The organism is Streptomyces sp. NPDC037410, assembly GCF_055602235.1.
In genome coordinates, this window is sequence record NZ_JBVJWR010000013.1 from 1 (window position 1) to 42,202 (window position 42,202).

A 42,202-nucleotide genomic window follows, 5' to 3' on the forward strand; every position below is an offset into this window, starting at 1 on the left:
TTGGCTAGAAAAGAGAGGCGTCCACCCACCACCCCCCCAAAACCCCCCCCCCCCCCCCCCCCCCTCCCCCCCCCCCCCCCCACACGCGGCCCCCCCCCCCCCCCCCCCCCCCCCCCCGGTGCGTTGTCCGCACCGCGGCCCCGCGCCGGGCTATCGTCACCAGGGTGAACGAAGCCCGCGTCCCCAAGGAGCCCGTCTCCTGCGCCCGCTGCGGCAGGACCGCCGAGTCCGTCCCGGTGACCTGGACCTGCTCGGTCGAGAACGGCCGGCGGGAGTATTTCTGCGAGGAGTGCGCGCGCGAAAACATCCGCGCCATCGAAGGCCGCCTCGACTCATCCTGGTGGTAACCCCCACCCACCCCGTTGTGGGCGGGGGCGGGGGTTCTACGTGGGGTTCTCGGGGGCGAATCCCGGGAGCCAGTCGGTCAGCTCCGCTCGTAGGGCGACCGTCGCGTTCAGCTGGCAGAGCACCCCGATCGTGCTCAGCGTCACCCGGTGTATCAGCAGATACGACGGCGGCAGGTTCAGCTGCTTGCCCAACTGGTGCGCGGGCGAGCGGGGATCGGCGATCCGCGCCGCCTGCGCCCGCATCCAGCCACGGCTGAACGCGAAGGCCTCCACCTCGGCCGGCTCGATGATCGGCAGCAGGTAGGCGAGGACCGCGTCCGGGTCCAGGACGACGGACTCCTTGACGAAGCCCTCCGCGCACAGCAGTTCGTAGACCGTGTCGGCCTCGCCCGCGACCGCCCTCCGCAGACACGTGCCGATCGTCTCCGGCAGCCCGCCCGGCAGCCGGTCCACCGTGCCGAAGTCGAGGACGCCGAGCCGCCAGCCCTCCGGCCCCTCGTCCTCGTCCGCGCCGGGCAGCAGCCGGAAGTTCCCGGGGTGCGGATCGGCGTGCAGCAGACCCGTCCGCGCGGGGCCCGAGAAGAGGAAGCGGGCGAGCAGCTGGCCCGCCCGGTCGCGCTGCGCCTCCGTGCCGTCCGCGATCACCTCCGCGAGCGGCACCCCGTCCATCCACTCCGTCACGAGGATCTGCTCCGACTGGTGCACCACCGCCGGCACCACCACGTCGGGATCGTCCGCGAACTCCTCCGCGTGGATCCGCTGGGCCTCCGCCTCCAGGGCGTAGTCCAGCTCCTCCGACACCCGGTCCCGCATCTCCGCGATCAGCGGCTTGATGTCCATGCCCGGGATCAGCGGGCCGAGGAGTCGGGCGAAGCGGCTCAGCTGCGTCAGGTCCGAGAGCAGCGCCTCCCCGGCCCCCGGGTACTGCACCTTCACCGCGACCTCGCGCCCGTCGTGCCACACGGCCCGGTGCACCTGCCCGATCGAGGCCGCCGCCGCCGGCTTGTCCTCGAACTCCAGGAAAAGTTCCCGCCACGCGGCGCCGAGCCGCTCCTCCAGGACCGTGTGCACCGTGCGCGTCGGCATCGGCGGGGCCGCGTCCTGAAGCTTCGTCAGCGCAGCCCGGTAGGGCCCGGCGACCTCCTCCGGAAGGGCCGACTCGAACACGGACAGGGCCTGTCCGAACTTCATGGCCCCGCCTTTCAGCTCGCCCAGCACCTTGAACAGCTGTTCCGCCGTGCGCTGCTGGAGCTCGCGGGCGACGAGCTCCGCCGATCTGCCGCCGATCCGCTTGCCCAGGCCCCAGGTGGCCCGGCCCGCGAAGCCCAGTGGCAACGCGGCCAACTTGGCGGTCCGGGTGACCGCCTTCCGGGGAAGATCAGACATACGCCCCTCCAAAACCCAGACTGCCGTGCCGCGCAGTGCCGTTACCCCGCCATTGTGTCCTGCGCGTCCCCGACCGCCGAGGCGCGCTCCCCTTCTTCTCGGCGCGCCGCCCCGCAGGGGCACGCCGGGTGCGGTCTCAGCCGCTCCATCCGCCACTCCAGGAGCGGCGGCGAGGCCTGCCACCGGGTGCCGGTGCTCGCCGGGAGGTCCCCGTCCAGGAAGGCCAGCGCATGCGCGGCGGCCAGCCCGGCGACCGCCGTCGCGAGGCCCACGTCGCAGGCGGGCAGCGGATGCGGGGCGCCGGAGCGCCACTGGGCGAGGAGTCGGGGCGTCACCGGGGCCCGGTCCGTCCGCTCCTCCTGGAGGCACCGCGCACAGGCCGTGCCGCCGGGGAGGACGAGCGGCCCGACGACTCCCGTCGCCTCCAGGACGCCCGCGTAGAGGTGAGGGGTGCCCGTGGAGATCCAAGGCTCGGCGGCGACCGGATCGGGGATGTACGCCCCGAGGCCGTCCCGTGGTGTCACCACGATGAGTGACAACCCGGGCTCGCCCCGGCCTTCACCCGATCCGCTCCGGGCGCCGCCCGTGCGTGCCCCGCCGGGTCGCCCGGGTCGTCCCGCCTCCCGGGTCCAGCGCCCCACCAGGCGCCGGGCCGCCATCGCCCTGCGCTCGCCGACGGACTCGGCCGGCAGCCCGCCCGGGGACGTCTCCCAGGGTTCGACCCGGCCCGAGTCCAGGACCTCGACCGAGCCGACGCCCGCCGCCGCGAGCAGCGCCGCCACCGTCGTCCCCACCCGGCCCGCGCCCCGGACCTGGACGCGCAGGGCCCGCCGGGCCGCCAGGGCCCGTGCCGCCCGGTCCGGCTCGGGGTGGACCACGGAGAGGGAGGCCAGGTCGGCGCGGAGCGGATCGAGCGCCACGTCCACCGCGCCGGCGGCCGGACCGGCCTTCCCGGGCCGCCCGGTCGCGGCGTCCGTGAGCAGCCCGGCCGACTCCAGGCGGCCCAGGAGCGCCTCCAGGCGTCCGTCCGGGAGGCCGAGCGCCCGGGCCTCGGCCCGCAGCAGCGCGGTCCCGCGGGTGCCGTCGAGCAGACCGAGCACCGACCCGGTCGCCGGGTCGACCGGGTCGAGCACCACCGCGTGCGCCGGGGCGACGCCGAACTGCACGCACCGCAGACTCCGCCACGCCCGGCGCAGCGCCGGTTTCACCATCGGATGCATTTCCCCGCCCCCTCCGAGAGGTCATTCATGATCGACAACGCATTCCGTCGCCCCGAGGTGAGAATGCCCCGCCGCCGCGACGGCCGCCGAAAGTTGTCCACAGGCCAGGGGATTAGTCGTTCAATATGGTGGGCGGAGGGGTCCGATCGTTTCCGAAACCACTCCCGGGGCGGGACTTCCCCCTCGGACAGCGGGTAACGTCGGGGCCGTGCCCGCCGACCCACAGCGCAGCGTGACCAGCGAACCGCCCCGCGGGGCGGGGACGAGTGCGGTCGAGGTCCGCAGAAGCCCACGGCGGAGCAGAACCGTCTCGGCCTACCGCGAGGGCGACCGGACCATCGTGCTCATCCCGGCCCGCATGTCGGAGGCGGAGGAGCGCCGCTGGGTGGGCGTCATGTTGGACAAGCTCGCCGCCCAGGAGAGCCGTGGCGTCCTCGGTGACCGCGAGCTCACCGAGCGCGCGCTGCACCTCTCGGAGCAGTACTTCGAGGGCCGGGCGCGCCCCCGTTCCGTCCGCTGGGTGACCAACCAGAACACCCGCTGGGGCTCCTGCACCCCCTCCGAGGGCAGCATCCGCCTCTCGCACCGGCTCCAGGGCATGCCCGAGTACGTCGTCGACTACGTCCTCCTGCACGAGCTCGCCCACCTCCTCGTCCCCGGGCACGGCCCCCGGTTCTGGCGGCTCCTGGAGGCGTACCCCCGCACCGAGCGGGCGCGCGGCTACCTGGAGGGCGTGGCCGCCGCCGCGCGTCTGCCGCACCTTCCGGCCGCCGGCGAGGCCGCTCGCGAGGAGTGACGGGACCGCCACGCGCGCGTGCGCGAGTTTTTCCCGATTCCGTACCGAAGAGGACGGGAAGAGGACCTGGCCTGTCTCAATGTCGTGCCCAGCGGTTAGCCTGGCGCGAGCATTCGCCATTCGGGATGGGGGACGGTCGTTACGCATGGCCAGGGAATTCCAACGCGGCCACAAGGCCAAGATCAGTGATCTGACCGCGGGTACCGATCTGTACGTCGGTGTGCAGATCGCGGCGCCCGGACTCACCTTCGACATCAGCTGCTTCGGGCTCGACGCGGACGAGCGGCTCTCCGACGACCGCTACTTCGTCTTCTTCAACCAGCCGAAGTCGCCCGAGGAGTCCATCCAGCTGCTCGGCGCGCAGTCCGGTGACACCGAGTCCTTCCGCGTCACGCTCGACCGCATCCCCGCGAACATCCACAAGCTGTCGTTCACCGCGACGATCGACGGCGCCGGTCAGATGTCCCAGGTCGGCCCCGGTCACCTGCGGATCGTGGCGGGCGGCGAGGAGGTCGCGCGCTACGCGTTCACGGGCGCGGAGTTCTCCACCGAACGCGCGGTGATGCTCGGCGACTTCTACCTCAAGGACGTGTGGCGGTTCGCCGCGGTCGGCCAGGGCTTCGACGGAGGCCTGGAGGCGCTCCTGCGGAACTTCGGCGGCGAGGTCGCCGAGGAGGAGCCCGCCGCCCCGCAGCAGCAGGCCGCGGCCCCCGGCTTCGCCCCGCCGCAGCAGGCGGCGGCGCCCCCGGCCTTCGGCGCGCCCGCCGCGCCCGCGCCGGCTCCCGCGCCCGCGTTCGGCGCTCCGCCGGCCCCGCCCGCGCCCGTCCCGCCCGCGCAGCCGGTCCACTCGCAGCCGACGATGGTCGCGCCCCTGGCCCCGGCTCCCGTGCCGCCGCCCGCGCCGGCCCCCGCCCCCTACGGGCAGCCGCCGCAGCCGCAGTACGGCCAGGTGCCGGGCCAGCCTCCCGGCCAGTACCCCGGACAGATCCCGGGCCAGACCCCCGCCCCGTACCCCGGTCAGGGCCAGCCGTCGCAGGCCCCGTACGGCCAGCCGCAGCAGACGCCCCCGTACGGGCAGCCCGCCCCCGGCCCGTACGGGCAGCAGCCCCCGGCGTACGGGCAGCAGCCCGGCGTCCCGCAGGGCGTGCCCGCGGCCGGAGCGGGGCTCGCCGCCGCGCTCGCGCCGTACAAGGAGACCGCCACCGGCGCCCGCTGGACCCCGCAGAACCAGCAGCTCATGCGGGTCGACCTCAGCATGGGCGGCGTCCCCGTCCTGGCCCGCCAGGGCTCCATGGTCATGTACCAGGGCAAGGTCGACTTCGGTTACAAGGGCGCGGGCTTCGCCGGCCGGATCGTCGGCAACGCCACCGGCCAGGAGATGCAGCTCATGCGCTGCACCGGCCGCGGCCAGGTCTTCCTCGCCGAGAACGGTGCCCACCTGCACCCGATCGAGCTCCAGGGCGACGGCATCTGCGTCTCCGCCGAGAACGTCCTCGCGTTCGACGAGTCCCTGCAGTACGAGGTCCGCCGCATCGAGGGCCACGGCATCCCCGGCGGCGCCCTGTTCACCATGCAGTTCCAGGGCACCGGCACCGTCGTCGTGAAGACCCACGGCGTCCCCGTCGTCCTGCCCGTCACGCCGACGACCTTCGCCGACTGCAACGCCGTCGTCGCCTGGTCCGCCGCGTCCCAGGTCGTCCTCTCCAGCCAGGTGCGGCTCCGCCGCAACGCCTACCCGGGCCACAGCGGGGAGACCGTGAACCTCCAGTTCCGGGGAGCCCCCGGCAACTTCATCGTCGTCCAGCCCTACGAGGTCTGAGGGAGCCCGTCATGAACCAGCAACTCGCGGGCTACGCCCCGACCCCCGTCGCGGCCCGGATGGAGAACCACGGCCGCACCATGCTCAAGGTCGCCATGGCCTCCGGCCAGGACCTGTACGCCCGGACCGGCTCGATGGTCGCCTACGAGGGCTTCATCACCTACGAGCCCAACCCGCCCGCCGTCCGCCAGGTCGCCCAGCAGTGGGCCACCGGCGAGGGCGCGCCCATCATGAAGTGCTCCGGCGACGGACTGCTCTACCTCGCCGACTACGGCGCCGACGTCGTCGTGATCAACCTGCAGAACGACTCGATCTCGGTCAACGGCACCAACGTGCTCGCCTTCGACGCCCACCTCCAGTGGGGCGTCGAGCGGGTCAAGGGCCTCGCCAAGTTCGCGGGCCAGGGCCTGTTCAACGTGGAGATCGCCGGCACCGGCTGGGTCGCGCTCACCTCGCGCGGCACGCCGATCGTCGTCGACTGCGGCCGCGGCGAGGACGAGACCTACGTCGACCCCGACGCGCTCGTCGCCTGGTCGCCCGCGCTCAAGGTCAAGGGCAAGCGCAGCTTCAAGGCGTCCTCCCTCATCGGGCGGGGCAGCGGCGAGGCATACCAGATGGCCTTCTCGGGCCAGGGCATCGTCGTCGTACAGCCGAGCGAGGACAGCACCGACCGCCTGCGGGCCCGGGGCTGAGGGGGAGCGAGAACACACCATGCAGAGCCCGCTTTTCAACCACGCCGAACAGCAGAGCCAGGAGCGGTACGTCATCCAGAACCCGCAGCTCCTGCGGGTCAGCCTCACCGGGCAGGACGACGTCCTCGCCCGCAAGGGCGCCATGGTCGCGTACCAGGGCCTCGTCGACTTCGACGGCGAGTACAAGACCCCGAACCAGCGCCGGGCCCAGGCCCGCACCGGTGAGGGCCTCGACCTCATGCGCTGCTCAGGACAGGGCACGGTCTACTTCGCCAACCTCGCCCAGCACGTCCACATCGTGGACGTCGAGCAGGACGGCCTGACCGTCGACAGCGCCTACGTCCTGGCGCTCGACTCGACCCTCCACACCGAGGTCATCGCCGTCGACAGCCAGTACGGCATCTCCGGCTCCGGCAAGTACCAGCTCAACATCTCCGGCCGCGGCAAGGTCGCCCTGATGACCTCGGGGCAGCCGCTGATGATGCAGGTCACGCCCGAGAAGTACGTCAGCGTCGACGCCGACGCGATCGTCGCCTGGTCCACCGGGCTGCGCGTCCAGATGCAGGCGCAGACGACCAACTCCAGCGTGATGCGCCGCCGCGGGAACACGGGCGAGGGCTGGGAGCTCAGCTTCCTCGGCCAGGGCTTCGCGCTCGTCCAGCCGAGCGAGGTCATGCCCCCGCAGCACGCGGCCATCGGCCAGGGCATCGCCGCCCAGTTCGGCGCCGGCCAGCACGGCGCCCACGCCCAGAACCAGAACAACGCCTGGAACTGAGCAGACGCGGACGAGGGGCGGTCTCCACCGGAGACCGCCCCTCACGCATGCTCACGCCAGCCGCGCCAGCGTGCCCTTCAGCAGCTCCACCACCGACGTGTCGGCCACGTCCGCCACGTCCTCGTACGCGAACCAGCGCAGGTCGAGCGACTCGTCACTGATCTCCGCCACCGCGTCCGCCGGGGCGAGCGCCGCGTACTGCACGTCCAGGTGCCAGTGGCACGGCGCCGGGATCGGATGCCGGTCGAGACGCACCGGGCCGCCCGGCAGCAGGGTCAGACCCGTGGTGATGCCGGACTCCTCGGCCGCCTCGCGCAGCGCCGCCGCCTCCACCGTCGGATCGCCCGCCTCGCAGTGACCGCCCATCTGGAGCCACATGCCCAGCTTCTTGTGCAGGGTGAGCAGCACCCGCCCCCGCGCAGGGTCGATCACCAGCGCGCTGGAGGTCAGATGGCCCGCCCCGCACGGCTTGTACATGCCGTCCGGATGCTCGGCGAGATGCGCCAGGTAGACATCGCGCAGCTCCGGCTGGTCCTCGTACCCCTTCAGGACGAGGACCGCGTCGTCGTACAGGCTCACTTCTCGTCGTCCCCGTCCTCGGTGCCCTCGCCCTTGGCGGCCTCGCCGAGCATCTTGTCCAGCTCGGAGAAGTCCAGGTGCTCCCGGTGCACGAAGCCGTCGGGGTCGTCCAGGTCCGTCGCCGTCGGCAGCATGTCCGGGTGCTCCCACAGACCGTCCCGGCCGTCGACCCCGCGCGCGTCGGTGAGCGAGGCCCACAGGCGCGCCGCGTCCCGCAGCCGGCGCGGACGCAGCTCCAGACCGATCAGCGTCGCGAAGGTCTGCTCGGCGGGACCGCCCGAGGCCCGGCGCCGGCGCAGCGTCTCGCGCAGCGCGTCCGCCGAGGTCAGCCGCGACTTCGCGGCCTCGTGGACCACCGCGTCCACCCAGCCCTCGACCAGCGCGAGCGCCGTCTCCAGACGGGCCAGCGCCGCCTTCTGCTCGGGGGTGTCCTCCGGCTGGAACATGCCCTGCTGGAGCGCCTCCTGCAGCTGCTCCGGGTGCGTCGGGTCGAGTTGGCCGACGGCCTCCTCCAGCTTCGAGGTGTCGACCTTGATCCCGCGCGCGTACCCCTCGACCGCGCCGAAGAGGTGCGCCCGCAGCCACGGCACGTGCGCGAAGAGACGCTGGTGCGCGGCCTCGCGCAGGGCCAGGTAGAGCCGCACCTCGTCCGAGGGGACGCCCAGGTCCTTGCCGAAGGCCTCGATGTTCAGCGGCAGCAGCGCGGCACGCCCGGCCGGGCCCAGCGGCAGGCCGACGTCCGTCGAGCCGACCACCTCACCGGCGAGGGCGCCCACGGCCTGCCCGATCTGCTGGCCGAACATGGCGCCGCCCATGGAGCGCATCATGCCGATCAGCGGCCCGGCCATGGCCTGCATCTCCTGCGGCAGGACGTCGCCCATCGCCGAGCCGACCCGCTCGGCGACCGGGTCCACCAGCTGCTGCCACGCGGGCAGCGTCGCCTCGACCCACTCCGCGCGGCTCCAGGCCACGGCCGTGCCCGCGCCGGAGGGCAGCGAGGTGACCTGGTCGAGCCACAGGTCGGCCAGGCGCACGGCCTCCTCGACCGCGGACTTCTCGGCCGGACCCACGCTCGCGTCCTTCGTGCCGTCGGCGGTGCCCTGGGCCACCACCTGGCGCGCGATCTGCTTGGCCATGTCCCAGTTCACGGGACCGCCCTCGTAGCTCAGCATCTGCCCGAGCTGCTGGAAGGCCGCGCCCAGATCGTTGGGGTTCAGGGAGCCGAACATCGCGGCGAACGGATTGTCCGCCCCGCCGGCACCACCCATGCCGGGCAGCCCGCCGAAGCCGAACGGGTTCGCACCGAACGGGTTGCCACCGGACCCCTGGCCACCTCCGGCGGGGTCCTTCTTCTTGCCCTCGTCGCCGTTCTCCGGCTCCTCCGGCGGAAGGCCGAATCCGAATGGGGTGTCACTCACAGGTTTCCTCGGCTCGTAGGGCCGCCGGCCTCCTGCCGACGGCGACTGCCCGACCAGGGCCTGTCCAGACAGGCCCCGCACACCACCAGCGTAGACATCCGGGCCGGAAATGGGCTCGGTGCTCCGCCGGGCCGTGCCCTGCGGCAGGATGGACGCCACCTGGTCCGTACGCGTCATGCGCGCACGTACTGAAGACAACCGCTGGAGACGCCCGGTGAGTTCCCCAGATCCACAGGTTCGCGGAGCGCGAAACCACTCAACCCGGTCCGCCGTGCGCGGACCCGTCGTCGCGGTCACCGGCGCCGCTTCCGGTGTCGGTGACCTGCTGACCAGACGCCTCGCCGCCTCCGACGAGATCAAGCGGGTCATCGCCATCGACGAGCGCCGGGGCGAGGTCGAGGAGGCGCAGTGGCACATCCTCGACGTGCGCGATCCGGCCATCGCCGAGAAGCTGCGCGGCGCGGACGTCGTCGTGCACCTCGCCGTCGACCTCGACCTGGAGACCGACCCCGCCGCCCGGACGGCCTACAACGTGCGCGGCACGCAGACCGTGCTGACCGCCGCCGCCGCGGCCGGGGTCCACCGCGTGGTGCTCTGCACCTCCGCGATGGTCTACGGCGCCCTGCCCGACAACGACATCCCGCTCTCCGAGGACGCCGAGCTCAGGGCGACGGCGGAGGCCACCGGCGTCGGCGACCTGCTGGAGATCGAGCGCCTGGGCCGCCGCGCCCCCCGCGCCCACCCCGGCCTGAACGTCACCGTGGTGCGCCCCGCCGTCCTCGTGGGCGGTACGGACACGGCGCTGACCCGCTACTTCGAGTCGCCCCGGCTGCTCGTCGTCGCCGGCTCCCGGCCCACCTGGCAGTTCTGCCACGTCGAGGACCTGGTGAGCGCCCTGGAGTACGCGGCCCTGGAGAAGGTCGACGGGGAGTTCGCTGTCGGCTGCGAGGGCTGGCTCGAACAGGAGGAGGTCGAGGAGCTCTCCGGGATCCGGCGCATGGAGCTGCCCTCGGCGGTCGCCCTCGGCACCGCGGCCCGCCTCCACCGGATCGGGCTCACCCCGTCCCCGGCGGGCGACCTCGCCTACACGATGCACCCCTGGGTGGTGAGCGTCGGACGGCTGCACGACGCCGGCTGGCGCCCGAAGTGGACGAACGAGGAGGTCCTCGCCGCGCTCCTGGGGGAGGTCGAGGGCCGCCACACGGTCGCCGGCCGCCGCCTGGGCCGCAAGGACGCGACGGCGGCCGGAGCGGCCGGCGCGACGGTGGCGCTGCTCGGCACGGCAGCCCTGGTCCGGCAGATGCGGAAGCGGCGGGGGCTGTAGCGGACGGCTTGTAGGACCCTCCTACGGAGGGTTTCGTCCACAGGTAGAAAGGTCCCTTACCGGATGTCGGAGCCGTGCGGCACCATGGGCGCATGGCGCAGACGTACGACCACCCCGGCGAGCAGGCAGCGGACGACCCGATCAAGCTGCTCGCGATCCGTGACACCCCGCTCTCGCTCGACGAGGTCTTCCGGGCCGTCGGAGACGACGCCTCCGGCGGCACGACGCTCTTCGTCGGCACCGTCCGCAACCACGACGGCGGCGCGGACGTCGACGCGCTGGGCTACTCCTGCCACCCGACCGCGGAGGCGGAGCTGCGCCGCGTCGCGGAGAAGGTCGTCGCGAACTACCCGGTCCGTGCCCTGGCCGCCGTGCACCGCGTCGGCGACCTGCGCGTCGGCGACATCGCGGTGGTCGTCGCCGTGTCCTGCCCGCACCGCGGCGAGGCCTTCGAGGCCTGCCGGAAGCTGATCGACGACCTCAAGCACGAGGTCCCCATCTGGAAGCACCAGACCTTCTCGGACGGCACCGAAGAGTGGGTCGGCGCCTGTTGAGCCTTCGCCCCTTGCATGGGGGTCCCCCCGGACGAAGTCTGGGGGAGGGTGGGGGCTTGCTGAGGGCCGCAAGGCGACGCGCCGACACCGTGTAGCCGAACGCCCGATTTGCGTAACCGCCCCCCACGCGCGAGCGTTGGTCCCACAGATGAAACAGTCTGCTGATCAACTCACTGGGGATGGGAGGTCGGGATGGCAGCGCTGGCCTGGTTGCTGATTCCGCTTTTCGCAGTCGTCGGCGCGGCGATATGGGGAAGCTGGGCTTCGAGGAACAAGACCATAGGCGACGTGGCGGAACTCGCCGGCTACGCACGTTTCCGGGACGCCATGGAGCGGTCCCACACCGCGGTCGCCGATTCCGCCCGGCCCGAGCGCGAGCCGGCCGCGACGGCCTCGGCCGTGACCACCTCGCCGTCCGGCTGACGCGGAGCAACCTCGTACGGACCGCCCCAGGGGTGCGCGCACAGGCGAGTCCCGTACTGTCGTTCCATGCCACGCCGCACCGCGACGATGCTCGCCTCCACCCTGGTCCTGATCTGTCTGCTCATCGCGGGCGTCCTGATCCCGGTGCCGTACGCGGAGATGAGCCCGGGGCCCACGGTCAACACCCTCGGCGAGGCCAGGGGAGAGCCGGTCCTCCAGATTTCCGGTCGCAAGACCTACCCGACCGACGGTCACCTCAACATGACGACGGTCCGCGTCACCAGCGCGGACTACAAGATGAACGCCGTCGAGGCCGTCTACGGATGGCTGGCCCACGACAACGTGGTGGTGCCGCACGACACGCTCTACCCGGACGGCAAGACCGAGGAGCAGTCGAGCCAGGAGAACGCCGAGGAGTTCAGCCAGTCCCAGGAGAGCGCCAAGGTGGCGGCCCTCAAGGAGCTGGACATCCCGGTGGTGGCCCGGGTCGTCGTCGCCACCGTCGTCAAGGGCGCCCCGGCCGAGGGCAAGCTGCACGCCGGGGACGTCATCAAGGCCGTCGACGGCGTGCCGGTCAAGGAGCAGGCCGATGTCGCCAAGCAGGTGACGAAGCGGAAGCCGGGCCAGGACGTCGAGTTCACGATCGTCCCGGCCAAGGAGGCGGCGGCCGCCGAGAAGGCCCACAAAGAGCCCACCGTCACCCGGAAGGTGGTCATCAAGACCACCACCTCCGAGGAGGGCGACCGGGCCGTCGTCGGCATCCAGGCCGGCACCGACCACGTCTTCCCGTTCACGATCGACATCAAGCTGGCCGACGTCGGCGGCCCCAGCGCCGGCCTGATGTTCGCCCTCGGCATCGTCGACAAGCTGACTCCGGAGAGCCTCACCGACGGCCGGTTCATCGCCGGCACCGGCACCATCGACGACAAGGGCCAGGTCGGCCCGATCGGCGGCATCGAGATGAAGCTGGTCGGCGCGCGGAACGCGGGCGCCCAGTACTTCCTCACCCCGGCCGACAACTGCGAGTCGGCCGCCGCGGACACGCCCGCCGGACTCACCCTGATCAAGGTGAACACGATCGACGACGCCACGAAGTCGCTGGAGAAGCTCAGCAAGGGCGACACGAAGTCGCTGCCGAGCTGCTCGACGAAGAGCTGACACACGCGCCGGCGGTGACGCGAAGGGGCGCCCGGTCGACACGACCCGGCGCCCCTTTCCGTACGTACGGGCTCTCAGCTCTCGAAGGTCGCCGTCAGCGCCTCGGCGAGGCCCGGCACCAGGTCGGGGCCGGTCAGCACCTCGGTCGGGGAGTCCTTCTCGCGCAGCCGGATCGCCGCCTCGCGGGTGCCGTCCCGCAGCACGGCGACGGTCATCCGGACCTCCTGGCGGTCCGGGTGCCCGGCGACCCACTTGGCGAGCTGCTTCTCGCTCAGGCCCTGCGGGACCTGGGCCTCGGCCGACGGGGGCAGCATGAGCCGCTCCACGGTCAGGGCGCAGCCGGCCACGGCCTCGGGCCAGGCGATCGTGCCGAGGAACTCGTCGAGGGCCTTGCCGCGCGGCAGCTTGTCCTGCTCGATCGGGGTGTAGGCGGTGGTGTCGTCGCCCAGGCCGAGCTGGGAGGCGAGCTTGGGCTCCTGGGCGCGCAGCCGAGCGGTGTCGACCAGGGCGAACAGGCGGGCGGGCTGGTCCCAGCCGAGGCCCGACGCGTACTCGTCGATCTCGAGCACGGCACGGGTGAGGGGGCTCGCGGCCATGGCCGGGCCGGAGGGGGAAAGGTTGGACATGACCAATATCCTGCCTCCTCTTCCCCGGAAGACGGGAACTAGGTAAAGCCTCAGTAAGTTGCACCAGTGGGCTCTACGATCGCGGGGCCTGCTTTCAGACCCATCAACGCGTTCAGACCATCAACGCTTTCAGACGCATCAACATCGAGGGGCGCACGTTGGCTTTCCAGATGCCGGACCGCGGCCAAGGCCCGTCCGGGCCAAGGATGAGAGTCGGCCGGCCGTCCCGGCGGGCCCGCACCCTGCTCATGACACTCGGGGTGCTGGCCGTTCTGGCCATGGCGTTCGTGATGTTCGCCGGGTTCTGGACGGACTGGCTCTGGTACCGCTCGGTCCACTACTCGTCCGTGTTCACCACCACCCTGTGGACCAAGATCGGTCTCTTCGCGGTCTTCGGTCTGCTGATGGGGATCGCCGTCGGCTTCAACATCTGGCTGGCGTTCCGGCTGCGGCCGCCGCTCAGCGCGATGTCCCTGGAGCAGCAGAGCCTCGACCGGTACCGGATGGGTCTGGCCCCGTTCAAGAAGTGGGTGCTGCTCGCGGTCACCACCCTGGTGGCCCTGACCGCCGGCGCCTCCGCGTCCGGCCAGTGGCGCACCTGGCTCATGTGGGTCAACGGCGTGGAGTTCGGCCAGAAGGACCCGCAGTTCGGCCTCGACGTGTCGTTCTACGCCTTCGACCTGCCCTGGTACCGCTTCCTCCTCGGCTTCGGCTTCGCCGCCATCGTCCTGTCGCTGATCGCCGCCGCGCTCACGCACTACCTGTACGGCGGGCTGCGGATCACCAGCCCGGGCGCGCGTGCCACCGCCGCGGCCACCGGCCACCTCTCGGTGCTGCTCGGCCTCTTCGTCGCGCTCAAGGCCGTCGCGTACTGGCTCGACCGGTACGGCCTGGCGGTGAAGTCCAGTGACTTCAAGGCCACCGGCAACTGGACGGGCCTGCGGTACGTCGACGCCAACGCGTACCTGCCGGCGAAGACCATCCTGTTCTGCATCGCCGTCATCTGCGCGCTGCTGTTCTTCGCGACGCTCTGGCGCCGTACCTGGCAGCTGCCGGTGATCGGCTTCGGCCTGATGGTGCTCTCCGCGATCCTGATCGGCGGCCTGTACCCGGCCATCGTGCAGAAGTTCCAGGTCCAGCCGAACGAGCAGGCCAAGGAAGCGCCGTACATCCAGAAGAACATCGACGCGACCCGCAAGGCGTACGCGATCGACGCGACGAAGGCCGAGAACTACTCGGGCAAGTCGACGGTCAAGGCCAAGGACACGCTGCGGGCGGACGCCGACACGGCGGCCAGCTACCGCATCCTCGATCCGAACATCGTGTCGCCGACGTTCCAGCAGCTGGAGCAGAAGCGGAAGTACTACCAGTTCCCGACCACCCTGGACGTCGACCGCTACGCCGGCAAGGACACCGTCGTCGGTCTGCGCGAGCTCAACATCAAGGGCATCCCGAAGCGGAACTGGATCAACGACCACTTCACCTACACCCACGGCTACGGCGCGATCCTGGCCTCGGGCACCCAGACCGACGCCAACGGCTCCCCGGTCTTCACCGAGTCCGGACTGCCGACGACCGGCACGCTCGGCACGTACCAGCAGCGGATCTACTACGGCGAGAAGACCGACCAGTACTCGATCGTGGGCGGCCCGCAGAAGGAGCTGGACTACGAGGAGAACGGCGAGAAGACCACCAGCTACAAGGAGAAGAGCGGCGTCAGCCTCTCCAACACCTTCAACCGCGCCGCGTACGCGGTGGCCTTCAGCGAGCCGCAGATCCTCTACTCGGGAGCCATCGGCGACGGCTCGCGGATCCTCTACAACCGCACGCCCAAGGAGCGCGTCGAGGCCGTCGCGCCCTGGCTGACCATCGACGGCGACGCCTACCCGGCGGTCGTCGACGGCCGCATCCAGTGGATCGTCGACGCCTACACCACGTCCAACGGCTACCCGTACGCCTCGCGCACCACGCTCGGCGACACCACGGCCGACTCGCTGACCGTCGGCAACCAGCAGCGCACGGTCGTCGCCCAGCAGAACCAGGTCAACTACATCCGCAACTCGGTGAAGGCCACCGTCGACGCCTACGACGGCACGGTGAAGCTCTACGAGTGGGACACCCAGGACCCGGTCCTGAAGACCTGGATGAAGGCCTTCCCCGGCACCGTCGAGCCGAAGTCCGAGGTCAAGGGCGACCTGCTCGCGCACCTGCGCTACCCGCAGGACATGTTCAAGGTCCAGCGCGAGCTGCTGACCCGCTATCACGTCACCGACCCCGCGCAGTTCTACAGCGGTTCGGACGCCTGGCAGGTGCCGGACGACCCGACCAACAAGGACGGCAACGCGGTCCCGCCGTACTACCTGAGCATGAAGATGCCCGGGGACACGGCGCAGCGCTTCTCGCTGACGACGACGTTCACGCCGAACGGGCGGCCCAACCTGGGCGCCTTCATGGCGGTCGACGCCGACGCCACCAGCAAGGAATACGGCCGGCTGAGACTGCTGCGGGTCACCTCGGACGTGCCGGGCCCGGCGCAGGTGCAGAGCAAGCTCAACGGCCTGCCCTCCGTCGCGACCTTCGTCCGGGACATGAAGGGCGCCGACTCCGACATCCAGTACGGCAACCTGCTGACCGTGCCGCTCGACGGCGGGTTCCTGTACGTGGAGCCGGTGTACGCCCAGGGACGCAACGCGCTCTACCCGCTCCTGAAGAAGGTCGCGGTGTCGTACGTGGACGCGGACCAGCCGGAGGGCGACACCACCAAGGACACCACGGTGTTCGAGGACACCCTCACCCAGGCGCTCAACGCGGTCTTCGGGGTGGAGGCGCCCACCGCGCCGACGACCCCGCCGGGCACCACGAAGCCGCCCGGCACGACCCAGCCGCCGGCCTCGAACGACGCCGCCCTCAAGCAGGCCATCGCCGACGCCCAGAAGGCGTACGACGCCGGCCAGGCGGCTCTGCAGAAGGGCGACTGGACCGCGTACGGCAAGGCCCAGGAGGACCTCCAGGCGGCGCTCCAGCGGGCCGCGGACGCCGGAGCGAAGCTCAAGACGCCGGGATCAGGCGGCTGACCTGAGGTTTTCCGTCCCCGCGTCGTGGTACTGTTGGTTCACCGACGCGGGGTGGAGCAGCTCGGTAGCTCGCTGGGCTCATAACCCAGAGGTCGCAGGTTCAAATCCTGTCCCCGCTACTCAGGACAAGGGCTCGGATCCATAAGGATCCGGGCCCTTGTCGTGTGTCGGCGTGCCGGGGGGTGCCGAAGGGCGGTAGGGAAGGGGCGAGTTGGCGTGAGTCGTGTTTGACTTGTCTCTCTGTGGGCATGTCGACAAAACGCTGAGTGACCTCACTGGCTGCGGTATACCAGGTGTGCTCGGGTGTGGGTGGTGCGACGATGGTATTTATGGGGGACAGGGCAACTCTGTTGGAGACAGGGCGGTTTGTGCAGCGGCACGCCAGGAACGCCGCAGACGAGATCATCGAGGCAGCGGGGGCCGTCGTCGCTGCCGTCGACACCACCGCAGACACCGACGCCGAGACCGAGACCGAGACCGAGACCGAGACCGAGACCGAGGCCCGGCACCGACGGGCCGCCGAGCGCGGCGACCTCGCCTCGATGAGCGCGCTCGGCGCGCTGCTGCTGCGCCGCGGTGACCTCGACGGCGCCGAGCCGTACCTGCGCGGCGCCACCGCCGAGGGAGACCGGGCCGCCGCCAACAACCTCGGCGTCCTGCTGCACCAGCGCGGCTACCCCGACGAGGCCGCCGGCTGGTGGCGCGTCGCCGCCGTCGCAGGCTCCGCACCCGCCGCCCACGCCCTCGGCCGCCACCACCGCGAGCGCGGCGACGAGCCGGCCGCCGAGTACTGGCTGCGCCAGGCCGCCGAGCAGGGCCACGCCCTCGGCGCCTACGCCCTCGCCGACCTCCTGGAGCACCGCAGCGACGTCGGCGCCGAGCGCTGGCTGCGCGCCGCCGCCGAACAGGGCCACCGCGAGGCCGCCTACCGCCTCGCCCTCGCCCTGGAGCGCCGCGTCACCGAGACCACCCGCGGGCCGCACGAGACCGGCACCCGGCTCCCCGTCCCGGGCACCGCGGCGATCGTCCCCGGCGGCCCGGTCGCGACCGGCACCGCCATCCCCGGGCAGCCCTCCGGCGAGCCCGCGGGAGCGGCCGCCGAGGCCGAGCAGTGGTTCCGGCAGGCCGCCGCGCGCGGCCACCGGCGCGCCGCGCTCCACCTGGGCGCGATCCTGGAGCACCGCGGCGAGCTCAAGGAGGCCGGTCGCTGGTACCTCAGCTCCGCCAAGGAGGGCGAGGCGAAGGCCGCCTGCGCCCTCGGCTTCCTGCTCCGCGACGCGGGCGACGAGGAGAGCGCCGCCGTGTGGTGGCTGCGCGCCGCCCAGGACGGCGACGGCAACGCCGCCAACGCGCTGGGCGCCCTGCACGCCGCCCGCGGCGAGCAGCAGACCGCCGAGCGCTGGTACCGGGCCGCCATGGACGCCGGCGACGTGAACGGCGCCTACAACCTCGGGCTGCTCTGCGCCGCCCAGGACCGCATCCCGCAGGCCGAGCAGTGGTACCGGCGCGCCGCCTACGCCGGTCACCGCGAGGCCGCCAACGCGCTCGCCGTGCTGCTCCTCCAGGCCGGCGACGCCAACGGCGCCGAGCCCTGGTTCTCCAAGGCCGCCGAGGCCGGCAGCGTCGACGCCGCCTTCAACCTGGGCATCCTGCACGCCGGGCGCGACGACGACCGCACGGCCCTCGTCTGGTACGAGCGGGCCGCGGCCGCCGGACACACCGAGGCCGCCCTCCAGGTCGGCATCGCCGCCCTGCGGGACGGCGACGAGCAGACCGCCGAGCGGCACCTGCGCTGCGCGGCCGGCGGCGGCAGCGCCGAGGCCGCCTTCCGGCTCGCCTCGGTGCTCGACGCGCGCCGCCCCGAGCCCGGCCCCGCCGTGCTCGGCGCGCCCCGCGAGGAGAAGTCCGAGTGCGAGGCGTGGTACGAGCGGGCCGCCCAGCAGGGCCACCGGCGCGCCCAGGTGCGGGTCGGGATGCTCGCCGCCGGGCGCGGCGACCTGGCCGAGGCCGACCGCTGGTACCGCGAGGCCGCCGAGGCGGGCAGCCGCAACGGCGCCTTCAACCTCGGGCTGCTGCTCGCCCGCGAGGGCAGCGAGCGGGAGGCCGCCCTCTGGTGGACCCGCGCGGCCCGCGCCGGCCACGGCCGCGCCGCCCTCCGGCTCGCGCTGCTCGCGGCGCGCCGGGGTGAGCTCACCGAGGGCCGCCGCTGGTGCGACCGCGCGGTGGAGCTGGGCCCGGCGGAGGTCGCCGAGCGGGCGGCCCGGCTGAGCGAGGCGCTGCACCAGGAGCTCACGGCCTAACGGATTTGCCCTGCTCCGGATGGTCCCGTAAGGTTGTGTTCACCGACGCGGGGTGGAGCAGCTCGGTAGCTCGCTGGGCTCATAACCCAGAGGTCGCAGGTTCAAATCCTGTCCCCGCTACTCAGTAGCAACGAAGGCCCGGATCCAGTCACTGGATCCGGGCCTTCGTCGTACATCCGTGTCGGACGGACGAAGTCGTACACCCGTGTCGGGCGCACGAAAGAAGCCCCCGCCGAGGCGGGGGCTTCTCCGACGGTGGTCAGGCCGTCGTGGCGCAGCTCGGGCAGAGGCCCCGGTAGGTGACCTCGACGTTCGAGATCACGAAGCCGAAGCGCTCGGTGTCCGGGAGGTCCGCCAGCGGGTCGCCGGCCGGGTGCACGTCGCGGATCGCGCCGCAGCGGCCGCAGACCAGGTGCTGGTGGGGCCGGTGGGCGTTCGGGTCGTACCGCTTGGCGCGTCCGTCGGTCGCGACCTCGATGACCTCGCCGAGGGTGACCATCTCGCCCAGCGTGTTGTACACGGTGGCGCGCGAGATCTCGGGCAGCCTCGTCACGGCGCGCGCGTGGACCTCGTCGGCGGTCAGGTGTACATGGTCCCCGTCGAGGACCTCGGCCACGACGCGCCGCTGCGCGGTCATTCGCCAGCCGCGTCCGCGCAGTCGTTCCAACAGGTCACTCATGAGGGCCAGCCTAACAGTCGGGGCAAGGGGTTCCCGAACGGGTGTGACTTTGGATGCTTTCTTGACTTAGACAATGTCTATTGTAGGGTTTAGTCGAGGACAGGACGAAGGACGGCACACGCAGTCCATGACGCAGGAGGCGCACGTGACGCAGGGACCGCTCACCACGGAGGCCGGGGCTCCGGTCGCCGACAACCAGAACAGCGAGACCGCGGGCGTCGGCGGGCCGGTCCTCGTCCAGGACCAGCTCCTCCTGGAGAAGCTCGCCCACTTCAACCGCGAGCGCATCCCGGAGCGCGTGGTCCACGCGCGCGGCGCGGGCGCCTACGGCACCTTCACGGTGACCCGTGACGTCACCCGGTGGACGCGGGCGAAGTTCCTCTCCGAGGTCGGCAAGGAGACCGAGACCTTCCTGCGCTTCTCCACCGTCGCGGGCAACCTCGGCGCGGCGGACGCCGTGCGCGACCCCCGCGGCTGGGCGCTGAAGTTCTATACCGAGGAGGGCAACTACGACCTCGTCGGCAACAACACGCCGGTGTTCTTCATCAAGGACGCCATCAAGTTCCCCGACTTCATCCACACCCAGAAGCGCGACCCGTACACCGGCTCGCAGGAGGCGGACAACGTCTGGGACTTCTGGGGCCTCTCCCCGGAGTCGACCCACCAGGTGACCTGGCTCTTCGGCGACCGCGGCATCCCCGCCTCGTACCGCCACATGAACGGCTACGGCTCGCACACCTTCCAGTGGAACAACGCGGCCGGCGAGGTCTTCTGGGTCAAGTACCACTTCAAGACCGACCAGGGCATCAAGAACCTCACCCAGGACGAGGCCAACCGCCTCGCCGGCGAGGACCCGGACTCGCACCAGCGCGATCTGCGCGAGGCCATCGAGCGCGGCGACTACCCGAGCTGGACCGTGCAGGTCCAGATCATGCCCGCGACCGACGCGGCGGCCTACCGCTTCAACCCGTTCGACCTCACCAAGGTGTGGCCGCACGAGGACTACCCGCCGATCGAGATCGGCAAGCTGGAGCTCAACCGCAACCCGGAGAACGTCTTCGCCGAGGTCGAGCAGTCGGTCTTCAGCCCCGCGCACTTCGTGCCGGGCATCGGCCCCTCCCCGGACAAGATGCTCCAGGGCCGCCTCTTCGCGTACGGGGACGCCCACCGCTACCGCGTCGGCATCAACGCCGACCACCTGCCGGTGAACCGCCCGCACGCCACCGAAGCGCGCACCCACTCCCGTGACGGCTTCCTCTACGACGGCCGCCACGGGGGCGCGAAGAACTACGAGCCGAACAGCTTCGGCGGCCCGCGCCAGACGGACCGGCCGCTCTGGGCCGGCTCCGCCGTCACCGGTGTGACCGGCGAGCACGCCGCCGCCTCGCACGCCGAGGACGACGACTTCGTCCAGGCGGGCGACCTCTACCGTCTGATGTCCGATGACGAGAAGCGCCGCCTCATCGCGAACCTGGCCGGCTTCATCGCCAAGGTCTCGCGCGAGGACATCGCCGAGCGGGCGATCGACAACTTCCGCCGGGCGGACGGAGACTTCGGCAAGCGGCTGGAGGCCGCGGTCCAGGCCCTGCGCGGCTGAGGGCGCTTGCCGTAGGGAGGGAGCGGGCCGCACTTCCGTACGGGAGTCCGGCCCGCTCTCGCGTCATCCCGCGACGCTGTGCACCGGGACCCAGCAGCGGATGATGTCGCGTACGGAGACCATGCCGACCGGTCCCCGGTCGTCGAGGACGACGAGGTGGCGGAAGCCGCCGTGCGTCATGGCCTCGGCCGCCTCCGCCAGGGTCCAGGTGGGCGCGGCGAAGACGACGTCACGGGTGGTGTGGGCGTCGGCGGTCTCGTGGTCGGGATCCTGGTCGCGGGCGATCGAGTTGAGGATGTCGCGCTCGGTGAGGATGCCGAGTCCGCCGGCGTCGCCGTCGAGGACGACGCAGGCGCCGACGCGGCGCGCGGCCATCAGCCGGGCGGCCTGTCGGAGGGTGTGGGCGGGGCCGATGGTGAGGACCACGGTGCTCATGGCGTCACGGACGAGCATGGACGGAGCCACCTCCTTGGTGAATCCCGATCCCTCATTGAGAAAGGATTCACAAGTTCACAAGCGGGGGGACTCTCAGAGTTGCACCGGGGGAGGAGACCGACAAGGGGGCGCGCGACGCGCCCCCCGGGAGCGTCAGGGGCGCGCGTTCTCCTGGCCGGAGGGTGCTCAGCCCTGCGCGTTCTCCTGGTTCAGGTAGCTCAGCAGCTCGCCGTGGAGCAGGCCGTTCGACGCCGCCGCGTTCCCGCTGTGCGGGCCGTGCCGCCCGTCCAGGCCCGTGTACGTGCCACCGGCCTCCTGGACCACGACCGCGACCGCGGCCATGTCCCACAGCGACAGCTCCGGCTCCGCGCAGATGTCCACGGAACCCTCCGCGACCATCATGTACGGCCAGAAGTCGCCGTACGCCCGGGTCCGCCAGCACGCGCGCGTGAGGTCGAGGAAGCCGTCGAGGCGGCCCCGCTCCTCCCAGCCGCTGATCGAGGAGTACGCGAAGGAGGCGTCCGACAGCGAGGCGACCTTCGAGACGCCGAGCCGGGTCGCCGAGGCCAGGCTGCGGCCCGTGTACGCGCCGAGCCCCTTCGCCGCCCACCAGCGCCGGCCGAGCGCCGGGGCGGACACCACGCCCACCACCGGCTGGAACCCGGTCTCCCCGGCCTCCATCAGCGCGATCAGGGTCGCCCAGACCGGCACCCCGCGCACGTAGTTCTTCGTGCCGTCGATCGGGTCGATCACCCAGCGGCGCGGGCCCGAGCCCTCCACGCCGTACTCCTCGCCGAGGATCGCGTCACGCGGCCTGGCGCGCTGGAGCTGTCCGCGGATCAGCTCCTCCGCCGCCTTGTCGGCCTCGCTCACCGGAGTCATGTCCGGCTTCGTCTCGACCTTCAGGTCGAGCGCCTGGAATCGGTCCATGGTGGCCGCGTCGGCGGCATCCGCGAGGACGTGGGCGAGACGCAGATCATCGTGGTAGTCGGCCATGGTCGGCACTCTATCCCCGAGGCGCGAAGGCAAGGGGAAGCGTCCATGCCCCCGAGGCGCGAAGGCACGGGGAAGCGTCCATGCCCCCGAGGCGCGAAGGCACGGGGAAGCGTCCACGTCCCCGATGCGCGAAGCGCGGAGAAGCGTCCACGGGAGCCTTGACAGCGCCCGGGTGCCTGTCGACGCTGAGCGGAGAACCGTTCCCTCCCGGAGGTGAGGATGGCGAACGCCCGCGAGGCCCTGCTCGACGCCGCGCTCGCCGCGCTCGCGCACCACCCCTGGTCCGCCGTGCGGATGGCCGACCTCGCCGGCGCCGCCCGGGTCTCCCGGCAGACGCTCTACAACGAGTTCGGCAGCAAGGACGGACTGGCCCGCGCCCTCGTCCGCAGGGAGGCCGACGCCTACCTGCACGGCGTCCGGCGCCTGCTCGCCGCCCCCGCCCCGCCCGAGCGGAACCTCGTCCAGGTCGCCGAGTGGATCGTCGCCCGCGCCGCCGTCCGCCCGATACTGCGGGCCCTGCTCACCGGCGCCTGGAACGAGCGGCTGCCCCAGCCCCGGCCGGCCCGGCCCGGCGCCCGGCCCGCCCCCGTCCCCGCCCAGCGGCGCGCCGACGCCGGGCCGCCCGCGCCCGGCGAACTCGTCGCGGAGACCGCGGCCTGCGCGGGGGAGCGGTGGGCGGCCGGCTGCGAGCTGGCCGTACGGATCGCCCTCAGCCACATCGTCGCACCGGCCCTGCCGGTGGGGCCTCAGTGCGCCGAGCCGGAGAGCTGGAGCCCGATGACCCCCACGATGACCAGGGTGATCGAGACGATCTTGAGCGTGGAGACCACGTCGCCGAGGAAGACCATCCCGTAGATCGCCGTCCCGGCCGCGCCGATCCCCGTCCACACCGCGTACGCCGGACCCACGTCGAGCTTCCGCAGCGCCAGGGTGAGGAGACCGAAGCTGCCGAGGGCGAAGGCGGCGAAGGCGATCGTCGGCCACAGCCGGGTGAAACCGTGCGAGAGCTTCAGGCAGACCGCGAATCCCGTCTCCAGGATCCCGGCGATCACCACCAGCAGCCACGCCATCGTCAGTGCCTCCCACGCCGTCGGTGACTGCTTCGTCGCACTTGGTGCGATTATGCATTTACCGGCAGCGAGCGGGCGTAAACCGAGCGGGTGCAACGCCGGGGCTCAGTCGCCCTCGCGCCGCTCCCTCGTGGCGAGCAGTCGCCGCAGCGAGTACAGCCGCGCCGGATCGGCGTGCCCCTCCGCCACGAACGCGTCGAGCGCGCAGTCCGGCTCGTCGTGGCTGCAGGCGCGCGGGCAGTTCTCGGTGCCCGGCTCCAGGTCGGGGAAGGCGTGGATGACCCGGGACGGGTCGACGTGGTGCAGGCCGAAGGACCGCACGCCCGGGGTGTCGATGACCCAGCCGTCGGCCGCGTCCAGGGGCAGCGCGAGCGCCGAGGTCGTGGTGTGCCGGCCGCGGCCCGTCACCGCGTTCACACGGCCGGTGACGCGCCGCTTCTCCTCCGGCACCAGGGCGTTGACCAGCGTCGTCTTGCCGACGCCCGAGTGTCCGACGAAAGCCGTGACGCGCCCGTCCAGGTACTGCCGCACCCGGTCGGCCGCCCCGCCGTCGTACAGCTCGTCGCGGTTCACCACCACGTGCGGGATGTCCAGGTCCCCGTACAGCTCCAGGAGCTTCTCGGGCGGGGCCAGGTCCGACTTCGTCATCACCAGGAAGGGTTCGAGCCCGCCGTCGTACGCCGCGACCAGGCAGCGGTCGATCAGCCGGGGGCGCGGCTCCGGGTCGGCGAGCGCGGTGACGATCGCGAGCTGGTCGGCGTTGGCGACGACCACCCGCTCGTACGGGTCGTCGTCGTCGGCCGTGCGCCGGAGCACCGAGCTCCGCTCGCTGATCCGTACGATCCGGGCCAGCGTGTCCTTCTCGCCCGACAGGTCGCCGACCAGCGAGACCCGGTCGCCGACGACGGCGGCCTTGCGGCCCAGCTCGCGCGCCTTCATCGCCATCACCGCCCGGCCGTCGACCAGGCAGGTGAGCCGGCCGCGGTCGACGGTGAGGACCATGCCCTCGACGGCGTCCTCGTGCTTCGGACGGATGGTGGTGCGGGGACGGGTGCCCTTGCGGTTGGGCCGCTGGCGGATGTCGTCCTCGTCGGTGTGCTTGCCGTAGCGCCGCATGGTTCAGACCCCGAGCATTTCGGTCCACATCGTCGGGAAGTCCGGCAAGGTCTTCGCCGTCGTGGCCACGTCCTCGATCTCCACGCCCTCGACGGCGAGGCCGATGATCGCGCCCGCGGTCGCCATGCGGTGGTCGTGGTACGTGTGGAAGACGCCGCCGTGCAGCGGGCGCGGGCGGATGTGGAGACCGTCCTCGGTCTCGGTCACGTCGCCACCGAGCTCGTTGATCTCCTTGGTGAGCGCCGCGAGCCGGTCCGTCTCGTGCAGCCGCAGGTGCGCGACCCCGCGCAGGGTCGAGGGGGAGTCGGCGAGGGCCGCGACCGCCGCGATGCCGGGGGTCAGCTCGCCGACCTCGCCGAGGTCCACGTCGATGCCGTGGATCCGGCCCGTGCCGGTGAAGGTCAGGCCCGCGTCGGTGAGCTCGCAGGAGCCACCCATCTCGGTGAAGATCCGGCGCAGCTCGTCGCCCGGCTGGGTGGTCCGCGCCGGCCAGTCGGGGATCGTCACCCGGCCGCCGGTCACCAGGGCCGCCGCCAGGAACGGCTGCGCGTTCGACAGGTCGGGCTCGACGACGAGGTCCCGGCCGCGCAGCGCGCAGGGCGCGACCCGCCACACGTTCGGCTCGCCGCCGTGCTCCGGCTCGTCGACCTGGGCGCCGACCGCGCGCAGCATGTCGACGGTCATCCGGATATGGGGGAGCGAGGGGAGCCGGCTGCCCACGTGCCGTACCTCGACGCCCTGGTTGAAGCGGGGCGCGGACAGCAGCAGGGCGCTGACGAACTGGGAGGACGAGGAGGCGTCGATCTCGACCGTGCCGCCGTCCAGGCCCCCGGCGCCGTGCACGGTCATCGGGAGCGCGCCCCGGCCGTCGTCGTCGATCCGGGCGCCGAGCGCGCGCAGCGCGTCGATCACGCCGTGCAGCGGACGCTCGTGGGAGCGGGCGTCGCCGTCGAAGCGCACCGGGCCGTCGGCGAGGGCCGCGACCGGGGGCAGGAAGCGCATGACCGTGCCGGCGTTGCCGACGTCGACGGCCGCGGGGCCGCGCAGCGGGGAGGGGATGATCCGCCAGGCCTCGCCGGTGCCGTCGGGGCCCACGCCCTCCTCGATCTTCACGCCGAGGGTGCGGAGCGCCTCGGCCATCAGGAGGGTGTCGCGGGAGCGCAGCGGGCGGCGCAGCCAGCCCGGCTCGGCGGCGAGCGCGGCGAGGACAAGGGCGCGGTTGGTGACCGACTTCGATCCGGGCACGGTGACGGTCGCGTCGACGGCGCCGCGGGCATACGGGGCGGGCCAGAGGTCGGTGGGCGGGTCGGTGTGCGTCGCGGAAGCTGCTGCGGTCATGGACTCACTGTACGGGGGAGTCAGATGCCCAGGAGCCAGCGCCCGCCGCCGATCAGGGCGGATATCGCGACCGCGTGGAAGAAGAACAGCCACACTCCGGCGGGCACCTGGGTGAGCCGCGACAGCTGGTCGGCGTCCGAGTCGGGTGCGCCGCCGTGGCGCCGCTTCGCCTGGAGCTCGAAGGCCGGGCGGACACCGCCGAGGAGCAGGAACCACACCACCGCGTACGCGAACGCCGACTGGACGTCGGGGCCGGTCAGCCAGGAGACGAGGACGAAGGCGGCGCCCGTCAGGACGACGGTGAGGACCCCGTACGCGTTGCGGATCATCACCAGGAGCGCGAGCAGCAGCGCGGTCGCGATCCACAGCAGCAGGGCGATGTGGCCGATGCCGAGCAGGGCGGCGCCGCCCAGCCCGAGCAGCGGGGCCGCCGGATAGCCGGCGGCGAGGGTGAGGACCACGCCGACGCCGGTCGCCCGGCCCCGGGAGACGGTGAGCCCGCTGGTGTCCGAGTGCAGCCGGATCGCCTGCAGGCGGCGGCCGGTGGCGAGGGCGATCAGGCCGTGGCCGCCCTCGTGGGCGATGGTGATCGCGTTGCGGGCGGGGAGCCAGAGGCGGCGGAGGGTGACCAGGGCCAGCGCGCCGACGGCCGTGACGTAGACGATCCACGCGTCGGGAGCGGGCTGGGTGCCGAGGATCTCGGTCATTTCGCGGACGGCTCCTCGGTCGGGTGCGGGAACGTGGCAGTGTGGCACGTATGTGCGGACGGTATGCATCGAGTCGGCGGCCCGAGGACCTCGTCGACGTCTTCGGGATCGAGAAGTGGGAGCCCGAGGAGACCCTGGCCCCCGACTGGAACGTGGCCCCGACCAAGGAGGTCTGGGCCGTACTGGAGCGTCCTGTGAAAGACGCCGGATCGCCGCGCCCGGTTCGCCAGCTGCGCGCCCTGAGGTGGGGGCTCGTGCCGTCCTGGTCGAAGTCGCCGGAGGGCGCCGCCCGGATGATCAACGCGCGCGCGGAGACCGTGGACGAGAAGCCCTCCTTCAAGCGCGCCTTCCAGGCGCGCCGCTGCATCCTGCCCGCCGACGGCTACTACGAGTGGGTGACCGGGGCCGCCGAGCGCGATCTGGAGGTCGAGGGGAAGAAGAAGCGGCCCCGGAAGCAGCCGTACTTCGTGACCCCGGCGGACGGCTCCGTCTTCGCGATGGCCGGGCTCTACGAGTTCTGGCGGGACACGACGCTGCCCCCCGAGCACTCCTCCGCGTGGTGGGTGACCTGCTCGGTGATCACCACCGAGGCCGAGACCGGCCCGCTGGGCGTCGCCCCGGCCGAGGGCCCGCGCTCGCTCGCCGACATCCACCCCCGGATGCCGCTCATGCTGACCGAGGACCGCTGGGACGCCTGGCTCGACCCGGCGCGCACCGACCCCGAGGAGCTGCGCGGGCTGCTCGCCCCGCCGCCCGGCGGCCTGATGCGGGCCTACCCGGTCGCGACCGCCGTCAGCAACGTCCGCAACAACGGCCCCGAGCTCCTGGAGGAGCTGTCGGGACCGGAAGTCGGCACGCTGTTCTGACGCGTGAGCCGGACCGGACGGCAGGATGGGGACGTGACACAGTACGAGACCGTCTCCACCGACGCCGGTGAGGCACGCATCACCTGGCACGCCGGGACGAAGCCCTGGGCCGTCCTCGCCCTCGGCCACGGCGCCGGCGGCGGCGTCGAGGCCCGCGACCTCCAGGCCCTGGCCGCCGCGCTGCCCGCGCACGGCGTGACCGTCGCCCTCGTCGAACAGCCCTGGCGGGTCGCCGGCAAGAAGGTCGCGCCCGCGCCGAAGACCCTCGACACCGGCTGGCGCGGCCTCTGGCCGGCCCTCGCCGAGCCCGGCCTCCCGGTGGTCGCCGGCGGCCGCAGCGCCGGCGCCCGGGTCGCCTGCCGGACCGGCCGCGAGCTCGGCGCGCTCGCCGTCCTCGCCCTGAGCTTCCCGCTCCACCCGCCGGGCAGGCCCGAGCGGTCCCGCGCCGAGGAGCTCCTCTCCACCGGACTGCCCACGCTCGTCGTCCAGGGCGGCAACGACACCTTCGGGCGGCCCGAGGAGTACCCGGAAGGGCCGTACGAGCTCGTGGAGATTCCGTACGGGGACCACGGCTTCGCGATCCCCAAGCGGGCGCCGCTGAGCCAGGACGAGGCGCTCGCCGCTCTCGTCGACGGCGTCACGAAGTGGATCACCGCCCTCCGCTGACTTCACCGCGTGCACCGGGAATGCCACGCCGGTGACCACTGTTGTGGAGAGCGTCGGTGTGAGAGCAAGGAAGAGGGAGTCCGTCGCATGGGTTCGACCATCTGCCCAGAGCGTGCGCAGGCCGCTGACCTCGACTGGACAGTGCTGCCCGCACCCAGGACCGCCCCTATTCGGGCGGCGGGCGGAGCGGTTCCTCGTCTATCCTCCGAAACGAGCGGGTCCGCCCTCGGGCTCGCCGCCGCGCTGGAGGAGGTGGGTCCGGTCACTGGGACCGACACAGGGACCGACGACGGCCCCGAGGAGACGACCGAGGAGCGCAACGCGCGCTTCGAGCGGGACGCCCTCGGCTACCTCGACCAGATGTACTCGGCCGCGCTGCGCATGACGCGCAACCCCGCGGACGCGGAGGACCTGGTGCAGGAGACCTACGCCAAGGCGTACGGATCCTTCCACCAGTTCCGCGAGGGTACGAACCTCAAGGCCTGGCTGTACCGCATCCTCACGAACACCTTCATCAACTCGTACCGCAAGAAGCAGCGTGAGCCTCAGCGCAGCGCCGCCGAGGAGATCGAGGACTGGCAGCTCGCCCGCGCCGAGTCGCACATGTCGACCGGTCTGCGCTCCGCCGAGTCGCAGGCGCTCGACCACCTCCCCGACTCCGACGTGAAGGAAGCGCTCCAGGCGATTCCCGAGGAGTTCCGCATCGCCGTCTATCTCGCCGATGTCGAGGGCTTTGCGTACAAGGAGATCGCGGACATCATGGGGACACCCATCGGTACGGTGATGTCCCGACTGCACCGGGGCCGCCGCCAGCTGCGCGGCATGCTCGAGGACTACGCTCGCGACCGCGGGCTGGTACCCGCGGGCGCCGGAGAGTCGTCGAACGATCTGAAAGGCTCGGGCTCATGAGCTGCGGAGAGCCGCACGAGACGGATTGCTCAGAGGTCCTGGATCATCTGTACGAGTTCCTGGACCACGAGATGCCCGACAGTGACTGCACCAAGTTCGAGGTGCACTTCGAGGAGTGCTCCCCGTGCCTGGAGAAGTACGGCCTCGAACAGGCCGTGAAGAAGCTCGTCAAGCGCTGCTGCGGAAGTGACGACGTCCCCAGTGACCTGCGCGCCAAGGTCATGGGCCGGATCGACCTGATCCGCGGCGGACACATGGTGCCGGAGCAGGACATCACGGTGAACGCACCGACGACTCCGGCCCCGCAGGAGTAAGAGGCGTCCATCGGGGCCGCCGCGACACGCTCGCGGCGGCCCCGCGCATATATCAGCTTGTATCACCCGATGGTGCGAATCACTCCGACCGCGCCGTCGCCGGCCGCCCAACTCGCTAGCGTGACAGGCGTGATGGGCGTGAAGGTCATTCCGCGAGCGGCCCGCGTGTACATCGGCTGCGCCCTGCTCGGCGCCGGGGCCTGTGCCCTGCCCGCGCTGCGCCCCGGCGCCGCCGTCCCCTGGGGCACGGCCGCACTCCTCGCCGCCCTGTACGCGCTCTGCGAGCTGCCCGCCCGCTCCCGGCTCCCCGGCCGCGCGCCCGGCGCCTCCGTCCCCATGGGCACCGGCTCCTTCTTCCCCGTACTCCTCGCCTCCGCGCTGCTCCTGCCGCCCGCGGCCGCCGCGCTCACCGCGATCCCCGGCAGCCTCCTCGCCCGCGTCGACGAACCCCCCGCCGCACCCCGCCGCGCCTGGCGGGCCGCCGCCGCGGCCCTCTCCGTCTGGGCCGCCGCCCTGGCCGCCGGAGCCCTCGGCGGCCCCACCGCCCTCGGCCGCGGCCCGGACGCCCCCGACCTGCCGTACGCGCTGCTGCCCGCCGGCGCCGCCGCCCTCGCCTTCTGCCTGGTCCTCACCGCCCTCGACGGCGGCATCCGCGCCACCGCCGGGGGACTGCCCCTGCGGGCCGCCTGGCGCGGCCTCCTCGGCCGGGCCCTCGCCCCGCACACCGTCCACGGCCTCGCCGGACTCATGATGGCCGTCCTCTGGCGCAGCACGTACGGCCCCTTCGCCGCGCTCTTCGTGCTCCTGCCCATGTACATCTCCTGCTGGGTCTTCGCCCAGTACCACCGCGAGCGCGCCGCCCACCAGGCCACCATCCGCGCCCTCGTCCAGGCCGTCGACATCAAGGACACCTACACCCGCGGCCACAGCGAACGCGTCGGCCACGCCTCCGTCCTGATCGCCCGTGAGCTCGGCATGGCCGACGACCGCCTCGACGTCGTCCGCTTCGCCGGCATCCTCCACGACGTCGGCAAGCTCGGCGTCCCCACCCGGGTGCTCACCAAGGACGGGCCCCTCACCCCCGAGGAACGCCGGGTCATCGAACTCCACCCCGAGTACGGCCACGAGATGGTCCGCGGCATCGGCTTCCTCGGCGAGGCGCGGGCCGCGATCCTCCACCACCACGAACGCATGGACGGCAGCGGCTACCCGTACGGCCTCCACGGCGAGCAGATCCCCGAGTTCGCCCGGGTCGTCGCCGTCGCCGACGCCTTCGACGCCATGACCTCCACCCGCTCCTACAGCCGGGCCCGCCCCGTGCCCACCGCCCTCGCCGAACTGGAACGCTGCGCCGGCACCCAGTTCGACCCCCGGATGGTCACCGCCCTCGCCCAGGCCCTCGACCGGCACGGCTGGCAGCCCGCCGTCACCGCCGACGAGAGCACCCCCCAGCGGGAAGCCGATCAGAGCACCCCCCAGCGGGAAGCCGACGAGACCGCCCGCGAGCAGGAGCAGGTCCCGCCGGCGCGCGAACCCCTCCCCGCGCCGGCCGCCAAGGAGCCCGCGTGAGACCCGGGGCGCCCACCGTCGGCGCCGTGCGCGGCGGCGCGCTCCTCCTCGGGCTCACCGGCTTCGGCGCCACCCTCTGGTACGGCCTCGACGAACCCGGCAACGCCCTCGCCTTCGGCACCCTCATCGCCCTCGGCGAGCTCGCCCGCTGGGGCGCCGCACCCGGCACGGGGGCACCGCCCGTGCGCGAAGCGCCACGGGGGAGCGAGCCCGCCCCGCTCGGCGCCGCCGGAGCCCTCGCCTACGCCCTGCTCGGCAGCAGCGCCGGCCACGCCACCACCCACGGCGTCCTCCAGACCGTCGCCGTCGTCGTCGCCGCGGGCCTCGCCGGGATCGTCCCGCACATCGCCCGCGGCCAGGGCCCCGGCCTCGACCACTTCGCCCGCCGCGTCCTCACCGTCGGCTTCGCCGCCCTCTGCTTCCAGCCCCTCTACAACTCCGGCGCCCTCACCAGGCACCTCGGCGAGGGCCCCGCGTACGCCCTCTTCCTGGTCCTCCTGCTCGTCCTGACCGCCCTCTGCGACGCCGTGCTCGCCGCCCTCCTCCTGCGCGCCCGCACCGGATTCCCGTACGGCCCCCTCCTGCGCGACGAACTCCGCGCCTTCCTCGGCATCGGCTCCGCCGTCTGCGCCACCGGCACCGTCATGGCACTCGGCGTCGCCGCCGCCGGACTCTGGGCCCTGCCCGTCCTCGCCGTCCCCCTCCTGCTCACCCAGCTCTCCTTACGGCGGTACGCGGCCGTGCGGACCGTCAACCGGCAGACCATCGCCTCCCTCGCCCGCGCCACCGAGATCGCCGGCTGCACCCCGCCGGGCCACGCCCACCGGGTCGCCGCCCTCAGCGCGGCCGTCGGGCGCGAGCTCGGCCTCTCCGGGACCGAACTGACCGTCCTGGAGCACGCGGCGCTCATGCACGACATCGGCCAGCTCTCCCTCGTCGACCCCGTCGAGGGCGGCGCCACCGCCCTCCTCCCGGCCGAGGAACAGCGCCGGATCGCCCTCCTGGGCGGCGAGGTCGTCCGCAGGACCGGGGTCCCCGAGGCCGTCGCCGTCGTCGTGGAGCGGCAGGCCGACCCGTACCGCGAGCAGCCGCAGGCCGCCCGGATCGTGCGGGCCGTGAACGCCTACGACGACCTCGCCGGCGCCGGAGCGGGCGAGGGGGCGGGCGCCGCCCTCGGGGCCCTGGAACGGCTCAGGCTCGGCACCGCCCGCGACTATCACCCGGATGTCGTCGAATGCCTGGCCAGGGTCCTGGCACGCGGCGGAGACCCTGGGGTGACCTCGGCGGTCCCTGGGTAACCCATGGGTAATGAGCGCGCGTCCGACCGGGCATGGTTGGATGCGAACAAGAGGGTGAAGCGACCGGCAGGCGGGAATCGTGAAGATCTTCGGGAAGGTACGGCATCGGCCCTCCGCCTCATGGCGGCAGGCCACGGACCGCGCGTTCACGCTGATCGGCGACGGCCGGTACGAGGACGCGGGCGCACTCCTGACGCGCGCGGCGGATCTGGAGCCCTGGCTCTCCGAGTCCTGGTTCAACCTGGCGCTGCTGCACAAGTTCCGGCACGACTGGGAGCAGGCCCGCGCCGCCGGGCTGCGCGCCGTCGCGCTCCTCGACAAGGAGACCGGCGCCCCCGACTGGTGGAACGTCGGCATCGCCGCCACCGCCCTCCAGGACTGGCCGCTGGCCCGCCGGGCCTGGCAGGCCTACGGTCTCAAGGTCCCCGGAGCCGCCGCCGGCACCGGCGAGCCCGCCGGCATGGAGCTGGGCAGCGCCGCCGTCCGCCTCTCGCCCGAGGGCGAGGCGGAGGTCGTGTGGGGCCGCCGGCTCGACCCGGCCCGGATCGAGGTCCTCTCCATCCCGCTGCCGTCCTCCGGCCGCCGCTGGGGCGAGGTCGTCCTCCACGACGGCGTGCCGAACGGCGAGCGGACCACCACCGCCGGCCCCTCCTACCCCGTCTTCGACGAGATCGAGCTGTGGGCGCCCTCACCCGTCCCCACCTGGGTCGTCCTTCTGGAGGCCGCCACCGAGGCCGACCGGGACGCCCTGGAGCAGCTCGCCGCCGAGGCCGGTTTCGCCGCCGAGGACTGGTCGTCCTCCGTGCGGCTGCTCTGCCGCGCCTGCTCCGAGTCGACGATGCCGAGCGCCGAGGGCGAGGGCGAGCACTCCGACCCGCACGACCACAGCGAGCCCGGGCATCCCGGACCGCTCGGCCACCGCTCGCCCGGCGAGCTGTGGGTCCCCGAGCGCGAGTGCGGCATCGCGGCCCCGGCCGGCCTGGTGCGCGGGCTCCTCGACGGCTGGGTGGCGGACAGCCCGGACAGCCGGGAATGGCGTGATCTGGAAGAGGTCTGCTGAGGCCAGGGCCCCGGGCCCGTAGGCTGTCCCTCGACGGAATCGGGTTTTCAGAAGGGCGCGGCCGGACATGGCGCAGCAGGAGACGGACGAGCAGACGATCAACGACGGCTTCGTCGTGGACACGGAGGACTGCGAGGCGCGGGAGCTCGCCTACCGCGAGCGCGGCACGGTGCGCCCGATCACGGTCGTCGGCAACCCCGTCCTCCACCGCGAGGTCAAGGACGTCACCGAGTTCGACGACGAGCTGGCGCAGCTCATCGACGACATGTTCGCCAGCCAGAAGGCCGCCGAGGGCGTGGGCCTGGCCGCGAACCAGATCGGTGTGGACCTCAAGGTCTTCGTCTACGACTGCCCCGACGACGAGGGCGTCCGGCACACCGGTGTCGTGATCAACCCCGTCCTCCAGGAGCTCCCGGCCGAGCTGCGCGTCCTGGACGAGTCCAACGAGGGCTGCCTGTCCGTGCCGACCGCCTACGCCGAACTGGCCCGCCCCGACTACGCGGAGGTCCACGGCCAGGACGCCCAGGGCAACCCGATCAAGGTGCGCGGCACCGGCTACTTCGCCCGCTGCCTCCAGCACGAGACGGACCACCTGTACGGCTTCCTGTACATCGACAAGCTCTCCAAGCGCGACCGCAAGGACGCCCTCCGCCAGATGGCCGAGGGCACCCCGCGCTACGAGACGGTCCCGAACGACTGATCGCCTGCGCTCACGAGAAAGGGCCCCGCTCCTCACCAGGAGCGGGGCCCTTTCTCGTACCGGCTAGAAGTCCTCGTCGAGGTCCACCGAGCCCTCGACCGCCACCTGGTAGGCGGACGGGCGGCGCTCGAAGAAGTTCGTGAGCTCCTGGACGCCCTGGAGCTCCATGAAGGAGAAGGGGTTCTCCGAGCCGAACACCGGGGCGAAGCCGAGGCGCTGGAGGCGCTGGTCGGCGACGCACTGGAGGTACTCGCGCATCGACTCCGTGTTCATGCCCGGCAGGCCGTCGCCGCACAGGTCCTGGCCGAACTGCAGCTCCGCCTCGACGGCTTCCTTCAGCATGTCCGTGACCTGCTGCTGCAGCGCCTCGTCGAAGAGCTCCGGCTCCTCCTTGCGGACGGTGTCCACGACCTCGAAGGCGAAGTTCATGTGCATCGTCTCGTCCCGGAACACCCAGTTGGTGCCCGTCGCCAGGCCGTGGAGGAGGCCGCGGGAGCGGAACCAGTAGACGTAGGCGAAGGCGCCGTAGAAGAACAGGCCCTCGATGCACGCGGCGAAGCAGATCAGGTTCAGCAGGAAGCGGCGGCGGTCGGCGGCCGTCTCCAGCTTCTCGATCTTCTCGACCGAGTCCATCCACTTGAAGCAGAACTGCACCTTCTCGCGGATGGAGGGGATGTTCTCGACGGCGGCGAACGCGGCGGCGCGGTCGTCCGGGTCGGGCAGGTAGGTGTCCAGGAGCGTCAGGTAGAACTGGACGTGGACGGCCTCCTCGAAGAGCTGGCGCGACAGGTACAGGCGCGCCTCCGGGGAGTTGATGTGCTTGTACAGCGTCAGGACCAGGTTGTTCGCCACGATCGAGTCGCCCGTCGCGAAGAACGCGACCAGACGGCCGATCATGTGCTGCTCACCGGGGGTGAGCTTGGCGAGGTCGGCGACGTCCGAGTGGAGGTCGACCTCCTCGACCGTCCAGGTGTTCTTGATGGCGTCCCGGTAGCGCTCGTAGAAGTCCGGGTAGCGCATGGGGCGGAGCGTGAGCTCGAAGCCCGGGTCCAGGAGGTTCTTCTTCTCGGTCATCACTGGCAGGCCTCGCAGGACTCGGGGTTCTCAAGGGAGCAGGCGATCGCGTCCGCGTCGGGGGCCGCCTGCTGGACGGGGATCGGGGCGGCGGCCTGGGCGGCGCGGGCGATCCGGGTCGCCGGGCGGGAGCGCAGGTAGTACGTCGTCTTCAGGCCCTGCTTCCAGGCGTACGCGTACATCGACGACAGCTTGCCGATCGTCGGCGTCTCCATGAACAGGTTCAGGGACTGGCTCTGGTCGAGGAACGGGGTCCGCGCCGCCGCCATGTCGATGAGGCCGCGCTGCGGGATCTCCCAGGCCGTGCGGTACAGCTCGCGCACCTCGTCCGGGACCCAGGTGAAGCCGGCCACCGAGCCGTTGGAGTCGCGCAGCGCCTCGCGGGTCTGCGCGTCCCACACGCCGAGCTTCTTCAGCTCGTCGACGAGGTACGAGTTGACCTGGAGGAACTCTCCGGACAGCGTCTCGCGCTTGAACAGGTTGGAGACCTGCGGCTCGATGCACTCGTAGACGCCCGCGATCGAGGCGATCGTCGCGGTCGGCGCGATGGCGAGGAGGAGGCTGTTGCGCATGCCGACCGCGGCGATCCGCTCGCGCAGCGCGGCCCAGCGCTCCGGCCAGTTCAGCTCGACGCCGAAGTGGTCCGGGTGCAGGACGCCCTGGGCGGTGCGGGTCTCGGCCCAGGCCGGCAACGGGCCGCTGCGCTCGGCGAGGTCGGCGGAGGCCTCGTACGCGGCGAGCATGATCCGCTCGGCGATACGGGTGGACAGCGCGCGCGCCTCGGGGGAGTCGAACGGCAGCTTCAGCTGGAAGAAGACGTCCTGGAGGCCCATCGCGCCCAGGCCCACCGGACGCCACTTGGAGTTGGAGCGGCCGGCCTGCTCGGTCGGGTAGAAGTTGATGTCGACGACCCGGTCGAGGAAGGTGACGGCCGTGCGGACGGTCGCGTCGAGCCGGTCCCAGTCGAGGTCCGAACCGACCACGAAGGCACCCAGGTTGACCGAGCCGAGGTTGCACACCGCGGTCTCGTCGTCGTTGGTGACCTCGATGATCTCGGTGCACAGGTTCGAGGAGTGCACCACGCGACCGGGCAGGGCGGTCTGGTTCGCGGTCCGGTTGGAGGCGTCCTTGAAGGTCATCCAGCCGTTGCCGGTCTGGGCCAGGGTCCGCATCATCCGGCCGTACAGGTCGCGGGCCGGCATCGTCTTGCGGGCCAGGCCCGCCGCCTCGGCCTTGAGGTAGGCGGCGTCGAACTCCTCGCCGTACAGGTCGACGAGCTCGGGCACGTCCGACGGCGAGAACAGCGACCAGTCGGCGTCGGCGTTGACCCGGCGCATGAACTCGTCCGGGATCCAGTGCGCCAGGTTCAGGTTGTGCGTACGGCGCTGGTCCTCGCCCGTGTTGTCGCGGAGCTCCAGGAACTCCTCGATGTCCGCGTGCCAGGTCTCCAGGTAGACCGCGGCGGCGCCCTTGCGGCGGCCGCCCTGGTTCACGGCGGCGACGGAGGCGTCGAGCGTCTTCAGGAACGGGACGATGCCGTTGGAGTGGCCGTTGGTGCCGCGGATCAGCGAACCGCGGGCGCGGATCCGGGAGTACGACAGGCCGATGCCGCCCGCGTGCTTCGAGAGGCGCGCGACCTGGTGGTAGCGGTCGTAGATGGAGTCCAGCTCGTCCTGCGGGGAGTCGAGCAGGTAGCAGGACGACATCTGCGGGTGGCGGGTGCCGGAGTTGAAGAGCGTGGGGGAGGACGGCAGGTAGTCCAGGCGGCTCATCAGGCCGTACAGCGCGCTCACTTCGTCCAGGGCGCGGACGCTGTCGTCCTCGGCGAGGCCGGCGGCGACGCGCAGCATGAAGTGCTGCGGCGTCTCGACCACCTTGCGGGTGATCGGGTGGCGGAGCAGGTAGCGCGAGTAGAGGGTGCGCAGACCGAAGTAGCCGAAGCGGTCGTCGCCGGCCGGGTCGATCGTCGCGTCGAGGCGCTCGGCGTGCAGGGCGACGAACTCGGCGGTGCGGTCGGCGATGAGGCCCTCGCGGTGGCCGACGGCGACGGAGGCCGAGAAGGACACGGCGCCCTGGCCGGCCGCCTCGTCGGCGATGGTGATGGTGAGGAGCCTGGCCGCGAGCCGGGAGTACGCCGGGTCGTCGGCGATCAGGCCGGCGGCCGCCTCGGTGGCAAGCTCGCGCAGCTCCGCCTCGTCCGACGTGGCGCTGCGGCCGCGGAGGGCGGCGGCGGCGACCTTGCCGGGGTCGGTGTCCGGGAGGTCGGCGGTGAGATCGGTCAGGGTCCGCAGGAGTACGGTCCCGGGTCCGTCGGTCTCGATCGCTGCGGCCGGATCGGCGGGCGCGATGGTCACGTGGAGGCTCTCTCTCGCTCGGCGGGGCCGCGGGCGGGGGAGGCGGGCAGGCGGGCACCCGTACGCGCGGGCGCGCCGCGTCCACCGGCCCACTCCGCGAGGCCCGGACGTCTGTGGCACCCGGAACGGAAGGACCGGGCGCGCTGTCGGCAGGTCCTCGGACTCACTCCGTACGAAGTGCGAAACCACACGAAGTACACCGTTGCGGGACAGTTCCGGATTCGCGCCGGATTCCCCTGCGTCGACAGCGAGGACGAGCATACATGTGGGGGGCGCCGCTCGTGGCACCCCCCACATGTTGTGTCGGCACCACGAGCGCCCACGCGAAGGGGGCCCGGGATTTCCGGGCCCCCTCGTGCACGCGTCCGTGGGTCAGTGCGCTCCGGCGCCGACCTTCTGCGGGTCGCGGGCACCCGCGTCGCCCGCGTCCGCCGTGTAGTCCTCGGGGGAGGTCTCGTCGACGCCCTCGGGGGCCTTGACGGCCTTGAGGACGAAGGTCAGGGCGACCGTGACGAGGACGTTGAGGACGAAGGCGGTGAGGCCGATGTAGCCGATCTCGCCGATGCCGGGGATCTCGGCGGCCGAACCGCCGAAGTGCTTCTGCGTCGGGCTGGCCACGCCGTACGCGGCGGCCGTGCCGTAGACCATGCCGACGGCCCAGCCGGCGAGCAGCGCCCAGCGGTGGAACCAGCGGGTGAACAGACCGCCGACGAGCGCCGGGAAGGTCTGGAGGATCCAGATGCCGCCGAGCAGCTGGAAGTTGATGGCGACCGTCTTGTCCATGGTGAGGACGAAGATGAGCGCGCCGACCTTCACCAGGAGGGACACCAGCTTGGAGACCTTGGTCTCCTGGGCCGGGGTGGCGTCCTTCTTGATGAAGTCCTTGTAGATGTTCCTCGTGAAGAGGTTGGCCGCGGCGATCGACATGATCGCGGCGGGGACGAGCGCGCCGATGCCGATCGCGGCGAACGCGACGCCCGCGAACCAGTCCGGGAACATGTTCTCGAACAGCTGCGGGATGGCGAGCTGGCCGTTGGTCACCTTCACGCCGGCGGCGATGGCCATGAAGCCGAGCAGCGCGAGCAGGCCCAGCATCAGCGAGTACAGCGGCAGGATGGTGGTGTTGCGGCGGATGACCTCACGACTCCGGGACGACAGCGTCGCCGTGATGGAGTGCGGGTACATGAAGAGCGCGAGCGCCGAGCCGAGCGCCAGCGTCGCGTACGTCCACTGGCCCGCCTCGCCGGGCACGAGCGCGCCCTTCGGCTTGCCGGTGGCCGGGTTGATCGTCTTGTACGCCTCGGCCGCCCTGCCGAAGATCTCGTCGAAGCCGCCCAGCTTGATCGGGATGTAGATGATCGCCACCGCGATGACGATGTAGATCAGGGTGTCCTTGACGAAGGCGATGAGCGCCGGGGCGCGCAGGCCGGAGGAGTACGTGTAGGCCGCGAGGACACCGAAGGCGATGAGCAGCGGCAGGTCCTTGACGAACCAGTTGGTGTTCTCGCCGCCGCCGACACCCATCACGTCCAGGACGGCCTGGATGCCGACGAGCTGGAGCGCGATGTACGGCATGGTGGCGAGGATGCCGGTGATCGCGACCGCGAGCGACAGGCCCTTGGAGCCGAAGCGGCCGCGCACGAAGTCGGAGGTGGTGACGTATCCGTGCTTGTGCGAGACCGACCAGAGGCGCGGCAGGAAGGTGAAGATCAGCGGGTACACCAGGATCGTGTACGGGACGGCGAAGAAGCCGGACGCGCCCGCCGCGTAGATGGCCGCGGGGACGGCGACGAAGGTGTACGCCGTGTAGAGGTCGCCGCCGAGCAGGAACCAGGTGATCCAGGTGCCGAACGACCGGCCGCCCAGGCCCCATTCGTCGAGGCTGTTCTCGTTCTCGGCCTTGCGCCAGCGCGCGGCCAGGAAGCCCATGACCGTGACGGCCAGGAAGAAGAAGACGAAGACGCCGAGCGCCACGCCGTTCACGCCGTCCTTCATCGCGCGTCACCTCCCTTGCGGGCGCGCTGGTCCAGCTGCCACAGCTTGTACGCGACCATGGTGAGCACCGTGGAGATCAGCACCCAGAGCATCTGGTACCAGTAGAAGAAGGGGATGCCCGCGAAGAGCGGTTCTACCTTCGCGTAGGAGCTCACCCAGAGCATGGCCACGAACGGGGCGAACAGACAGAGGGCGATCACCACTCTGAGCGGGGTGACGACCGATTGTTTCCCTTGTGTCGCTTGTGACATGGAGATCCCGTCCACTTTGCCGATGATCTGATGATGCCGAGGAAATCTAGGGGACCGTCGTCGTTCTCGGAACCCCCGTCCGTATCACGGATCTGTTCCCCGGACGGTTCAGTGCCATCCCTCTGGTGGAAACGAGGAAGGGCCGCATGGAAAACGCGAACGGCCGCAGGGAAACGCGCAACGGCCGCACCCCCCGCCGGGGTGCGGCCGTTCATGTCGTACGGGAAGGGGCTCAGCCGTTGGGGCGCTTCAGGCGCGCCACGAACTTGTACCGGTCGCCTCGGTAGACGGACCGTACCCACTCCACCGGCTCGCCCTGGGCGTCCAGCGAGTGGCGGGAGAGCATCAGCATCGGCAGGCCGACGTCCGTGCCGAGCAGCCCGGCCTCGCGCGGGGTGGCGAGGGAGGTCTCGATGGTCTCCTCGGCCTCGGCGAGGTGCACGTCGTAGACCTCGGCGAGCGCCGTGTACAGCGAGGTGTACTTCACGAGCGAGCGGCGCAGCGCGGGGAAGCGCTTCGCCGACAGGTGGGTGGTCTCGATGGCCATCGGCTCGCCGCTCGCCAGGCGCAGGCGCTCGATGCGGAGCACCCGGCCGCCGGCCGAGATGTCGAGCAGCCCGGCGAGGGTGTCGTCGGCCGTGACGTACCCGATGTCGAGGAGCTGTGAGGTGGGCTCAAGACCCTGGGCCCGCATGTCCTCCGTGTAGGAGGTGAGCTGCAGGGCCTGCGAGACCTTGGGCTTGGCCACGAACGTGCCCTTGCCCTGGATGCGCTCCAGACGGCCCTCGACGACCAGCTCCTGGAGCGCCTGGCGCACGGTGGTGCGCGAGGTGTCGAACTCGGCGGCGAGCGTGCGCTCCGGCGGGACCGGCGTGCCGGGCGGCAGGGTCTCCGTCATGTCGAGCAAGTGTCGCTTGAGCCGGTAGTACTTGGGCACGCGTGCGGTGCGGGTGGGTGCCCCGCCCTCTGTCTCCGTACCGCCCGCGTCCGTGGCCATGGCCTGCCTTCCCGACTCCTGTGCTGCTGCCGTCACCGGCTCCTCCGTCTGTCGCGGCTCACATGGTGGCACGGACCGGTCACGGGTCGTCGCCCTCCCTCAGGTGTCGGTCCGATAACGGACGCGACTGCCCTTCTTATACACCCTTGACACCCCTAAAGGTCTAGGCCAAGCTCCGGGTACTGGTCTAAACCATTAAAGACCAGGTCCCAGCCCCACGAGCATTACCTGACGTGTGTCTTCGCGCGGTGGGCAGGGGTTGCAGGCATCCCTGAGGAGGGTGGCGTGAAGCGCAAGCTCATCGCGGCGATCGGCGTCGCGGGCATGATGGTCTCCATTGCTGCGTGTGGTTCCGACAGCGGCAGTGACAAGGGCAAGGACGGCGGCAAGGCCGCCGGGGGCGACAAGACCCTGACCGTCTGGGTCATGGACGGTTCCGCGCCGGACGCCTGGATGGCCGAGGTGAACAAGGCCTTCGAGGCCAAGCACCCGGGCGTCAAGGTCAAGGTCGAGAAGCAGATCTGGAACGGCATCCAGGAGAAGGTCACCACCGCCCTCTCCGAGGACACTCCGCCGGACGTCCTGGAGCTCGGTAACACGCAGACCGCGGGCTACGCGGTCACCGGCGGCCTCGCCGACCTGTCCGGCGACAAGGCCACGCTCGGCTACGACGCCTGGAACAAGGGCATGGTCGCCTCCAACGAGCTGGACGGCAAGCTCTACTCCGCCCCCTGGTACGCCGCCAACCGCGTCGTCGTCTACGACAAGGCCGCCTTCAAGAAGGCCGGTGTCACCCCGCCGAAGACCCGCGCCGAGTGGATCGAGGGCCTGAAGAAGCTCAAGTCGTCCGACCCGAAGTCGCAGGCCATCTACCTGCCGGGCCAGTCCTGGTACGTCCTCGCCGGCCTCGTCTGGGACGAGGGCAGCGACCTGGCGGTCAAGGACGGCGACAAGTGGAAGGGCAACCTGTCCTCCCCCGAGGCCGTCGCCGCCATGAACTTCTACAAGGAGCTGGCGTCCTACTCGACCGCTCCCAAGGACAAGGACGAGGCGACCCCGCAGCAGTCCACCGACATCATCCCCAAGGGCGGCGTGGCGTCCTGGATCGGTCTCGGCTGGGAGGCCGGCGGCGCGATCGACGCCATGAAGAAGGCCGGCAAGACCGCCGACTTCGGTTACTTCCCGATCCCGGGCAAGACGGCCGACAAGCCGGGCTCCGTCTTCCTCGGCGGCTCGAACCTCGCCATCGCCGAGCGCTCCAAGAACAAGGACCTCGCGAAGGAGTGGCTGGCCCTCGCCGCCGGCAAGGAGTTCATGACGAAGTACGCGGCCGCCACCGAGGGCGCGCTGCTTCCGAACACCGACTCCGCGCAGTTCAAGCCCGCCGCCGGCTCCTTCGCCGAGGCCATGGCTGCCTCGTCCGCCTCCGGCAAGGTCACCCCGGTCACCCCGGGCTGGGCGAACGTCGAGACCGCCCCGAACCCGATCAAGGACTACATGACCAAGGTCCTGAAGGGTGAGGACGCCAAGAAGGCCGGCGAGGCGGCCGACAAGGTCATCAACGAGCGCATCAACCAGCAGTAATCCGTAGCCCCGGTGGGGGGGGGGGGGGGGGGGGGGGGGGGGGAGGAGGGGGGGGGGGGGGGGGGGGGGGGGGGGAAGTGCTGGGCACATCTGGAGGAGGGCCGGAAACACGAGTAACAGGGAAAGCAACACCAAA

General features: G+C 71.8%; 39 protein-coding genes, 2 tRNA genes and 1 riboswitch. Of the genes, 24 read left to right on the plus strand and 17 right to left on the minus strand.

What is annotated here, in order from left to right; genetic code table 11:
* Nucleotides 1-164: 164 nt before the first annotated feature.
* On the plus strand, nt 165-347 hold the full coding sequence (locus ACZ7HT_RS21935) for a hypothetical protein (RefSeq protein ID WP_471168329.1): 183 nt from the start codon (nt 165-167) through the stop codon (nt 345-347).
* A gap of 36 nt (nt 348-383) precedes the next feature.
* On the opposite strand, the gene ACZ7HT_RS21940 is transcribed toward ACZ7HT_RS21935, so the two are convergent.
* Together ACZ7HT_RS21940 and ACZ7HT_RS21945 are read right to left on the minus strand one after the other, a co-directional pair.
* Nucleotides 384-1,733, minus strand: a complete 1,350-nt coding sequence (locus ACZ7HT_RS21940) for an ABC1 kinase family protein (RefSeq protein WP_471168331.1) — start codon at nt 1,731-1,733, stop codon at nt 384-386.
* Nucleotides 1,734-1,774: 41 nt separating this feature from the next.
* The gene (locus ACZ7HT_RS21945; protein WP_471168333.1) at nt 1,775-2,953 is read right to left on the minus strand and encodes a TOMM precursor leader peptide-binding protein; all 1,179 of its coding nucleotides are present in this window, start codon (nt 2,951-2,953) and stop codon (nt 1,775-1,777) included.
* 208 nt (nt 2,954-3,161) lie between these two features.
* On the opposite strand from ACZ7HT_RS21945, the gene ACZ7HT_RS21950 reads away from it, so the two are divergent.
* From ACZ7HT_RS21950 to ACZ7HT_RS21965, 4 genes are all read left to right on the plus strand, one after another.
* Nucleotides 3,162-3,749, plus strand: coding sequence for a M48 metallopeptidase family protein (locus ACZ7HT_RS21950; protein ID WP_471168336.1), 588 nt, complete (start codon nt 3,162-3,164; stop codon nt 3,747-3,749).
* A gap of 145 nt (nt 3,750-3,894) precedes the next feature.
* Entirely contained in the window at nt 3,895-5,568 is a 1,674-nt protein-coding gene (locus ACZ7HT_RS21955; protein ID WP_471168339.1) for a TerD family protein, read from the plus strand.
* Nucleotides 5,569-5,579: 11 nt separating this feature from the next.
* Nucleotides 5,580-6,260: an AIM24 family protein gene (locus ACZ7HT_RS21960; protein ID WP_184931397.1), complete on the plus strand. Its 681-nt coding sequence runs from the start codon at nt 5,580-5,582 to the stop codon at nt 6,258-6,260.
* Nucleotides 6,261-6,279: 19 nt separating this feature from the next.
* Nucleotides 6,280-7,035 carry an AIM24 family protein gene (locus ACZ7HT_RS21965; protein ID WP_471168342.1) on the plus strand — a complete coding sequence of 252 codons (756 nt, stop codon included), beginning with the start codon at nt 6,280-6,282 and terminating at the stop codon, nt 7,033-7,035.
* A 51-nt stretch (nt 7,036-7,086) separates the two neighbouring features.
* Here the strand turns inward: ACZ7HT_RS21965 and ACZ7HT_RS21970 are convergent, their stop codons facing one another.
* Both ACZ7HT_RS21970 and ACZ7HT_RS21975 read right to left on the minus strand, forming a co-directional pair.
* Entirely contained in the window at nt 7,087-7,614 is a 528-nt protein-coding gene (locus tag ACZ7HT_RS21970; RefSeq protein ID WP_471168344.1) for an NUDIX hydrolase, read from the minus strand.
* On the minus strand, nt 7,611-9,032 hold the full coding sequence (locus tag ACZ7HT_RS21975) for a zinc-dependent metalloprotease (protein WP_471168347.1): 1,422 nt from the start codon (nt 9,030-9,032) through the stop codon (nt 7,611-7,613). Before ACZ7HT_RS21975 ends, ACZ7HT_RS21970 begins: the two co-directional genes overlap by 4 nt.
* 214 nt (nt 9,033-9,246) lie before the next feature.
* Between ACZ7HT_RS21975 and ACZ7HT_RS21980 the strand changes: the two genes are divergently transcribed.
* The 4 genes from ACZ7HT_RS21980 (at nt 9,247) to ACZ7HT_RS21995 (ending at nt 12,491) form a co-directional block, all read left to right on the plus strand.
* Nucleotides 9,247-10,356 (plus strand): SDR family oxidoreductase, encoded by a 1,110-nt coding sequence (locus ACZ7HT_RS21980; RefSeq protein WP_471168350.1) that lies wholly within the window; start codon nt 9,247-9,249, stop codon nt 10,354-10,356.
* 92 nt (nt 10,357-10,448) lie between these two features.
* Nucleotides 10,449-10,910, plus strand: coding sequence for a molybdenum cofactor biosynthesis protein MoaE (locus ACZ7HT_RS21985; protein WP_471168352.1), 462 nt, complete (start codon nt 10,449-10,451; stop codon nt 10,908-10,910).
* Between the two features lie 288 nt (nt 10,911-11,198).
* Entirely contained in the window at nt 11,199-11,333 is a 135-nt protein-coding gene (locus tag ACZ7HT_RS21990) for a hypothetical protein (protein WP_471168840.1), read from the plus strand.
* 66 nt (nt 11,334-11,399) lie between these two features.
* Nucleotides 11,400-12,491, plus strand: a complete 1,092-nt coding sequence (locus ACZ7HT_RS21995; RefSeq protein ID WP_471168355.1) for a YlbL family protein — start codon at nt 11,400-11,402, stop codon at nt 12,489-12,491.
* Between the two features lie 74 nt (nt 12,492-12,565).
* On the opposite strand, the gene ACZ7HT_RS22000 is transcribed toward ACZ7HT_RS21995, so the two are convergent.
* Complete coding sequence (locus tag ACZ7HT_RS22000) at nt 12,566-13,117, minus strand: PPA1309 family protein (protein WP_471168358.1); 552 nt, start codon at nt 13,115-13,117, stop codon at nt 12,566-12,568.
* 170 nt (nt 13,118-13,287) lie between these two features.
* Here ACZ7HT_RS22000 and ACZ7HT_RS22005 point away from each other — a divergent pair, with 170 nt between their 5' ends.
* From ACZ7HT_RS22005 to ACZ7HT_RS22020, 4 genes are all read left to right on the plus strand, one after another.
* Nucleotides 13,288-16,191: a UPF0182 family membrane protein gene (locus ACZ7HT_RS22005; protein ID WP_471168360.1), complete on the plus strand. Its 2,904-nt coding sequence runs from the start codon at nt 13,288-13,290 to the stop codon at nt 16,189-16,191.
* A 45-nt stretch (nt 16,192-16,236) separates the two neighbouring features.
* A tRNA-Met gene (locus ACZ7HT_RS22010) sits at nt 16,237-16,310 on the plus strand.
* 201 nt (nt 16,311-16,511) lie between these two features.
* Entirely contained in the window at nt 16,512-18,491 is a 1,980-nt protein-coding gene (locus tag ACZ7HT_RS22015; RefSeq protein WP_471168363.1) for a tetratricopeptide repeat protein, read from the plus strand.
* A 46-nt stretch (nt 18,492-18,537) separates the two neighbouring features.
* A tRNA-Met gene (locus tag ACZ7HT_RS22020) sits at nt 18,538-18,611 on the plus strand.
* A 139-nt stretch (nt 18,612-18,750) separates the two neighbouring features.
* On the opposite strand, the gene ACZ7HT_RS22025 is transcribed toward ACZ7HT_RS22020, so the two are convergent.
* On the minus strand, nt 18,751-19,170 hold the full coding sequence (locus ACZ7HT_RS22025; protein WP_116158951.1) for a Fur family transcriptional regulator: 420 nt from the start codon (nt 19,168-19,170) through the stop codon (nt 18,751-18,753).
* Between the two features lie 127 nt (nt 19,171-19,297).
* Here ACZ7HT_RS22025 and ACZ7HT_RS22030 point away from each other — a divergent pair, with 127 nt between their 5' ends.
* Nucleotides 19,298-20,767, plus strand: a complete 1,470-nt coding sequence (locus ACZ7HT_RS22030) for a catalase (protein ID WP_471168365.1) — start codon at nt 19,298-19,300, stop codon at nt 20,765-20,767.
* 63 nt (nt 20,768-20,830) lie between these two features.
* On the opposite strand, the gene ACZ7HT_RS22035 is transcribed toward ACZ7HT_RS22030, so the two are convergent.
* Nucleotides 20,831-21,220 (minus strand): CBS domain-containing protein, encoded by a 390-nt coding sequence (locus tag ACZ7HT_RS22035; RefSeq protein WP_116158949.1) that lies wholly within the window; start codon nt 21,218-21,220, stop codon nt 20,831-20,833.
* Between the two features lie 168 nt (nt 21,221-21,388).
* On the minus strand, nt 21,389-22,198 hold the full coding sequence (gene hisN, locus ACZ7HT_RS22040) for a histidinol-phosphatase (RefSeq protein ID WP_471168368.1): 810 nt from the start codon (nt 22,196-22,198) through the stop codon (nt 21,389-21,391).
* A gap of 219 nt (nt 22,199-22,417) precedes the next feature.
* On the opposite strand from hisN, the gene ACZ7HT_RS22045 reads away from it, so the two are divergent.
* Entirely contained in the window at nt 22,418-23,053 is a 636-nt protein-coding gene (locus ACZ7HT_RS22045; protein ID WP_471168371.1) for a TetR/AcrR family transcriptional regulator, read from the plus strand.
* Here the strand turns inward: ACZ7HT_RS22045 and ACZ7HT_RS22050 are convergent.
* The 4 genes from ACZ7HT_RS22050 to ACZ7HT_RS22065 all read right to left on the minus strand — a co-directional run bounded on the left by ACZ7HT_RS22050 (nt 22,945) and on the right by ACZ7HT_RS22065 (nt 26,429).
* On the minus strand, nt 22,945-23,268 hold the full coding sequence (locus ACZ7HT_RS22050) for a DMT family transporter (protein ID WP_116158946.1): 324 nt from the start codon (nt 23,266-23,268) through the stop codon (nt 22,945-22,947). The genes ACZ7HT_RS22045 and ACZ7HT_RS22050 overlap by 109 nt on opposite strands.
* 105 nt (nt 23,269-23,373) lie before the next feature.
* Nucleotides 23,374-24,384: a ribosome small subunit-dependent GTPase A gene (gene rsgA, locus ACZ7HT_RS22055; protein WP_471168374.1), complete on the minus strand. Its 1,011-nt coding sequence runs from the start codon at nt 24,382-24,384 to the stop codon at nt 23,374-23,376.
* A gap of 3 nt (nt 24,385-24,387) precedes the next feature.
* Nucleotides 24,388-25,722 (minus strand): 3-phosphoshikimate 1-carboxyvinyltransferase, encoded by a 1,335-nt coding sequence (gene aroA, locus ACZ7HT_RS22060; protein WP_471168377.1) that lies wholly within the window; start codon nt 25,720-25,722, stop codon nt 24,388-24,390.
* Between the two features lie 20 nt (nt 25,723-25,742).
* Nucleotides 25,743-26,429, minus strand: a complete 687-nt coding sequence (locus tag ACZ7HT_RS22065) for a M50 family metallopeptidase (protein ID WP_471168380.1) — start codon at nt 26,427-26,429, stop codon at nt 25,743-25,745.
* A 50-nt stretch (nt 26,430-26,479) separates the two neighbouring features.
* On the opposite strand from ACZ7HT_RS22065, the gene ACZ7HT_RS22070 reads away from it, so the two are divergent.
* The 8 genes from ACZ7HT_RS22070 to def all read left to right on the plus strand — a co-directional run bounded on the left by ACZ7HT_RS22070 (nt 26,480) and on the right by def (nt 33,811).
* Nucleotides 26,480-27,295, plus strand: a complete 816-nt coding sequence (locus ACZ7HT_RS22070; protein ID WP_471168382.1) for an SOS response-associated peptidase — start codon at nt 26,480-26,482, stop codon at nt 27,293-27,295.
* 33 nt (nt 27,296-27,328) lie between these two features.
* Complete coding sequence (locus ACZ7HT_RS22075; RefSeq protein ID WP_471168384.1) at nt 27,329-27,961, plus strand: alpha/beta hydrolase family protein; 633 nt, start codon at nt 27,329-27,331, stop codon at nt 27,959-27,961.
* A 252-nt stretch (nt 27,962-28,213) separates the two neighbouring features.
* On the plus strand, nt 28,214-28,870 hold the full coding sequence (locus ACZ7HT_RS22080) for a sigma-70 family RNA polymerase sigma factor (protein WP_030207302.1): 657 nt from the start codon (nt 28,214-28,216) through the stop codon (nt 28,868-28,870).
* Complete coding sequence (rsrA, locus tag ACZ7HT_RS22085; protein ID WP_471168387.1) at nt 28,867-29,184, plus strand: mycothiol system anti-sigma-R factor; 318 nt, start codon at nt 28,867-28,869, stop codon at nt 29,182-29,184. Before ACZ7HT_RS22080 ends, rsrA begins: the two co-directional genes overlap by 4 nt.
* 138 nt (nt 29,185-29,322) lie before the next feature.
* Complete coding sequence (locus tag ACZ7HT_RS22090) at nt 29,323-30,753, plus strand: HD-GYP domain-containing protein (protein WP_471168818.1); 1,431 nt, start codon at nt 29,323-29,325, stop codon at nt 30,751-30,753.
* Nucleotides 30,750-32,051 carry an HD domain-containing protein gene (locus tag ACZ7HT_RS22095; RefSeq protein WP_471168389.1) on the plus strand — a complete coding sequence of 434 codons (1,302 nt, stop codon included), beginning with the start codon at nt 30,750-30,752 and terminating at the stop codon, nt 32,049-32,051. Before ACZ7HT_RS22090 ends, ACZ7HT_RS22095 begins: the two co-directional genes overlap by 4 nt.
* 79 nt (nt 32,052-32,130) lie before the next feature.
* The gene (locus ACZ7HT_RS22100; protein ID WP_017236276.1) at nt 32,131-33,111 is read left to right on the plus strand and encodes a tetratricopeptide repeat protein; all 981 of its coding nucleotides are present in this window, start codon (nt 32,131-32,133) and stop codon (nt 33,109-33,111) included.
* 67 nt (nt 33,112-33,178) lie between these two features.
* Complete coding sequence (gene def, locus ACZ7HT_RS22105; RefSeq protein ID WP_471168393.1) at nt 33,179-33,811, plus strand: peptide deformylase; 633 nt, start codon at nt 33,179-33,181, stop codon at nt 33,809-33,811.
* Nucleotides 33,812-33,874: 63 nt separating this feature from the next.
* On the opposite strand, the gene ACZ7HT_RS22110 is transcribed toward def, so the two are convergent.
* From ACZ7HT_RS22110 to ACZ7HT_RS22130, 5 genes are all read right to left on the minus strand, one after another.
* Nucleotides 33,875-34,885 carry a ribonucleotide-diphosphate reductase subunit beta gene (locus ACZ7HT_RS22110; protein WP_471168396.1) on the minus strand — a complete coding sequence of 337 codons (1,011 nt, stop codon included), beginning with the start codon at nt 34,883-34,885 and terminating at the stop codon, nt 33,875-33,877.
* The gene (locus tag ACZ7HT_RS22115; protein WP_471168399.1) at nt 34,885-37,239 is read right to left on the minus strand and encodes a ribonucleoside-diphosphate reductase subunit alpha; all 2,355 of its coding nucleotides are present in this window, start codon (nt 37,237-37,239) and stop codon (nt 34,885-34,887) included. The genes ACZ7HT_RS22110 and ACZ7HT_RS22115 overlap by 1 nt, the downstream gene beginning before the upstream one ends.
* Before the next feature lie 131 nt (nt 37,240-37,370).
* A riboswitch (cobalamin riboswitch) is annotated at nt 37,371-37,500 on the minus strand.
* 111 nt (nt 37,501-37,611) lie between these two features.
* Nucleotides 37,612-39,234: a monocarboxylate uptake permease MctP gene (mctP, locus tag ACZ7HT_RS22120; protein ID WP_471168402.1), complete on the minus strand. Its 1,623-nt coding sequence runs from the start codon at nt 39,232-39,234 to the stop codon at nt 37,612-37,614.
* The gene (locus tag ACZ7HT_RS22125; protein WP_352028174.1) at nt 39,231-39,485 is read right to left on the minus strand and encodes a DUF3311 domain-containing protein; all 255 of its coding nucleotides are present in this window, start codon (nt 39,483-39,485) and stop codon (nt 39,231-39,233) included. The genes mctP and ACZ7HT_RS22125 overlap by 4 nt, the downstream gene beginning before the upstream one ends.
* A 232-nt stretch (nt 39,486-39,717) precedes the next feature.
* Nucleotides 39,718-40,482 (minus strand): GntR family transcriptional regulator, encoded by a 765-nt coding sequence (locus tag ACZ7HT_RS22130; RefSeq protein ID WP_471168820.1) that lies wholly within the window; start codon nt 40,480-40,482, stop codon nt 39,718-39,720.
* Between the two features lie 285 nt (nt 40,483-40,767).
* On the opposite strand from ACZ7HT_RS22130, the gene ACZ7HT_RS22135 reads away from it, so the two are divergent.
* Entirely contained in the window at nt 40,768-42,066 is a 1,299-nt protein-coding gene (locus ACZ7HT_RS22135; protein ID WP_471168405.1) for an extracellular solute-binding protein, read from the plus strand.
* Nucleotides 42,067-42,202: the final 136 nt, after the last annotated feature.

What these genes read in the sequence shown, in the direction of transcription:
- ACZ7HT_RS22070 (WP_471168382.1), top strand. Translation starts at nt 26,480, where the DNA reads ATGTGCGGACGGTATGCATCGAGTCGGCGGCCCGAGGACCTCGTCGAC.
- ACZ7HT_RS22050 (WP_116158946.1), bottom strand. Translation starts at nt 23,268, where the DNA reads ATGGCGTGGCTGCTGGTGGTGATCGCCGGGATCCTGGAGACGGGATTC.
- ACZ7HT_RS22110 (WP_471168396.1), bottom strand. Translation starts at nt 34,885, where the DNA reads ATGACCGAGAAGAAGAACCTCCTGGACCCGGGCTTCGAGCTCACGCTC.
- ACZ7HT_RS21995 (WP_471168355.1), top strand. Translation starts at nt 11,400, where the DNA reads ATGCCACGCCGCACCGCGACGATGCTCGCCTCCACCCTGGTCCTGATC.
- aroA (WP_471168377.1), bottom strand. Translation starts at nt 25,722, where the DNA reads ATGACCGCAGCAGCTTCCGCGACGCACACCGACCCGCCCACCGACCTC.
- rsrA (WP_471168387.1), top strand. Translation starts at nt 28,867, where the DNA reads ATGAGCTGCGGAGAGCCGCACGAGACGGATTGCTCAGAGGTCCTGGAT.
- ACZ7HT_RS22045 (WP_471168371.1), top strand. Translation starts at nt 22,418, where the DNA reads ATGGCGAACGCCCGCGAGGCCCTGCTCGACGCCGCGCTCGCCGCGCTC.
- ACZ7HT_RS22125 (WP_352028174.1), bottom strand. Translation starts at nt 39,485, where the DNA reads ATGTCACAAGCGACACAAGGGAAACAATCGGTCGTCACCCCGCTCAGA.
- def (WP_471168393.1), top strand. Translation starts at nt 33,179, where the DNA reads ATGGCGCAGCAGGAGACGGACGAGCAGACGATCAACGACGGCTTCGTC.
- mctP (WP_471168402.1), bottom strand. Translation starts at nt 39,234, where the DNA reads ATGAAGGACGGCGTGAACGGCGTGGCGCTCGGCGTCTTCGTCTTCTTC.
- ACZ7HT_RS22130 (WP_471168820.1), bottom strand. Translation starts at nt 40,482, where the DNA reads ATGGCCACGGACGCGGGCGGTACGGAGACAGAGGGCGGGGCACCCACC.
- ACZ7HT_RS22015 (WP_471168363.1), top strand. Translation starts at nt 16,512, where the DNA reads ATGGTATTTATGGGGGACAGGGCAACTCTGTTGGAGACAGGGCGGTTT.
- ACZ7HT_RS21965 (WP_471168342.1), top strand. Translation starts at nt 6,280, where the DNA reads ATGCAGAGCCCGCTTTTCAACCACGCCGAACAGCAGAGCCAGGAGCGG.
- ACZ7HT_RS22035 (WP_116158949.1), bottom strand. Translation starts at nt 21,220, where the DNA reads ATGCTCGTCCGTGACGCCATGAGCACCGTGGTCCTCACCATCGGCCCC.
- ACZ7HT_RS22065 (WP_471168380.1), bottom strand. Translation starts at nt 26,429, where the DNA reads ATGACCGAGATCCTCGGCACCCAGCCCGCTCCCGACGCGTGGATCGTC.
- ACZ7HT_RS21940 (WP_471168331.1), bottom strand. Translation starts at nt 1,733, where the DNA reads ATGTCTGATCTTCCCCGGAAGGCGGTCACCCGGACCGCCAAGTTGGCC.
- ACZ7HT_RS21960 (WP_184931397.1), top strand. Translation starts at nt 5,580, where the DNA reads ATGAACCAGCAACTCGCGGGCTACGCCCCGACCCCCGTCGCGGCCCGG.
- rsgA (WP_471168374.1), bottom strand. Translation starts at nt 24,384, where the DNA reads ATGCGGCGCTACGGCAAGCACACCGACGAGGACGACATCCGCCAGCGG.
- ACZ7HT_RS22005 (WP_471168360.1), top strand. Translation starts at nt 13,288, where the DNA reads ATGCCGGACCGCGGCCAAGGCCCGTCCGGGCCAAGGATGAGAGTCGGC.
- ACZ7HT_RS21985 (WP_471168352.1), top strand. Translation starts at nt 10,449, where the DNA reads ATGGCGCAGACGTACGACCACCCCGGCGAGCAGGCAGCGGACGACCCG.
- ACZ7HT_RS22000 (WP_471168358.1), bottom strand. Translation starts at nt 13,117, where the DNA reads ATGTCCAACCTTTCCCCCTCCGGCCCGGCCATGGCCGCGAGCCCCCTC.
- hisN (WP_471168368.1), bottom strand. Translation starts at nt 22,198, where the DNA reads ATGGCCGACTACCACGATGATCTGCGTCTCGCCCACGTCCTCGCGGAT.
- ACZ7HT_RS22030 (WP_471168365.1), top strand. Translation starts at nt 19,298, where the DNA reads ATGACGCAGGAGGCGCACGTGACGCAGGGACCGCTCACCACGGAGGCC.
- ACZ7HT_RS21955 (WP_471168339.1), top strand. Translation starts at nt 3,895, where the DNA reads ATGGCCAGGGAATTCCAACGCGGCCACAAGGCCAAGATCAGTGATCTG.
- ACZ7HT_RS21945 (WP_471168333.1), bottom strand. Translation starts at nt 2,953, where the DNA reads ATGCATCCGATGGTGAAACCGGCGCTGCGCCGGGCGTGGCGGAGTCTG.
- ACZ7HT_RS22025 (WP_116158951.1), bottom strand. Translation starts at nt 19,170, where the DNA reads ATGAGTGACCTGTTGGAACGACTGCGCGGACGCGGCTGGCGAATGACC.